This is a genomic window from Glycomyces dulcitolivorans (genome assembly GCF_003265355.1).
GTDB classification, from domain to species: Bacteria; Actinomycetota; Actinomycetes; order Mycobacteriales; family Micromonosporaceae; genus Glycomyces; species Glycomyces dulcitolivorans.
Map to the genome: position 1 here is coordinate 8,174 of NZ_QFRW01000079.1, position 41,005 is coordinate 49,178.

A 41,005-nucleotide genomic window follows, 5' to 3' on the forward strand; every position below is an offset into this window, starting at 1 on the left:
GCCTCCACCTGGCCGGCCGTCGCCCACGAGGTGGCCCCCACCGGCGAGTCGTCGAAGGGGTGGGTGACGAAGAACTCCTCCTCGCCGTGCTGCGGACGGCCCGCCACCCAGATCGGCGAAACGGGACGGAGACGTTGCGACATGGCTCCAGAGTACGGGCTCGCGCACTCGCGGCGCTGCCGTTGGGGTCCGCGAATCCGCGCGGGTTCCCAAGCCCCCGACCGCGGAACGACCCGCGCAGGACCGGTGACCGGCTCCGCAACCCGGGTGCGCCCATTTGCCCGACCAAGGCATGATGAGGGCATGAGTGAACAGCAATCAGGTGCGGGATATCCCCAGCAGCCCATCTCCGCACAGCCCGGGCAGCAGCCCTACGCCCAGGCGCCCTACGCCTCCCCGCAGGCGCAGTACCAGGCCCAGCAGCAGTACGCGGCCTACGCCCCTCCGGCTCCGTCGCTGTTCGACAAGCTCGGCGTGCCCTCGCTCCCGGCGATCCTGGGCCTGGCGGGCCTCGGCGCCCTGGCCCTGTCCGGCCTCATCACCGGCACCTCGGACTCCACCGAGCTCCAGGTCGACGTCGCCTCCCACCTGTTCGGGCTCCCCTCGGTCCTGACCGCGGTGATCGTGGTGTTCGCGCTGGCCCTGTTCACCGGCGAGAAGCTGCGGTCCCTGTGGAAGGCGCTGACGGTGGCCGGCACGGCCGTGTTCCTGGCCGGGTTCCTGTACGACCTCTTGTCGCTGCCGGACGGCTCGTCGGGCTCGGACGCGTCGGCGTGGATCGGTGCGCTCCTGCTCATCGGCGCCTACGCCCTGTTCGTCTCCGGTGCGCTCCTGGTCCCCGGCTCCGCCGCCGCCGTCCCGGCCGCGGCTCCGGCCGCCCCGCCTGCCTACCCGACCGGTCAGCAGCCCGCGGTCCCGCCGGCCGCCGCGCCGCAGACCCAGCAGAACCAGTGGCCCCAGGCGCCGCAGCAGTAGCCGCTCCCCGAGCAGCCGAAGAGGCGGCGTGACCGGATCTCTTTCAGATCGCGGTCGCGCCGCCTCTCTTCGTGCATATTGGATATCGCGTCGTCCGCCGACATCCGAAGTCTTTGCTCCAGTGACGCTCCCGGGCCGTGGACTCGCGGGGAGGCCCGACGGCGGGAGCGGGGACCGGGCCGGCGCAGTGGAGGCGCATGCCCGTGCTGGATATGGAGATTGCGGAGATCGGTCGGGCGGGCCCGCCACGCTCACGGCGGACGTCCGGTCGTGCTGGCACGAACCGGCGGCGTCCGCGTGGGCCGCAGTGCTAACTGCTTCTTCGGCGGGAGCCAGTCATCCTCGCGGAGATCGTCTTCGTCTCCGTCGTACCGATCGTCGGCATAAGCGGCGTACGGGTCCGGCTCCTCCTCAGGAGGCGGCTCAATGTCGACCTCGTCCTCACGACCGGTGCCTAGCTCGCGCTCAAGCGCGCGCAGGTCGGTGTTCGGAGCATGGTACTTGAGCTTCCGGGCCACTTTGGTCTGCTTTGCCTTAGCTCGGCCGCGCCCCATATGGCTCGACCCCCTCGCACAGAAATCATCGGGGCAGCCGTTAAGGCGCCCCGGAATGCTTGCAATCTCTTCGTGGCTCCTACGGTACAGCCTCGCAGCGCCGGACTGCATCCCGGCCCATGAGTTGGATGCCACAGATTACCGGCGATGACCACCAGACCGGGACGAACATCCGTCCGAATCGCGAGATTCGTTCTCACCATCCGGAATCGCCTGGTTACGCTGCGCAAGCCGTGCCCGGGGGATCCTATACGATATACGAAATATCCTATAGGATCCCCCCGGTGTGCTCGGGTGCTAGCGGAACAGCCGCAGGCGCTGGAGCCGCCCGACGGCGGCCATGCGCTCTTCGGCCAGGGCGTTCGCCGCGGCCACGGGGGTGGTGCCCTCGCCCTTGGCGCGGTCGAGGATCCGGCCGGTGGTCTCGAAGATCCCGGCGGTGCGCCGCTCGGCCCGCTTGAAGTCGAAGGCGCCGTCGTACTCGTCGGCGACCTGGATGACGCCGCCGGAGTTCACGACGTAGTCGGGGCAGTAGAGGATGCCGGCCCGGTCGAGCTCGTCGGCGATCTCGGGGGCGGCGAGCTGGTTGTTGGCGGCGCCGCACACGATCTCGGCGTCGAGGGCCTTCAGGGTGCCCTCGTTGAGGACCCCGCCGAGGGCGCAGGGGGCGTACACGTGGATGCCGGAGGCGATGAGCTCGTCGGCGTCGGCCACGATGCGCACCTGGGGGAACCGCTCCTGCGTCCAGCGGATCGCCGCGTCGTTCACGTCGCACGCGACGACCTCGGCGCCGGCCTCGATGAGGTGGGGGATGAGGTGGCGGCCGACCTTCCCGAGCCCGGCCACGCCGACGGTGCGCCCGGCGAGGTCCACGGCGCCCCAGCGGTGCTGGGCGGCCGAGCGCATCGCCTGGAAGACGCCGAAGGCGGTGAGGATCGAGGAGTCGCCGGCGCCGCCGGCCTCGGGGCTGCGCCCGGACACGTGGCGGGTCTCGCGCGCCACGTGGTCCATGTCCTCGACGTAGGTGCCGACGTCGCACGCGGTCACGTAGCGCCCGCCGAGCGACTCGACGAACCGGCCGTAGGCCCGCAGCAGCGCCTCGCTCTTGTCGGCGACCGGGTCGCCCCAGATGACGGCCTTGCCGCCGCCGTGGTCGAGCCCGGCGATCGCGTTCTTGTACGCCATGCCCTCCGACAGGTGCAGCACGTCGGTGAGGGCCTCCTCCTCGGAGGCGTACGGGTAGAAGCGGGTCCCGCCGAGGGCGGGGCCGAGCGCGGTCGAGTACACCGCGATGATCGCCCGGAGCCCGGTGTCCGGGTCGTGGCAGAACACGACCTGTTCGTGGCCGGTCGCGTCGAAGATGCTCATGGCTTGCTCTCCAGTTTCTTCTCTAGGGGTTCGGGCCCCGGAGCGCGGTGCGCGCCGGGCGGCGCCCCAGGGGCGCGGCCGGGTCGCGGCCGCTTCCTCGTCGTAGCGCGGGTATGCCTACGCCACCAGCATATGACTATGGAAGTATCTGCCTCGTGTACGCACCGAACGCGTCCTATCTGCGCGTCTACGAGCCGGCCGTCGCCTTCGCCGACGCCGGCTACTGGCGCGCGTACGCCGCTTCGGGGCGCGCGGTCGACCCGCTCGACGGTCCCAGGGTCCGACGGGAAGCACTGTACGAGCGCATCGGATGGCCCTGGCGGGGCGTCCCCTCCTTCGGCCGCGAGGCGTACGTCATCGCCCGCGGCGAGGGCGACCCGCTCGTGTGCCCGTGGAACCTCCGCTACCGGATCGCCTCGGCCGCCCTGGAAGTGCGCCGCCTGACCCCCGAGGCCGTGGCCGAGGCCCTGTTCCCGCCCGAGTTCCTCTCCTCCGCGGCCGAGATCGTCGCCCTCGACGACGGCTCGGACCGCCACGAGGCCCCCGCCGACGCCCACGAGCACGTCGCGTCCTGGTCGGTGCCGCTGCGCTGGTTCGCGTGCGTCCGCCCCGAGGACCGCGAGCTCGTCATCCAGCCCGGCCTCGGGATCCTCCGCTACCGGACCCCGATCGCCAAGTCCCGCACCGGCCTCGCCGTCGCCCGCAACCTGGTGCGCTCGGAGTTCGGGGAGGGCGCCGAGCTCGCCGAGGCCCTCGCCGAGACCGGCCAGTGGCTCGACGGCTTCCACCGCGACTCGGTCGTCGAGCTCGACTACGGCGGCCTCGTCTCCAGGATGGAACCGGACGAGCTCCGCGACGAGGACTCGGTCGACCTCACCTGGCAGGCCCTCGACCACCTCGGCGCCTCCGAACCCGAGGAGGCGCAGGAATGCTATGCGCGCCTTGTCGACCGATGGCGTGATCGTCGTCTCGCGGAAAGACTGAACTGACCTCGCCTCCCGCCGGGCCCCGGGCCCGCTGCCAGGATGTTCGCTTGTGGAGTGATCACTCGGATGAGCGATCCGAGCGGAAAGTCCAAGCAAAATCGGCCGTTCGGCCTATGTCGGACATCTACGACAGGCCGGACGATTGCAGAAGGAACGAATCAAGGCTCGGCAGCCGGTGATTCGCAGCCCGTGTGTGGAGGAGAACGAACGATGACGACAGAGCTGAACCTTCCGGTGGAATCCGAAGCGCTGCTCACCCCCTCTGAGGTCGCCGCGATGTTCCGCGTCGACCCCAAGACCGTGACGCGTTGGGCCAAGGCCGGCAAGATCTCCGCGATCCGGACCCTCGGCGGCCACCGCCGCTACCGTGAGTCCGAGATCCGCGCGCTGATCAACGGGGACATCCCGGTGCAGCGCGAGGCCGCCGACTAGCAACCGCAAACCGCCTCCCGCCACCGACCAGGCGACGAGGCCTGAGGAACCAATCCGAGGCCGGGCCACCCTTCCGGCCGCCGCCCCATCGAAGCCGTGGTCCCACGGCTCGGTCGATCCGACCGACGAGGCAGCGGGCCCTCCCTCAGGGCCCGCCCCGACGGACCACAAGCGGAACGCGACGCCGGCCGCAGACCCCTGAACCAGGTCCCGGCCGGCAGACGCCCCGCCCCGCACCACGAGCCGCCGCGCCCCGGCGGCTTTTTTCACGCCCCCGAACTGTCGTACCTCTATGTCAGGGTTTTGACCGGGGGCCCATCGATCCTCCGACCATGCGGCGTGCCCGCGAACCGCGCGCCCGGCCCGAATGTCGGACCCCCGTGTCAGGGTGTTGACCGCGCAAATCTACGGCTCGCAAGCTTCGCCGAGGCCGGGGCCCGCGACACGGCCCTCCGAGGCTCTGCCCCTGCCCTCGAATCGACACCGCCCATACCCGGGCATTACCGATGCAATGCCGCGAACCGCATGCGACGCTTGAAGTGTGTCCCGTCTGAGGAGCCTCGCCGTCGCCGCGGCCGTCGCCGCCGCGGTCCTGCTGTTCGCGCTCGCGGTCCCGCTGCTGAACAAGGCCGTCTCCCCCACCGTCGACGTCGGCGGCGAGCGGTTCACCCTCGCGGGCGTCACGATCACCGCCCCCGACGGCACCCACATGCGCCCCGGCTACTACCGGCCCGAGTCCGGCCGCGCCGAGTTCCTCGTCGGCGACGCCGAGGTCGATGTCGCCGTCGCCGGCCCCTACGGCTTCGACGCCGAGTACCTGGCCGGCGAGATGGCCCGCCTCCTCGAAGTCCAGCCCGGCGTGCGCCTCACCGAGCCCAGGTCGTGCGCCGCGAACGGCGTCGAAGGCGCCGGGCGCGGCTTCGTCACCGAGACCGGCACCGGGTTCGCGTGCGCGTTCGTCCACGGCGAGACCCGCGCCGAGGTCACCGCCCGCGGCGCCACCCTCGACGCCGGCACCGTCGACCGCATCGACGCGCTCATCGCCCGCCTCTCCTTCGGGGCCGCCTGATGCGCCCCGACCCCACCTCGCCCGCCCAGTGGACGGCCGCGCTGCTGACCGGCGCGGCCGCGATCCTGCTGCTGTACAACACCCTCCCGGTCGCCCTCGCCTACCCGCGGGCCGGCACGACCGCCCTGGTCCTGTTCTCCCTCTTCGCCGTCCCGTTCTGGACGATGCGCCGCCGCCTCGCGGGCCACCTCGCCCTCCCCGGCGCCGCGCTCCTCGTCGGGCTCGTCTGGGGCGCCACCGTCGCCGTCATGACCTCCCTGTTCGGGTCGCGGGCCCTCCACGGGCTCTTCGCGACCGCGTGGGGCCCGGCCTGGGCCGAACGCTGGGCGCCGGTCCTGGCCGCGCCCGTGGTCGAGGAGGTCGTCAAAGCCGCCGGGGTGGTCCTGGTCGTCGCGATCTTCTGGGGCCGCCTGCACGGCGTGCTCGACGGGATCGTCCTGGGCGCCTTCTGCGGCGTGGGCTTCCAGATCGTCGAGGGCTACGCGTTCGCGATGTCGAGCACCGTCGTCAACCGCGCCGGGGACGTCGTCGAACCGGTCATCGCCGTGTTCATCGTCCGCGGCGTCCTCGCGGGCCTGTGGAGCCACGCGATCTTCACCGCCATCGCCGGGGCCGGGATCGCCTACGCCGCCACGCGAAAGACCCGGCGGTCGGCGTGGATCGCGGCCGGGGCCGTGGCGGGGGTGATCGTGCTGCACGCGGTGTGGAACTCGCCGCTGCTGCGCGACGGCCTGGGTCTGGGGGCGCTCGGCGTCCTCGGCGGGATCATGCTCAAGGGCCTGCCCGCGGTGCTCGTGGTGTGGTGGCTCGTGCGCTGGGCCAAGCGGACCGAGGCCCCGATCGCGGTCGCGGCGGCGAACACGTAGCAATGCCGCCCGGGTCTGAGCGCGCGGTACCCCGACGGCATTGCCGTTGCCCGGTCGCGTCCGCCGCTGTCGGCGTCCGCTCCTGCGTGGCCCGCTTTTCGGGCGGCCGGTCCGCGGTCGACGCGACGGTAGATGGCGCGAGCCGCGTCGTCGTGTTCCTGGCCGGCCGCTCGGGGGCGGCCGCGCGGTAGGCGGTCGGTCCCGGCACCGGTGGTGAGCCGGACCCGGAGGGTCCGTCCGGTGCCCCGCCGCGGTGACCGGCGGGGTTGGACCCGGGGCCGCCGATCCTTCGGATCGGTGCCGACCGAGCTTCGTGAAGTTCTCTCAACTCCCACGCTAGCAGCGGCCGGAGCGTTTGTCACCGACTCGGGAGTTCGAATCGTCCCGTCTCGTCGGTGCCGATCAGGCCGTCCTCGATCAGCTGCGCGACGGCCTCGTTGACCATGCGCTGATCGGTCCAGACCGCGTCGATCCGGGCCCGCTCCACGGGCCCGTCGGCGTTTCGCAGCAGCGCCATGATCTCGCCGCGCACGTGCCGGTTGGTCCCCTTGTAGCGCTGGCGCTTCCGGCTCGGGCCTTCCGGGAGCTCCTGGCCGGAGAACCCGCACGCGTCGGTCACCGGGCAGGTGCCGCACTCGGTCTTGCGGGCGGTGCACACCAGGGCGCCGAGCTCCATGAGCGCGAGCGAGACGCGCGCGGCGGTGGCGGCGTCCTCGGGGAGGAGCGACTCGGCGGCGGCGAGGTCGGCCTTGGAGGTGGCGTTCCCGGCGTCGCTGCGGCCGCCGAGGCGGGCCACGACGCGGCGGACGTTCGTGTCGACGACGGCGTGGCGCCCGCCGTAGTGGAAGACCGCGACCGCGGCCGCGGTGTAGTTGCCGATGCCGGGGAGCTTCTCCAGCTCGGCCGGGTCGGAGGGGACGACGCCGTCGTGCTCCTCGGCGACGATCTTCGCGCACTCCTGGAGGCGCAGGGCCCGGCGCGGGTAGCCCATGCGGCCCCATTCGCGCAGCACGTCGGCGGTGGGGGCGGCGGCGAGGTCGGCCGGGGTCGGCCAGCGCTCCATCCACGCCTCCCAGACGGGCGCGACGCGGGCGACCTGGGTCTGCTGGCTCATGATCTCGGAGACGAGCACGCCCCAGGCGGTGGTGCCGGGGCGGCGCCAGGGGAGTTCGGTGCGGTTGTGGGCGTCGAACCAGGGGAGGAGGCGCTCGGCGAGCAGGTCTGGAGAGGGCAGTGCCGGTTCGGTCGTTTCGGTGGCGGCGCGCATGTCCCCCATTGTCGGCGCGGGGTCCGACAGTCGGCGAGGCGGGTTGCGGGCACCCCGAATGGTCGGAGGATCGATGGGCCCCCGGTCAAAACCCTGACATAGGGGTACGACAGCGGGTGGACGAGAGGCGCGTAAATCCGCTGGGGTGGGGTCGGGCTGCGTTAGCGTCCCCGCGTGCAGGGTTTCAAAGGCAGGTTCGTGAAGGGCTCGGAGCCGGAGTCGGTCTACTGGAAGCGGCGGGGGATCGTGGCCGGGGTGGTGCTGGCGCTGATCCTGCTGACGGTCATCGGGTTGAACGCGTTCGGCGGGGGCGGCGACGAGCAGGACGCGGGCGTGGAAGCGGATGCGGCCCAGCAGGAGTGGACGGCGCCGACGCCGTCTTCGACGGCCCAGCGGCCGTACATCCCCGAGCCGTCGGAGTCGGCGAGCGAGTCGCCGTCGCCGACCGCGGCGCCGGTGGCGGCGTGCCCGGCCGAGGAGCTGATGCTGCAGGTGGTGGCGGCGTTCGGCGAGGTGCGGTCGGGTTCGGAGGTGCCGGTGAGCGTCCTGGTCGCGAGCAGCGCGGACGTGCCGTGCACCGTAGACCTGCGTTCGGTCGCGGTCGAGCTGGCGGCGGGGTCGGACGTGGTCTATTCGACGGCGCACTGCGAGACCCCGCAGGGCGAGGAGGTCGAGTTGAGCGACGGCGCGGGCCAGACCGTGGAGTTCACCGTCGACGGGCTCGCCTCGGACGAGGGCTGCCGGGGCGCGCGCCGCGAACTCCCGGCGGGCGACTACGAGCTGCGGGCGCGCCTGGGCGACGCCGTGTCGTCCCCGGCGGCGCTGAAGCTCACCTAGCGGGCGGTCGACCCCGCCGACGGCGAACGGTCGGCCGGGTCAGAGGTACCGGTCGAGGATCGAGACCTCGGCGAGGCGGGTGAGCGATTCGCGGATGCTCTGGGCCCGGCCGGGGCCGACGCCGTCGACGTCCTGGAGCTCTTCGACGGTGACGCCGAGGAGTTCGGGGAGGGCGCCGAAGCGGTCGACGACGCGTTCGATGACGGCCTCGGGCAGGCGCGGGACCTTCGCGAGCATCCGGTACCCGCGGGGGCTGACGCGCCGGTCGAGGACGTCGGGCGAGTTCGGGTAGCCGAGGGACCGGGCGACGGCGATGAGGTCGAGGAGTTCGGGGGAGCTCATCTCGTCGACGGCGCGGAGGGCCTTGCGGTGGTCGGCGTCGTCGGGCAGGTAGTCGCGGACGACGAGTTCGCGGTCGGTGTCGACGCCGGCCATGAGCTCGTCGAGCTGGAGGGCGAGGAGCCGGCCGTCGGTGCCGAGTTCGATGACGTGGCCTTCGACCTCGTCGGCGATGTGGCGGGCCATCTCCAGGCGCTGGAGGACGGTGACGGCGTCGCGCACGGTCACGAGGTCTTCGATCTCCAGGCTGGAGAGGCTGGCGGCGACCTCGTCGAGGCGCAGTTTGTAGCGTTCGAGGGTGGCGAGGGCCTGGTTGGCGCGGGAGAGGATCTGCGTCGAGGGCTCCACGAGGTGGTGGATGTCGCCCATGTACAGGCCGATGGTGTGCATCGACTGGCTGACGGAGATCACGGGGAACCCGGTCTGGATGGCGACGCGCTCGGCGGTGCGGTGGCGCGTGCCCGACTCGTTGGAGTGGATCGAGGGGTCGGGCATGAGGTGGACGCCGGCGCGGACGATGCGGGCGCCGTCGGTGGTGAGCACGACCGCGCCGTCCATCTTGCAGAGTTCGCGCAGGCGGGTCGCGGAGAACTCGATGTCGATCTCGAAGCCGCCGGTGCAGATGCGCTCGACGATCGTGTCGCATCCGACGACGATCAGCGCGCCGGTGCGGCCGCGGAGAATGCGTTCCAGGCCGTCGCGCAGCGCGGTGCCGGGCGCCATGGTGGCCAGGGTCGCGCGCAGGCCCTCGTCCGGGATCGACGCCACGGGTACCCCCAATGCTGGACGGTCCGCCGGCGCTGCCTGCCGGGCGGTTGAGGCGACCCCTCGCCCAGGGGTGGAGCGGTCGGGTCGCCTCCAGTGTACGGATCGGCCGCCCGGGGCAGGGACCGGCATTTGGGGCAAGCCGCGCATCCCGGCTGGTGGCAACGGCCTGGTTGGCGCTGTTGCGGTGCGGCGGAGGGGGTTTCGCCGGCGGCGAACACCTGCGGCGGGCGGGGCCGCGGCGTGTCTCAGAGGCGGTCGACGACCTGGACGTGACCGGGCGCGTACGAGGCGAGGCGGGCGAGGAGCTGCTGCGGTTCGGGCGCGAAGTCCTTGCAGCGCACGGCGAGGTCGAACCCGGCGACGAGGCCCTCGGTGGCCCGGTTGGCCTCGCGGAGCACGGACCGGCCGAGGAACCCGGGCCGGTCGGAGCCGCCGCGGCCGAGGTACACGTCGGCGGCGAACAGGAGGTAGGAGGTGCCGCGGCGCTTGGAGCCGACGTGGATCGCGGCGAGCTCCTCGATGTTGCTCCACGGGATCATGAGCGCCTTGCCGAAGCTGGGGCGCACGCGCAGGCCGAAGTGGTTGACCATGAGCTTCGGGGGCCGCACGAGCGGCACGAGGAAGCAGGCGGCGCCGAGGACGGCCATGACCGTGAAGAACCCGGGGAGCGCCGCGACGGGGTTGGGTTCGCCGGAGTCGAGGCTCGCGGGCTCGGTGTGCACGAGCCAGTAGAGGGCGGCGATCCCGGCGGCGCAGGCGCCCGCGTACAGGGCGAGGGACGAGATCCGACGGGTGGGTGAACTGCGCTCGACGACGACCCATTCCGAGCTCCTGCGCACGGCTCACCTCCCGATCCGCAACTGTAGTCAGCCGCGTCGAATCGCGCCACGGCCGAACGGCGGATTCAGGGCAGGGGCAGAGCCTCGGAGGGCCGTGTCGCGGGCCCCCGGTTCAACACCCTGACACGGGGGTCCGACATTCGGGCCGGGTGCGCGGATTGCGGGTGGTTGGCGGGCACGCCGAATGGTCGGAGGATCGATGGGCCCCCGGTCAAAACCTTGACATAGGGGTACGACAGTTTGGTCAGGTGCGGAGCCAGGCGGTGGTGTCGGGTGGGAGGGTGGGTTTGCCGGTGGGGGTGGTGGGGAGTTCGGCGCTGGCGAGGAGGGGGGTGCCTGCGGGGAGGTCGATAGGGGCGTCGGTGAAGTTGATGATGCAGGTGAAGCCGGGGTCTCTTGTGAAGGCGAGGACTCCTGGTTCGGTGTCGAGCCAGTGCATCGGGCCGTCGCCGAGGGCGGGTTCGTTGCGGCGGATGCGCAGGGCGAGGCGGTAGAGGGAGAGCATCGAGGCAGGGTCGGCGAGTTGGCGGGCCGCCGTAAGGCCGCGCCAGTCGGCGGGCTGGGGGAGCCAGGAGCTGCCGGTGCCGAACTCGAACGGTGGGGCGTCGCCGCCCCAGGGGAGCGGCACCCGGCAGCCGTCGCGGCCGAGATCCTTTCCCTCAGTGCGCCGGAACACCGGGTCTTCGCGCGCCTCGGCGGGCAGGTCGAAGACCTCGGGGAGGCCGAGCTCGTCGCCCTGGTAGACGTACACGCTGCCGGGCAGCGCCATGCTGAGCAGGGCCGCGGCGCGGGCCCGGCGCACCCCGAGGGCGCGGTCGGTCGGGACGTCGTGGACGCGTTTGGTGAAGCGCGTGTCCTCGCGCCCGTACCTGGTGGCGTGCCGGGTGACGTCGTGGTTGGACAGGACCCAGGTCGCTGGGGCACCGACCCGCGCATGCGTGGCGAGAGTCTGCTCGATGACCGAGCGGAGCGCCCCGGCCTCCCACGCGCACTTGAGGAACGCGAAGTTGAACGCGGTGTGCAGCTCGTCAGGCCGCAAGTACATCGCGAACCGGTCGGGGTCGGCCACCCACATCTCGCCGACGAACGCCCGGTCCGGGTACTCGTCGAGGACGCGCCGCCACGCCCGGTAGATCTCGTGCACCTCCGGCTGGTCCTTATCCGGCTGGCTCCCGGGCCGGGACCCGTTGTCCGCGAACGTCGGCACGCCGGTCTCGCGGACGGGCCGGTCGGGCAGGCCCGCCTGCTTGACGAGGCGGTCGGCGACATCGATGCGGAAACCGTCGACGCCGCGGTCGAGCCAGAACCGCAGGATCGACTCGAACTCGGCGCGGACCTCGGGGTGGTCCCAGTTCAGGTCCGGCTGGGCGGCGTCGAACAGGTGCAGGTACCACTGCCCGTCGTCCACTTGCGACCATGCGGGCCCGCCGAAGCGCGAGCTCCAGTTGTTCGGGGCGTCCCGGAAGTGGAACCGGGCCCGCTCGGGCGAGCCGGGCGGGGCGGCGAGCGCCGCCTGGAACCACGCGTGCCGGTCGGAGGTGTGGTTGGGGACGATGTCGACGATGATCCGCAGTCCGTGCCGGTGCGCGGCGCGGATGAGCCGCTCGGCGTCCCAGAGGGTCCCGAAGACCGGGTCGATCGCGCGGTAGTCGGCGACGTCGTACCCGCCGTCGGCCATCGGCGACACGTACCACGGGTTGATCCACAGGGCGTCGACGCCGAGGTCGCGCAGGTACGGCAGCCGCGACTCGATGCCGGCGAGGTCGCCGACGCCGTCGCCGTTCCCGTCGGCGAAGCTGCGCGGGTACACCTGGTAGACGACCGCGTCCCGCCACCAGCTCACGACCGCCCCCAGTGGACGATGACGCCGTCGAGGCGCGACCGCTCGGCCGCGAACGCCATCCGGTGGCTGTCGAGCGACGCCTCCAGATCCGGTGCGGCGCCGCCGTCCCGGCCCTGTTCGAGGGCGGTGATGAACGCGTCGATGAGCGCCTCGTCGCCGCCCGAGTGCCCCCGGTGGTCGGGCTCCCCGGCAGCCGTCACCGGCCCGGCGTACACCTCGAACACGCGGTGCCCCATGGGTTCGCGCGTGAAGCTCTTCCCCGGCCGCGCCTCGGGCAGGCCGGGCATCTCGGCGGCCGGGGAGAACAGGTCGATTTCCAGGGCGCCTGTGCGCAGGTTCCCGGCGATCTCCCCCGCCGTGCCCGTCAGCCGCACCGTGCGCGTGTTCTGCCCGGTGAACGCCGAGGTCGACAGTACCGCGGTGAGCCCGCTGGGGAACTCGGCGACGGTCTGCTGGTGGTCGACCACGTCGTTGTCCGAATGGAACACGCACCGTCCATAAGGGCCGTGACGCAGTGCCTCGATCCGGCCCGTCGGCGACAGGTCGTCGCCCAGCAGCGCCACCGGCCAGCCGTCCGTGCCCGCCAGCGCCTCTGCGTAGTAGCGGGGCGCGTAGAACGGGCACGAGTCCGCCGCCGGGCACCCGTCCAGGCAGTGCGACGGCGCGCCCGCCGGCGCGTGCTTGGGCTTGAAGTACGTGAGCGACCCCAAGGACGCCACAGTGGACGGCGCCTCGCCCGCGAACCAGCGGATGATGTCGAGGTCGTGGCAGGTCTTCGCGAGCACCATCGGACTCGACGTCGCCAGGTTCCGCCAGTTCCCGCGCACGTACGAGTGCGCGTAGTGCCAGAACCCGATGTTCTCCTCGACCCGGATCGTCACGAGCCGCCCCACGGTCCCCGCGTCGACCAGGCGCCGGATCGTCCGCCAGAACGGCTGGTACCGCATCACGTGCCCGATCCAGATGCGCGCGTTCAACTCCCGCGCCGCCCCCGCGAGCGCGTCGAGGTCCTCCTCGGTCGTCGCCGCCGGTTTTTCGAGGAGGACCGGCAGGCCCGTCTCGGCCGCCGCGACCGCCGCCTCGACGTGCAGCCGGTCCGGCAGCGCGATCACGAACGCGTCCAAGCCGATCGCCCCCGCGTCCGCGACCAGGTCCCGCCAGTCCGCGTACCGGTGCTCGTCCGGGACGCCCGCGCGCTCGCCGAGCCGGTCGCGCCGATGCTGCTCCGGATCGGTCACGGCCGCGACGGCCGCCCGTTCCGGATGACCGATCGCCCAGCGCCCGTACGTGTCCGAGCCCCGCGCCCCGGCCCCCAGGATGCCCAGTCGGATCATGCGCTCACCCTTTCTCCGCGCCCGACGTCAGCCCCGTGACCAGGAGCCGCTGCGCCAGGAAGAACCCCGCGACCACCGGGACGGTGATCGCGATCGACCCCGCCATGAGCACCGTCGTCGGCACCGAGAACTCGGTGAGCTGCGCGATCCCCAGCGACACCGTCCACCGGTCCCGGTCGGCCACGAGGAACAGCAGTGCGAACAGGTACTCGTTCCACGCGATCATGAACACGTACAACGCGGTCGCCGCGACGCCCGGCAGCGCCATCGGCAGGACCACGCGGCGGATCACCGCGAGCCGCCCGCACCCGTCGATCATCGCCGCCTCCTCTACAGAGGACGGTACCGCGACGAGGTAGGTGCGGAGCATGTACAGCGCCACGGGCACCGTCTGCGCGACGTACACGAACACCAGCCCCGCCAGGCTCCCCGTCAACCCGATCCGGCTGAGCAGCACGAACAGCGGGACCGCCAGGACGATCCCCGGCAGCAGGTACACGCCCAGGAACACCACGTTCACCACGTCGCGCCCGAAGAACCGCAGCCGCACCGCCGCGTACGCGCCCAGGACACTGAGGACGATCGCGAGCGCCGCCGTGGCGAGGGCGACCTGGAGCGAGTTCCACATGTTCCCGCCGAGCCCGTACTCGGCCATCGCGGTCGGGTAGGCGTCGAAGGTGATCTCGCCGGGGGACGGGAGCAGGTCGAGGGGCTCGGTGAGGACGGATTGGAACGGTCGCAGGGACAGCAGGAAGCCGTACAGGAGCGGTCCGGCCGTCACGACCACGGCGACGGTGATCACGGCCCAGCGCAGGACGCCGAGGATGCGGTCTTCGGTGCTCCTCATGCCTTCTCCCGCTTGATCATCCAGGCGTAGACGGCGACCACGACGAGGAGCATCCCGGTCATGATGAGGCCGGTGGCGCTGGCGGTGCCGATGTTGGCGCGCACGACGAGTTCGGAGTAGACGCGGACGGCGAGGACTTCGGTGCCGCCGGCGCCACCGGTGAGGAGGTAGATGTCGTTGAAGTTCTGGAAGGACCACAGGAAGCGCAGGACGGCCAGGAGCGCCATGACGCCGGCGAGCTGCGGGAGGAGCAGGTGCCAGAAGACGCGGGTCTTGCCGGCGCCGTCGATCTGGGCGGCTTCTTCGATGTCGCCGGGGACGACTTGGAGGCGCGCGGTGATGAACAGGAACGCGAGGGGGAACGTCTTCCAGACTTCGAACGCGATGACGGTGGTGAGCGCGACGGGGATCTCGAAGGGGCCGACGTCGCGGCTGGTGGTGGTGAGGAACGCGATGGGCTCGGCCCAGCCGAGCCATTCGGTGCCGACGGCGTTGACGAGGCCGTAGCCGGGGTTGAGGAGGGTCTTCCAGATGGTGGTCGCGGCGACGACGGGGAGGATGTAGGGGACGAGGACGAGCGCCCGGATGAGGCCGCGGCCCGGGAACGGGTGGCGGAGGGCGAGGGCGACGGCGAGCCCGACGAGGATGGCTCCGGCGGAGGAGGCCGCGGCGTAGGTGACGGTGGTGGTCGCGGCGGACCAGAACCGGGGCGAGCCCCACACGGTGGCGAGGTTGTCGGTGGTGAACACGAGCTCGTCGAGGTAGAGCCGCGGGATGTCGACGAGTCGCACATCGAGGAACGCGAACAGGACGACCGCGAGGAACGGCAGCACCGCGAACGCGAGCACTACGGCCATGGTGGGTGCCACGAGAAGTCGGCCGTCGCGGTCCTCGCGCCGCGACATCGTGAGCGGTTTGGCGGCCATTAACCGAGGTCCTGTTGGGCCGCCTCGACTGCTGCTGCCATGGAGGCGGCCACTTCGGCGGGGTCGGCGCCTTCGAAGAGGGCCTCTGCCTCGGTGGCGAGGATCGTCTGGGAGAAGACGATGCCGGCGAGTTCGGCGTCCTCGGTGCCCCAGCCCCAGCGGGTGAACTCCTCGGCGCCCGCGGCCATGCGGTCGACCAGTTCAGGGCCGTAGACCTGGCCGATCGAGACTTCCTGGGTGTCGTCGTTGCCGAAGGGCAGCTCGGCCCAGGCGTCGAGGTACTCGGTCGAGCCGGCCTCCGGGCCCGGGCGGACCGGTATGCGGCCCTCGGTCGCCGAGGCGAGGTTCTCGACGTACCCGTCGGAGAGCATGTACTCGACGAACGCCTTCGCGTCCGCGGTGTTCGCGCCCGCGGGGATGCCGTAGTTCGTGGTCTGGCCGTACACCGAGGGCGTCTCGCTCCCGTTGCCGGTGAACGTGGTCAGGTAAGCGGTGTTCTCGGCGAGGAACCGCGGGTTGTCCGCGCATTCGGCGCAGGTCACCGGGTTGTCCACGTCGAGGCCGGCCGCCTCGTCGACGAAGTGCGAGGAGAACAGCACCATCGCCGCCGACCCCGACAGGTACCCGGCCCGCGCCGCCTCGACGTCCACTTGCGCCGGTCCGGCCGCCGCGGCGAGGCGCTGGTAGGTCGCGAGGCCCTCGACGCACTCGGGCGAGTCGATCGCGACCTCGCCGTCCACTGCCAGTTGGCACCCGAACGGCAGCAGCATCGACTCGATGCCCTCCTGCGTGTACACGTCGCCCGGCGTGGTCCCGATCGCGATGCCCGCCAAGCCGTCCTCTTGCAGCGCCTCGGCGGCGGCCGCGATGTCGGCGACCGACTCCGGCGGCTCCAGGCCCGCGTCGGCGAACAGGTCGGTCCGGTACGCGATCATGTGCCCCCACCCGTCGGAGGGCACCGCGTGGAGCGAACCGTCCACGGTGACCATGTCGAGCGCGGCCTGCGAGAACGTGTCCGCACCGAGCGAGTCGACGATCTCCTGCGGCACCTCGTCGTCGAGCAGTCCCTGCGCGGCCCACGCGGCCGTGCTGGACGGGTTGTGCGCGATGACGTCGGGCACCTCGCCCGACACCGCGCCGGTGACGAGCGTCTGCCCCATCTGGTCGGGTTCGAGCGGCACCATCTCCACCTCGATCCCGGTGGCCTCGGTGAACGCGTCGATCACCGGCTGCTGCGCCGCGATCCGCTCCGGCGTCGTGTACGGGGTCCAGAAGACCACCGAGCCGTCGCCCTCCTCGGATTCCTCTGGGCTGCAAGCCGATCCGGCCAGGACCAGCGTCGCGGCCGCCATGCAGGTCATCATTGTCCTCATAGCCGCTCCTAAGGGGCGAATCGGCGCGAACAGCATCCAATCCGCACTATAGCGGCCGAGGGTGGTCGAACGGTACCCCTGCGTGCGCAAGGATGTTCGCCTTTTCGGGTCCCGGAGGGTCTCGCCCGGCCGTCAGCCCTGGCTGGCCGCAAGGTTGCCGCGTACGAGCTCGGCTCTCGGATGGTCGGGCCCGAGCGCCCGTTCCACGTCGATGAGCAGCTCCGTGTACGCGGCCGTGGCTTCGGCCATGTCTCCCGTTGCCGCACTGCGGAAGTGGGTGAGGTTGTTGCGGGCCAGGAGCGTGTCCTCATGGTCGGGGCCGAGCACCCGGATCTGGTCCGGGACCAGTGCCGCGTATTCGGAGGCCGCTCCGGCCGCGTCGCCGCCGAGTCCGAGCCAGCGCGCGTGCTTGAAGCGGGTGTCGAGGGCGCTGGGGTGGTCGACGCCGAAGACCCTCGTCTTGATCGCGAGCAGCTCTTCATGGGCGGCGATCGCGGCCTCGTAATTCTCCGTCTCTCCGAGGCACTCGCCGATCTCGGATCGGGTGGTGAGGGTGTCGGGGTTGTCGGGGCCGAGGACCCGCGCCTGGTCGGGCAGCAGGTGTTCGAGTTCGAGGAGGGCCGTGGCCTGATCTCCTGAGGTCTTGCGCCAGGCGGCGAGGAATGCGCGTGCGTCCAGGGTCCGGGAATCGTCCGGGCCGAACGCACGGATCCAGTCGGGTACCAGCGCCGCGTAGTCGGCGACCGCGCCGGCGGCGTCTCCGGCTTCACCGCGCACCCACGCGAGGTCGTCGCGCCCCATCAGCGTCGCGGAGTGATCGGGGCCGAGGATTCGCAGGCGGTCGAGGACCAGCTCCTCGAAGGCGGCGACGGCCCCGTCGGCGTCTCCTGCCTTGGCCCGCCACCAGGCGGACCGCCCTCGGACCCCGAGGGTGTGCACATGCTCGAAGCCGAGCGTCCGGGTGAAGTCCACTTCGAGCCGGTCGAAGTACGCGGTGGCCTCCGCCGGACGGTTGCGCATGCCGAGGCTGTTGCCCAGATTGAAGAACAGGTCGTGGGCGTTCTCGCCGATCAGGTCCGGTGCGGCGAGCTCGCGGAGCCGCATGCCGCAGGCCCCGAGCATCGCCTCCAGGTCCAGGTCGTCGTCGCCCGAGGGCCAGAGGGCGGCCATCGTGTCCGCAAGCGCCCGTGCGTATCCGCCTCGGGATTCGGCGGGGAGGTCCTTGAGCGCCAGGCGCTGCACGAGCGGGTGGATGCGGACGACACCGCCTTCGGAGTCGACCAGACTCAGCTGGTGGAGGCGTCCGACCGCGGTGTTCACCGCCCAGGCGGTGAGGAGCGCGCCGGTCCGGCCCTCCGTACGGCCTTCGGTGCGGTCGATGTCGGCGGCGAGGGCCTCGATGACCGGATCGGACCGGAGCAGGGCGATGGGGATGCCCGCCGGGTCGAGGAGGCTCATCAGCCTGAGCAGGCCGAGGCAGAGGCCGCTCGGGCGGTGGTGCTCGGTGAGTTCGATCGAGCGTTGCAGCGACTCGGCGAGCGAATGCGGGTAGTCGTCGAAGGCGGTGCCCGGGCACAGGTCGTCGGGGCCGACGGTGCCGGCCGCCAGCATTTGGCGGTAGTCGTCGCAGGTCAGGTCGGGCTGGTTGTGGATGAAAGCGGCGACCTGCGCGAGGGCGAGGGGGAGGTGGCCGAGCGCTTGTGACAGGTCGGCGGCGCCCTTGATCCGCTTGGAGCGCTGGCCGAGTTGATCGCTGAGGTAGGCCGCGGCGTCCTCGGGGGTGAAGGAGCCGACGTCGACCACCGCTCTGCGCGCGCCTCGCCATGAGGCGCTGCGGATGCGGGTGGTGATGACCGTGCGGCCGTGCGAGGACTCCGGAGGCCACAGGCCCACAAGGTGTTTGGGCTCGGTGACGCCGTCGAGGACGATCAGCCAGCGCGGGCCGGTGGGGCGGTCGAGCCAGTCGAGGAACTCGGTGGCGGCCCGCTCCTGGTCGGCTCCGTCTGAGCCGCAGACGCGGACGGCCGCTTCGGCGAACGCGGCGGTGATGGAGGCGCGGCTGTCGGCGGTCACCCAGACCATCAGTTGCAGTGCACTGGAATCCCAGCGCTGCCGGGCGTATGCGGCCGCGATCTGGGTCTTGCCCGTGCCCGCCATGCCTGAGACGACCTGGCAGACCATGGCGTTCGGGCCGTCGGCGAGGGCTGCGGCGACCGCTTGGTCGGCGGGGCGCTCCTGCCTGGCGGCGGCGAGCGGGGGAATCCGGCCGAGGAGGAGGGGGCCGCGCTTGAAGTTGTGGGGGCGCAGGGGGACCGCCGGTGCGGTTGCGGCTGGCGGGGAACTCTGCTGCGGCAGGTGGACCTGGACCGTCTGGCCCTGGATCAGGTTGTGCGCCTGGGGGTTGTCGAGTTGGAACCGGGCATCGTGGTGCTCCATGCCGGTCGCGGCGCCGTTGCCCGGACCGGCGGCAGCGCCGCTCGCCGCATGGTGCGAGGTCTGGGGGGCCGGTCCACCGATGCCGGTGCGCTCGACGAAGTGCCGCCAGGCCAAGCCGACTGCGCCCCTCTCGTCGGCGCGCCGCAGACGCTCCAGGATCTCGGCGCAGACCATGGCGAGTGCGGGCGCGTCGCGTTGGGCGATCGCCGGGCGGGTGTCCAGGGCTCTGAGCAGGTTCGCCCAGCCGGCGGTGCGGAGGACCAGGTCTGCGGGATGCGTCCCGTCGACGAGGGGCCAGGTCAGGGCGCTGCCGGTGAGGAGAAGGCCCGGAATGAGCTCCTGCCGTTCGATGTCACCCGGTAGGAGGACAGTCGCGGCGGCGGCGATGCCTTCCTGGACTGCCGTTCTGATTCCGACCTGGACGCTGACGGCGCGGATCGGTTCGATTCGGGGCGCGGCGCTCTCACGGTCGACTTCGAGCTGTTCCTTCGCCCAGGAGAGCAGTTCGTCGGTGAGGTCCTCAGGCATTGGGGAACAGCAGGAAGTCGGTGACGTAGCCGGTGACCTCGCCGTGCTCGTCGCGGAGGATGAAGGTCGGGTAGGCGCCGTCGCCCCAGCCGGAGCTGAGGACTGCGACGTTCGCGCCGGTCTTCTCGTCGGTCACCGCGGAGACGTAGCCGGGGGCGGTCTCGGGCGGGAGGGGTCTGGGGATGTAGACGGACTCGACGCGGCTGAAGTCCCACTGCCACAGGGCTTTCAGGGCTTCGACGTCGGCGAGGGCGCCGCAGCCGGCGTCGACGGTGTAGCCGATGTAGTCGTCACCTTTGATGTCGTCGGCGGACTCGTCTTCGAGGAGGGCCATCTCCCAGGTGAGCGCGGGCTTGTCGCTGATGCGCAGCTCCAGGAGGGCGTTGCGGCGGTCGATCTGCCTGCCGCGCTTGAACTGGGTTGCGACCCATGCGTACAGGGGGTAGGTGCCGGGGGCGACGGTGACGGTGAAGGGGGCGTCGTCGCGGGTGGAGAGGGGGTCGCAGGCGACGACGTGCCCGGTCGGCAGGACCACGGGATCGAGGGCGCGGGACTCGATGAGGAAGTCCGAGCGCTTCCAGGTGTGGCGGTAGCCGTCGACCATGAGGATGTCGAGATCGGGGTCGTAAACCATCTCCTGATCCTAAGTCCTGGGCGCGACGGCGGGGTCCGGTCAGAAGCCGAGCTTTGGGGGCCTTTATGACTGGTGTGGGAATGGATTGAATGGACTAGTGACTGTTATTGGTGCGCAATGAGATAGCGGTCCGCGAATTGCGCCGGTGCGCGATTCCGGTACGGGTTCGCCTAGTCGCCGTCGAGGTCGGTGCGCTGGCGGAGGACTTTCAGTTCGGTTCCGTCCCATGCCATCTCGTAGAGCTTGCCGCGGGCGTCGGTGAAGGGGCGGTGGAGGACGAGCATGAGGGTGCCCTCGAACGTCGTGAAGAGCATGCCGTGGCCGGAGTCGGCGCGGACGAGCGGTTCTCTTTGCTCCCAAGGGCCTTCGAGGCGGCCGGAGGGGGAGACGGCCCAGGTCTGGACGTAGTCGCCGTCGATGCCGCCGTTCGTGAGCCGGTTCTTCTCGTAGGTGGACCAGAGGCAGACGAGGGCGTCGCCGAAGCGGTGGAGCTGGGGGCCGTCGGTGACGTAGGGGGCGATCTGGTGGGGGACGCCGGCGGGGAGCTCGCGGGTGATCCAGGAGGCGTCGGAGCCGCGGAAGAGGACGATCGGGTCGCCGTCGACCGCGTCGAGGGTGCGGTTGAGGGGGAAGGCCTCGACGGTGCCGTCGATGCGCTGGAGCCATTCGTTGGCGCAGACCATCCAGGGGGCGCCGTCGTCGTCGGTGAAGAGGGTCCCGTCGAGGGTCATGAGCTCGGCCGGGAGGACCGGCGCCTCGGGCCTGACCATGCGGAAGGGGCCGGTGAGGGAGTCGGCGGCGGCGACGATCGTGGAGCGGCGGTAGTTCGCGACCGGGAACGGGGTGCCGTACTCGCCGGGCTGCGGGACCGGAAGGGGCGCATCGGCATCGTGGAGGGTGGTGAAGAGGAACCAGCGGCCGTTCCAGCGGTGGACCTCGGGCGCCCAGGCGCCGTGGACCGCCCAGGGGGCGTCCTCGTCGGCGACGAGGAAGACCGGGACCGGCTCGGCCCAGTCGCGGAGGTTCGGGGAGCGGTAGACCATCGTGCCGACGCCGCGGGTGCCGCTGGAGTCGAGGTTCGAGGTGTAGAGGTGGTAGAGGCCCGATTCGGGGTCGGCGACGATGAACGGATCGTGCAGCGGCATCTCGGGCAGGCGCAGCGGGAAGGCGGTCGGCTCGCTCATGGTGCAAACGCTATCAAGCGGGGGCGGGTGCGGGAACCGGAGATTTCCCGGTTCTTTTGCGCGGGGATGTCACAAACTGGTGGCGGGCCTTGTCTCAGCTGGCGACGGGACGGCACCGGCCGCCCCGCGGAACCGGAGGTTTGCAATGAAGATCGCTGTCATGGGCGGGACCGGGCTCATCGGATCGCAGGTCGTCAAGTTCCTCAACGAGGCCGGGCACGAGGCGGTGCCGCACTCGCCGTCCACCGGCGTCGACCTGATCAGCGGCGACGGGCTCGCCGCGGCGCTCGAAGGCGCGGGCGCGGTCGTCAACCTGACGAACTCGCCGACCTTCGACGAGGCCTCGATCGCGTGGTTCCAGACGAGCATGGACAACCTGCTCGCCGCCGCGGCCGAGGCCGGGGTCGGGCACGCGGTGATCCTGTCGATCGTCGGGGTCGACCAGGTGCCGGACCTTGACTACTACCGCGCGAAGGTCCTCCAGGAGGACGTCCTCAAGGCCGGGCCGGTCCCGTACTCGATCGTCCGGTCGACGCAGTTCTACGAGTTCATGCCCGCGGTGATGTCCTGGACCTCCGACGAGCACACGGTCCGCCTGCCCGCGACCCGCGTGCAGCCGATCGCCTCGGCCGACATCGCGCGGGCCGTCGCCGACACCGCCGCCGGCGCCCCGCTCAACGGCACCCGCGACGTCGCCGGCCCCGAGGTCTTCACCCTCGACCAGCTCGGCCGCATCACCCTCGACGCCAAGGGCGACAAGCGCGAGGTCGTCGTCGACGACACCGCCGGCATGTTCGCGGCAGTCAAGGGCGACGCCCTCATCGCCGGCCCCAACGCCACCCTCGCGACCCTTACGTACCGGGACTGGATCGCGGCGAGCTAGCGGGACTTGGAGTTCCGCTGTTCTGGTGGTGGGCCCTGCGCGCTTGCGCGCAGGGCCCACCACCAGAACGAAGCCGCGGCCGGGATCGGGCGACGGGCGTCTTGGGGCCCCTCCCCCCGCGATTCGGTTGTTCAGTCGCGGAACGCTTCCAGTTTTTCGGGGGCGACCAGCCATAGGACCTGGTCGATGCCGTTGTCGCTGGCGTCGATGGTGAGGGCGGCGTAGACGGCGCCGTTCTGGTGCAGGACGGCCCAGGTTCGGCCGGCGAGGTCGGTCCAGGTGACTTCGACGTCTGACCAGAGCCATTCGATCGCCTTGAGGAACTTGGCGACCCGTTCGGCACCGATCAGGTGCTTGCGGGCGACCTTGACGGCGCCGTTGCCGTCGGCCGTGTTCACCACGTCGGCCGCGAAGAGCCGCTCCAGCTCGGCCATGTCGCCCGATCGCGCCGCCGCCATGAACGCCTCCAGGAGCGCCCGCTGCCCGGTCTTGTCGGGCCGCGAGCGGCGTCCGTCGGCGATGTGGCGGCGGGCCCGGCTCACCAGCTGCCGGACCGCGGCACTGGAGGTGCCGATGATCTCGGCGATCTGGTCGTAGGCGTAGTCGAACGCCTCGCGGAGGACGTAGGCGGCCCGTTCGTTGGGCGAGAGCCGCTCCATCAGCAGCAGCGTCGCGTACTCCAGGGCCTCGCCGCGCTCCGCGCCCAGGTACGGGTCCGCGGCCGTGTCGACCGGTTCGGGCAGCCAGGGCCCGATGTAGGTCTCGCGCCGCACCCGCGCCGACTTCAGCGCGTTGATCGACAGCCGGGTCGCGATGGTCGCGAGGAACGCCCCCGGTTCGGCGACCGTGTCCCGGTCGTAGGCCTGCCAGCGCAGCCAGACCTCCTGGACGAGGTCCTCGGCTTCGCTTGCGCTGCCGAGCATCCGGTAGGCGATCCCGAACAGGCGCGGCCGCACGTCCGTGAAGACCGCGGCGGCCGCGTCGAGGCCGCCCGCGCGTTCCGACTCTCCTATTGCCACCCGGCAATCTAAGCGCATGGAAGCGGTTTCGGCGATCATGGTTGGAGTGTCGTCTGTATCGTCATCTCCCTTCTTCCTTTGCCGCGGTGATCGGGTTCGGAGTGAGTGGCGATGCGTCCTCGGCTCCGGTTCGACGGCCTGGCCGGAGGCGCGACCGCGGCCTGCCGCGTGCTTCCGCTGCGGCGGCCCGGTCAGGGCGTGAGCACCGCCTTTCCGCTCAGGCCTCCGGCGACCGCGCGGTCGTGGAGGGCCGGCATGTCGGCGAAGGTCAGGCGCTCGGCCACGTCGACCCGCAGCTCCCCCGCGTCGACGAGATCGACCAGGTAGGTGAGGCTCGCGGCGTCGGCGCGGACGTAGACGTGGTCGACGCGGACGCCGCGCCCGGGGTTGTCGGGCCCGGGGGTGGTGGTGCTGGTGAAGGCGCCGCCGTCGGCGACGAGGTCGATCAGGGCGGCGGTCTCCTCGGGGCTGGAGCGGACCAGCTGGAGGACCGCGTCGAAGTGCTCGCCCTTGAGGGCTTCGATGACGGGCTGCTCGGTGTGGTCGACGACCCGGTCGGCTCCGGCGGCGCGGACCCGGTCGGCGCTGCGGGGGCTGGCGGTCGCGGTGACCTCGGCTCCGGCGCGTTTGGCGAGCTGGATCGCGTAGCCGCCGACGGCGCCTCCGGCGCCGTTGATCAGGAGGCGCTGTCCCGCACGCAGGTCGAGGTCCTCGAAGAGGGCCTGCCGGGCGGTGAGGCCGACCGCGGGGAGCGCGGCGGCGTCGGCGAGCGGGATGCTCGCGGGTGCCGCCGCGAGCGATTCGGCGGGGACGGCGACGTACTCGGCGGCGGCGCCGGGCACGACCGGGGTCAGGAGCGCGATGACCGCGTCTCCGGGGTTCCAGCCGGTGACGCCCTCGCCGGTCTCGGCCACGACGCCGGCGACGTCGACGCCGGGGATGTGCGGGAGGTCGAGCGGCATGGCGTCCTTGAGGATTCCCGCGCGGAGGGCGGCGTCGAGGTAGTTGAACGAGGTCCCGGCGACCTTGACGACGACCTCGCCGGGGCCCGCGGTGGGGCGGTCGGTGTCTTCGAGGGCGAGGACGTCGCTGCCGCCGTAGGTGTGGAATCGCATGGCCTTCATGTGGTGCTCCTTGAAGTAGATGCTTTGAATTCGAAGTAACTGGGTCGAGGTTAGCTTGCTTTGAATTCGAAGCACAAGGGCGAGGCGGGGTGATGGTCGACACGTTGCTTCGAATTCGAAGCAGGTAGGATTTGGGGGTGACCGGCCCTGAGATCGACTTCAGCAACCTCAAACTGCCCGAGCCCGGGCAGTTGGAGGCCTACTTCGCGCTCACCGAGGCCGTCAGCCTCCTCCAGCACCACGTCGAGCAGCAGCTCCGCGCCGAAGGCGGCATCAGCGCCATCCAGTTCCAGCTCCTCATGGCCCTCAACGGCCCCGTGCCGCTGACCATGACCCAGCTCGCCGACGGCGTCGTCTACAGCCGCAGCGGCCTCACCTACCAGGCCGCGCTCCTGGAGAAGGCCGGCCTCGTCACCCGCGGCCCCAGCCCCGACGACGAGCGCGCCACCCTCGTCGCCATCACCGACAAGGGCCGCGAGACCGTCGGCAAAGTCCTGCCCGGCCACATCGAACTGACGCGGCGGCTCCTCTACGAGGCCGTCTCCGCCGACGACCTGGACCGCCTGCGCGACATCATGTCCCGCGTCCGCGACCACATCCGCAACGAACCGCCCCGGTCGGCCGCGCCCCGCCGGAGGCGCACGCCCCCGGCCGGGGCCTGAACGGCGGGAAGCGGGTGGCACCGCGCCGGCACGAGCGCACTGCGGCCTGAGGCCGGGCCGATAACCGGTCGGCCTGTTCGGCTTCCCGACGGAAGTCGTCGAGGTGCGCGCGGCAGGTCTCGGTCTGGGGGTGTTCCGGTCCGAGGACGCGCGTGTAGTCCACCAGCAGGAGCTCCATGTCGGCGGCCGCGCGGACGTAGTCCCCGGTGGCCTCCGACTGGAAGTAGATGAGGTTGGCGCGGGCGTTCAGGGTCCTGCCGCTGTCGGGTCCGAGGAGGCGAAGGCAGTCGGCGAGGATCGATTCGAATTCGGCGACGACCCGCACCACGTCGCCGGCGAGGCCCCGGGCGAGCGCGAGGTTGGAGCGGGCGTTGAGGGAGAGTTCGTGGTCGGAGCCCAGGACGCGGACGAAGTCCGGAATGAGGGCTTCGAAGGAGGCGATCGAGGCGTCGGGATCGCCCGACTGGGTCTGCAAGTGGGCGATGTTGTTGCGCGTGACGAGCGTGGTGAGGTCGTCGGGGCCCAAGGTGCGCAGGCGGGCCTCCAGGATGCGCGTGCAGGTGTCGAGGGCCGCGACCGGATCTCCCGACGCGGCCTGCCACCGGGCGATGTCCTCCTGAACGGAGAGCGTGCTCCTGTGCTCGGGGCCGAGTGCCGCCGCGCACTTGTCGACGAGCAGCCCGAAGAACCCGAGCGCCCTGTCGATCTGGCCCGTGTTGCCGATGCTGCTGCCCGCGGTGGTCAGGAGCGGGTGCAGGTCGGGCGTGAACAGTGAACTCCGCGCGTTCGCAAGCAGCTTCTCCGCGTTGGCGTGGAAGATCGCGCACCGCGCGCGGTCGGCGTTGGCGGGGGGCCAGATCTCGCTCAGCGCGTGGGCGGCGATGTTGACGAACGCATCGCGGCCGGCGGAGTCCACACCCTCGCCGGCGGCGAGTTGGACGAGCGGGTGGACGCGGACGGCATCGTCCTCGATGTCGAGCAGGGACAGGCGGTGCAGCCCCGCCAGCGCCTCCTCCACGATTCGAGGGGAGATCGGCGCATCGACCGGTGCGAAGGTGATCTTGGTGAGCGCCGAGCATGCGATCTCGGAGGTGAAGAACGCCGCCGGGATGCCCGCAGGGTCGAGCACGCCGGCGAGCCAGAGGATCGTCGAGGCGAGCCCCTGGGGCGGGTGTCCGTCGGCGCGTTCGATCGACAGGCGCAGCGCCGCGGTGGCAGGGGTGGAGGCCCCGGGCGAGGACCCGTCGGCGATGATCCGTGAATAGTCGCGGCACGTCGTACCGGGCCGGTCCAGGAGGTACGCGGCGGCCTGGGCGAGTGCCAGCGGCAGGTGCCCGAACTCGGCGGCGAGCGCCGCCGCGCCCCGCAGGGCCCGTGAACGGGAACCGAGACGCCGCTCCAGGAACGCCTCCGACTCCTCGGGTGTGAACTGGCCGACATGGACGCCCCGGCCGTCCTCCAGGGCGGCGCTGCGCAGCTGCGTGGTCACGATGGTCTTGCCGCGTGAGGTCTCCGGCGGCAGCAGGCCCGCGAGATGCTCGGGATCGGTCACGCCGTCGAGGACGATCAGCCAGCGCGGAGCGTTCGGGCGGTCGAGCCAGGTCAGGAACGCCTCGGCGGCCTGCTCGGGGTCCTCGACGCCCCGGACCTGCTCGTCCGCCGCCGCGTACGCGGCCCTGACGCGCTCGCGGGTCGAGGCGTCGACCCACACCAGAAGGTCGAATTCGCCTGCGTCCCAGCGCCGCCTGGCGTACGCGGCCGTCGCCTGGGTCTTTCCGGCCCCGCTCATCCCGGTGAGCGTGATCCGGCCCGCCGAGTCGATCGCCCGGTCGGTCTCGCGTTCCAGTCGCGCCGCGGCGAGGCCGGGGATGCGGCCGACGAGCAGGGGACCGCCGGCGAACGAGTGCCCCTGCGGGAGGGCCGGCTGGTGCATGTGGAGCTCCACCTGCTGGCCTTGGATGAGGTTGTGGACCCGCGCGTTGTCGAGGACGAATCCGGGTCCGGGAGCGGTGTTGTCGGGCATCGTGCCTCCTGCTCGGCTGCAAGCAGGTTACTCCGCGCGGGCGCGTCCCCGGGAACGCCGCGAGGGGCGCCCGAAGGGCGCCCCTCGCAACGGAAAGCCTTGCTAGATCATCGGGTGGCGGATGATGTTCTCCTCGCGGCCCGGGCCGACGCCGACCACGGAGACCCGTGCGCCGCACAGCTCTTCGAGGCGCTCGATGTAGGTCTGGGCGTTGCGGGGGAGCTCGTCGAACTTGCGGCAGTGGGAGATGTCCTCGAACCAGCCGTCGTGCATCTCGTAGACCGGCTTCGCGTGGTGGACGTCGGTCTGGGTCATCGGCATCTCGTCGACGCGCTGGCCGTCGACCTCGTAGCCGACGCAGATCGGGACCCGCTCGAGCTCCGAGAGCACGTCGAGCTTGGTGACGAACAGGTCGGTGATGCCGTTGACGCGCACCGCGTACCGGCCCAGGACGGCGTCGAACCAGCCGCAGCGGCGCCGGCGCCCCGTGGTCACGCCGTACTCGCCGCCCTTCTTGAGCAGGAACTCGCCGAACTCGTCGAACAGCTCCGTCGGGAACGGGCCCGAGCCCACGCGGGTCGTGTACGCCTTGATGATGCCGATCGCGGTCGTGATCTTGTTCGGCGCGATGCCGGTGCCGACGCAGGCGCCGCCCGTGGTCGGGTTCGAGGACGTCACGAACGGGTAGGTGCCGTGGTCGACGTCGAGCATCGTCGCCTGGGCGCCTTCGAGGAGGACGTTCTTGCCCTCCTCCAGCGCCAGGTTGAGCAGGAGGCGCGTGTCGGCGATGTACGGCTTCAGGCGCTCGGCGTAGCCGAGGTACTCCTCGACCACGGCCTGCGGGTCGATCGCCTTGCGGTTGTACACCTTCACGAGGATCTGGTTCTTCTCGCGGAGGATCTGCTCCAGCTTGATGGAGAGGATCTTCGGGTCGAGGAGGTCCTGCACGCGGATGCCCTGGCGCGCCACCTTGTCGGCGTACGCCGGGCCGATGCCGCGGCCGGTGGTGCCGATGCGCGCGCCGCCCAGGTAGCGCTCGACCACGCGGTCGAGGGCCCGGTGGTGCGGCATGATCAGGTGCGCGTCGGCGGAGAGCTTCAGGTTCGAGACGTCGACGCCGCCGGCGGTGAGCTCGTCGAGCTCGGCGATGAGGAACTTCGGGTCCACCACGACGCCGTTGCCGATGACGGGGACGACGCCGGGGGTCAGGATGCCCACGGGTACGAGGTGGATGGCGTACTTCGTGCCGTCAGGCGTCACGACCGTGTGGCCTGCGTTGTTGCCGCCCTGGTAGCGGACGACGAAGTCCATCTCGGCGCCGAGCAGGTCGGTGACCTTGCCCTTGCCCTCGTCGCCCCACTGCGTTCCTACGACCGCGATCGCCGGCATGTGCCCATCCTCCCGGGAAGTTGATCACCCGATTACCTGCCAAGCCTACTTGCATTCATTTATCTGGGGTCTCAGCAGGCCCAAGCACTATGAAGCGGGTCCCCGTCACACCGTAGAGTCGATGCGGTGAACGTCGTCGTGTTGACACTCGTGGAGTCGGACTGCTCGAACCCCGGGCCGCGGACCCAGGCCCTGCACCTGGCCGACGAGCTGAAGTCGCGGGGGGCGGCCGTGCGCACGGCCGAGGCCCGCACGCCCGAGGACATCGACGCGGTCGTCGCCGATCCCCAGGAGCGGATCGTCCTCGCCGCGGACACGGACGAGCAGGTCAACGCTGTCGTCGCCCGGCTGACGCGGCTCGCGCTGCCGGCGCCGAGCAAGCGCCCCGAGGGCCTGCCCGACGGGCGCACCATCCCCGATCTGCCGCCGCTGGCGGTGCTGCCGCTGAGCGGGACGCCCGGCATCGTGGTCCGGCTGGGCCTGCCCGAGAAGCCCGCCGACGTCGCCGAGGCGGTCGTGTCGGGTGAGGTGCGTCGCACCGACCTGATGCGGCACGACGGCGGCGGCGTCGCGATCGACGGCGTGCGCCTGGGCGGCGGCGACCGGCCGTGGCGCGGGGTCGTCAACCTCGACGACGTGGTCCTCGCCGACGGGAGCGAGCAGATCCTCGCGTGCGTGGTCGCCAACGCCGACGGGTACGCCGCCGCGGACGACATGGTCCTGGCCGAGCCCGACCCCGCCGACGGGAAGATCGACGTCGCGGTCGCCGTGCCGGTGACCGTGGGGCGCTTCAGGAAGCGCCTGCGCATCGAGGTGCGCCGCGCCAAGGGGCGCGCCGTCGCCGTCCACCCCGCCGGGTCGGTGACCTACATCCAGGACGGCCTCGCCGGGGAGCTCGGCCGCAAGCGCACCTGGTGGATCGAGCCCGGTGCGGCGGGCTGGTACGACACGCCCGGGCGGTAGCGCCTCCCGCGCAGTCGCCAAGCGGGCGAAGGGGAGTCCTCCTTGAGCTGCGGTGCTTCGCGCGTCGTATCGACCGCTGTGCCCGACCTCGCCACCTGATCGAAATCCGATCGTTATCTGAGTGAGGCATGCTGGTCAGCGCCCACGAGGCAGCGTTTTCGAATCGACACCGCGGGGTGCGGACCCGGCGGACGGCGAACATGGAGGTGGCGGGCAGTGGCGGCGGAGTACTCGAGTTTCGTGGCCATCGGCGACAGTTTCACCGAAGGGGTCGGCGACCCGGACCCGGACGGCGACCGCTTTCGCGGATGGGCCGACCTGTTCGCGGTGCGCGCCGCCGAGCAGTGGCCCGGCTTCGCCTACGCGAACCTGGCGATCAGGGGCCGCCTCTTCGACCGCATCGTCGACGAGCAGGTCGTCCCCGCGATCAAGCAGGGCCCCGACCTGGTGTCCTTCGCCGCGGGCGGCAACGACGCGCTGCGCCCCGGGTTCAACCCGGTCCAGCTCGCCACGCGCGCACACGAAGTGGTGCGCCTGTTCAAGGCCTCCGGCGCCGAGGTCGTCCTCTTCACCTGCGCCGACGTGACACCGCACATCCCCGGGATGGCGATGCTGCGCAAGCGGTTCATCACCACCAACGACGCCTACAAGAAGGTCGCCAAGCGCCACAGCGCGGTCCTGGTCGACCTGTGGGCCGACCGCGCCTTCGACGACCCGCGCCTGTGGGCCGACGACCGCCTCCACCTGAACACCCTCGGCCACACGCGCGTCGCCTACGATGTGTGCCTGGCCCTGGGCGTCGAGCCCGACCCGGCATGGCTCGACCCCCTCCCCGACCTCCCGCGGCCCCGCCGCGACATGAACGGCGTCCAGTGGGCCGGAAAGCACCTGGCCCCCTGGGTCAAGCGCCGCCTCACCGGGAAGTCCTCAGGCGACACGGTCCATCCGAAGCGCCCCGAACTCACCAAGGTGAAGTGACCACATGGCCATCATGTTCAAACTCCTCGCGGTCCTGGTCGTCATCCTGACCTGCGCGTTCTTCTTCGGCCTCCTGTTCAACAAGGGCCGCCGGCGCTGACGCGAGCCCGCTTCGGCGAAATCGCCTCCCCCACTTCGGGGGTGGGCGTGGCGGTTCCGGCGGAGACAGGGCATCATGGTTCATTGTGGGACTCCTCCAGCGTCTGTTGGGGCGCCGGGACACACCAGATTCAGTGCCAGATCCCGCCGCCCAACCCGAACCTGCCAACGAGCCCGAGACGCCGCCCGAGCCCGGCGCGTCCTCCGGGGCTCTCGGCGATGCCGCCCCCGAGAACGGCCCGGACCCCTCGCCGGTAGCCCAGGAGGAGGACAGCATCGCTCCCGCAACGCCCGTGACCGGACTCCGGCTCGTGCCCGACCTCGCACCAGAGACGCCCGAACCCGCGGCCCCCAGACCCGCGGTCCCCGCGCAGCCCGAGACGGGGGACGCCATCTTCGTGCCCGAGCGCCCCCGCCGGGAACTGCTCACACTGGACAAGCCCGAGCCGCCCCGGCAGGCCGGCACCGGCCGCGACGAGATGATGCCCCGCATCGACTCCGAGGACCTCGACATCGCCGGGTCCCCGCGCGCCGACCTGCGCGCCGCAGGCCTCGCCGTCCCGAAGATGCACCAGCTCGTGCGCCGCGGCGACACCGCCATGTGGGCCTTCGCCGTCCGCGCCTCCGAGGCGCTGCGGTGGTGGCTCGACATCCGCCAGGCCGCCGACCAGACCGGCTGGATGCCGGTGCTCCTCGGCCCGCCCGAGGAGTGGCGCGACAACGGCGAGTCGATCATCCACGAAGGCGACGACGAGATCGCCCGCGCCGAGGAGATCGACGCCGCCGAGCTGCTCCACGAGAAGGGCGCCGAGGCCGGCGAGCCCGCGCGCGGCGTCCCGATCCTGCCCCGCCGCGGCGACTCCGACTTCGCCACCCCGCAGGCCGAGGGCCTGCTCGGGCTCGTCGAGACCGACGCCGGCTGGAAGATCCCGGCCATGTTCCCCTGGAAGGGCTCCACGAACTGGGAGCTGTACGGCGCCGAGCACGCGGCCGTCCTGCGCAGCTGGAACCGCCGCTTCGAGGCCGAGCTGGTCGCCATGACCTACGACGTCGTCGAGCTGTACGTCCCGCACCCGCCCTCCCGCGAGGAGGCCCTCGCGGTCGCCTCCGAGGCGTACGCGTACTGCCCCGACCTCCTCGACTCCGGGGTCCCCACCCTGGAGGACCTCGCCGACCACATGATCAGGTCGAAGGCCTGGTACTTCCGGTGGGCGTAGCCCGGCCGGAACCAGAGGCGGGGCCGGTGGGCGTAGCCCGGCTGGAACGAGAAGCATGGCCGCTGGTCCTGGCCCGGCGAGGGCCGCGGGTCAGTCCCGCCTGAACCGCAGTTCGAGCCTGGTCCCGTCCCGGCCGCCCGCCTCCATGCGGGGGGCCAGGCCGTCGAGGAAGCGGTCCAGGAGGTAGCGCATCGCCTGGTGGCCGGTGATGTCCCAGCTCGACTCGCCTTCGAGGCGGGCGATGTTGGGGAACCGGCCCGACTCGATCGCGCGGTTCAGGTACGGCGCCTGGACCTCCCACCACTCCTGCTCGCCCGCGGCGGGGGCCGCCTCGGCGCGGTCGCGCAGCAGGTACTGCCGGGCCGTGCCCATCACCAGGTTCATCACCGAGGTGATGATGAGGTTCTTCTCGCGGTCGTCGACTTCGGCGTTCGCGAACGCCGACAGCGCGAAGTCGTACCCGGCCAGCGAATCGGGCCCGAACACCGGGCGGCGCTGGTTGATCTCCAGCAGCCACGGATGCCGCTCGTGCACCTCCCAGGTGGCCTCGGCGATCATCTCCAGGCCGGCGCGCCAGCCGAGCGCCGCCAGGTCGGGCTCGGTGCCGTCCACGCGTGAGATGCGGTCGATCATGAGGTCGACCAGCTCGTCCTTGCCCGGGACGTACCGGTAGATCGTCATGGCGCCGACGCCGAGCTCCGCCGAGACGCTGCGCATCCCGAAGCACGAGCCCTCCCGGTCGGCCACCGCGATCGCGGCCTCCACGATCCGGTCCACCGTCAGCCGCGGCTTCGGCCCCGGGCGGCTCTGCTGCGGTCCGAACCCGCGCCAGAGCAGCTCCAGGCTGCGTTTGGGGTCGCCCGCCCCCGTCTGTGGTGTCGCCATAGGGGCCTCATGATATCGCGCTTGCTAACCGGGTACACCGTATGCTATTACTGGGTACAACGTACCCGATTCAGGGAGACCAGTCGATGACCACCACGACAGTCGAGGCCGTCGGCCTCGGCAAACGATTCAAGGACACCGCCGCACTCGACGGCTTCGACCTCGCCGCCGAATCCGGGACCGTCCTGGGGCTCCTGGGCCCCAACGGCGCCGGGAAGACCACCACCGTCCGCATCCTGACCACCCTGCTGAGCTACGACACCGGCCGCGCCGCCGTCGCCGGGTTCGACGTCGCCAAGGACGCCCGCCAGGTCCGCCGCCGCATCGGCCTCACCGGCCAGCAGACCGCCGTCGACGACCTCCTCACCGCCCGCCAGAACCTCGTCCTCTTCGGAAAGCTGTTCCGGCTGAACAAGTCCCGGGCCCGCGAGCGGGCCGCCCAGCTGCTCGACCAGTTCGGGCTCGCCGACGCCGCCGACCGCCAGGCCAAAGGCTTCTCCGGCGGCATGAAGCGCCGCCTCGACCTCGCCGCCAGCATGATCCTCGCCCCGCAGGTGCTGTTCCTGGACGAGCCGACCACCGGCCTCGACCCGGCCGGGCGCCGCGAGGTCTGGGACGCCGTCTCCGGGCTCGCCGCCGACGGCACCACCGTCGTCCTCACCACCCACTACCTCGACGAGGCCGACCGCCTCTGCGACCGCATCGCCGTGATCGACCACGGCCGCAACCTCGTCGACGACACCCCCGCCGGGATCAAGCGCCGCATGGGCGCCGACCGGCTGGAGATCGTCGCCGCCGACCCCGCCGACCTCCCCGCCCTGGAGGGCGTCGTCGCCGCCGTCGCCGACGGGGACGTCACCGTCGACGAGGCCGGGCCCAGCGTCTCGGCCCCCGTCAAGGACCCGGTCCCGGCCCTCACCGCCGCCGCGACCGCCGTGCAGGACAACGGGATCACCGTCGCCGACATCGGCCTGCGCCGACCCACCCTCGACGAGGCCTTCCTGGACCTCATCGGCGACCCGAACCAGCAGAAGGAGAACGGACAGTGACCGCCCTCGCCCCGCTCCCCGACGAGACCCTCGCCGGGCGCCTCAGATGGACGCTCCACGACTACCGCACCATCGTCGGCCAGGAGTTCACCCACCTCATCCGCCAGCCCGCGAACTTCGCGTGGGCCCTCGGCTTCCCGATCGTCATGGTCCTGCTGTTCGTGTACGTCTTCGGCTCCGCCATGGACGTCACCGGGCAGGGGGCCGGGGTCGACTACGTCGCCTACGCCATGCCCGGCATGTTCGCCATGACCATGGCCTTCGGGTTCATGAACACCGCCATGGCCGTCGCCTACGCCAAGGAGAAGGGCATGGTCGACCGCATCAGGTCCATGCCCACCGCCTCTTCGGCGGTCGTGGTGGGCCGCAACATCTCCGACACCATCCAGGCCGCCGGCGACCTCCTCGTGCTCTTCCTCATCGCGCTCGCGATCGGCTGGCGCAGCGAGGGCACCCTGTGGGAGACCCTGGGCGCCTTCGCGCTCCTGATCTGGCTGCGGTTCGCGCTCATCTGGATCGGCGTGTGGATCGGCCTGCTGGTCAAGAACGTCGAGGCGGCCGGGAACCTGTTCGCGCTCGCCTTCCCGTTCGGCATGGTCTCCTCGGTGTTCACCCCGCCCGAGCTCATGCCCGGCTGGCTCGGGGCGATCGCCGCGTGGAACCCGGTGTCCGCCACCGCGACCGCGATCCGCGAGCTGTTCGGCAACCCGGTCGCCGCCGGCACCTCGTGGCCCGAGCAGCACGCGCTCCTGGCCGCGATCGTGTGGCCGCTGGTCATCACCGCCATCTTCCTGCCGCTGGGGGTGCGCCGCTTCCGCAACCTCGGACGCTAGAGCCTGACGGAAACAGGAAGACGGGCCCGCGCTCATCGGCGCGGGCCCGTTCCGCTCGTGTGAGAGCATGGGCACCATGTCCGAAGCGCCGCAGGAGTTCACGGCCTCCCTGGGGGAGGGCGCCGAGCTGCGCCCGCTCGTCCCGGAGCTCGCCGTGGAGATGACCGTCCACATGGACCGCGGCCGCGAGTTCATCGGCCGGTACGTCGCCATCGCCGACGTGTGCGCCGACGTCGAGGGGACCCGCGGGTTCCTGGAGACGTACGCCGCCAAGGCCGCCGCCGACGCCGGGCGGATCTGGGGGATCTGGCTCGACGGGACGCTCGTCGGCGGGGTCCTGTTCCGCACCATGGACTTCCGCATGCAGACCGCCGAGGCCGGCTGCTGGCTGGAGCCCGCCGCCACCGGAAAGGGCCTGGTCACCCGCGCGGTCGCCGCCATCATCGACTGGGCGGTCGAGGAGCGCGGCATCCACCGCGTCGACTGGTGGGCCGCCGTCCGCAACACCGCCAGCCTCGCCGTCGCCGAGCGCCTGGGCATGACGAAGGAGGGCGTCCTGCGCGACGTGTACCTCCACCGCGGCGAGCGGTACGACATGGAGGTCTGGTCCGTCCTCGCCCCCGAGTGGCGCGCCGCCCGCCGGGCCTGACCGCCGCCCGGGCTTGTACCGATATCGATTCCGCATCGAATCCCGCGTGCGCGTGGGAGCGATTGCGAATTCGGGTATGACATCGACGCATTTATCCGTACGATTTCCGCTCGAATGGTCCCCGCGGCGGACTGACAGCGCTTCCATTCTGCGATAACGTGCTTCCACCGCGAGGGCGCACTCCCTCACCCCGCCTCCTCGCGCACCCGGCGCCCGGTCATCCCTCAACCGAAAGCAGATCCCAATGACCAAGAGGAGACACCTTCCGGCCCTCGCGGCGACCGCGGCACTGGCGACCGCCGCGTGCACCGACGACGAGGCGCCCGCGTCCGGCGACGCCGACCGCCTCGCGATCGACGACTTCCCCCGGGGCGAGACCCTGTACTCGACCGGCACCGCGTGGGGCCCGCCCGGCGACTTCAACCCGATCACCCCCGGCCAGGTCACCGGCCTCAACGGCCTCGGCTACGAGTACCTCTTCCTGTTCGACACCCAGGAGCAGCGGCTCACCCCCTGGCTCGCCGAGTCCGGCGAGTGGACCGGCGCGCGCGAGTACCTGCTGAAACTGCGCCCGGGGGTCAAGTGGAGCGACGGACAACTCTTCACCGCCGACGACGTCGCGTTCACCCTCGAACTCGGCAGGGTCGAGGGCGTCCCGTACGGGACGGTCTGGGACTGGCTGGAGTCGGTCGAGGCGACCGGCGACCTGGAGCTCGTCTTCCGCTTCATCGAAGCGCGCCACCAGGAGTGGGACAACTTCCTGTACACCAACGAGATCGTGCCCAAGCACGTATACGAGGCGTACACCCCCGAGGAGCTGCTCACCGGCCCGCTCGACGAGGACCCGGTCGTCACCGGCCCGTACACCGTCCACAGCCTCGACGAGGGCCGCATCGCGTGGGTCAAGCGCGACGACTGGTGGGCCACCGAGGCGCTCGGCCTGGAAGTGCGCCCGCGGTTCATCGTGGACCTCGTGACGCCCGGCAACGCCGACATCCTCAACATGCTCCTCGACGGGCGACTGGACCTGGCGAACAACTTCATGCCCGGCGTCGCCGACTTCCTCTCCGGCGACCCCGCGCTCATCACCTACTACGACAAGCCGCCGTTCATGGCCCCGGTGAACACCGCGATGCTCATCCCCAACACCACCCGCAAGCCCCTCGACGACCCGGAGTTCCGCCGCGCCATGGCCTTCGCGATCAGCCCCGGCCAGATCGTGGACGCCGTCTACGGCGGCATGGTCACCGAGGCGCACCCGACGGGGCTCCTCCCGATCTGGGAGCGCTACTACGACCCGGAGGCGCTCGGGGACGACGCCTTCGTGTTCGAGCCGTCCCGGGCGGTCGCGCTGCTGGCCGAGGCCGGGTACGCCGACGCGGACGGCGACGGGTTCGTCGAGGACCGCGACGGCGAGCCGTTCGCGCTCCAGCTCATCGTCCCGTCCGGGTGGACCGACTGGGAGGCCGCCGCCGAGTCCATCGCGCTCGACCTGGCCGACGCGGGGGTGAACGTCACCGCCGTGTTCGTGGACGCCGCCGAGGTCGACGCCGCCCGCGAGAGCGGCGACTTCGACCTGCTGATCAACAACTACAGCCGCGTCACCAACTCGCCGTGGAGCCACTTCAGGTACCTGTTCGAGCTGCCGGTGGAGGCGAGCCAGCGCTCGGGGAACTTCTCCCGCTGGGAGGACGAGCACGCCTGGGAGCTGACGCAGGAGCTGTCGGCGGTCGCCTCGGAGGACCCGCGCTACCTGGAGGTGGTCGCGGAGCTGGAGCGGATCGCGGTGCGGGACCTCCCGGCGATCCCGATCTGGTACAACGGCGCCTGGTCGCAGGCGGCGAACTCGGTGTGGACGGGATGGCCGACCGAGGAGTCGGGCGGGGTGTACGCGAGCTTCTGGGACGAGATGTGGGGGCTGGGGGCGGTGCGGATGCTGTGCGCGATCGCCCCGGCCGAGTAGTCGCTCGCCGCAAGGGAAACGGGCCCGCGCCGCCACCCGAAAGGCGGCGCGGGCCCTCTTCATCCCCCCGGTCCTAGAACCCGATCCACGCGGTCTGGTCGTACCCGCCGCCGAGTTCGTTGGCCTGCAACCCGGCCGAGGACAGGGTCCACAGCCGGTTCCCGACGACGAGGGCGCGCACGATGCCCTCGGCGTAGGGGTCGACGGCCTCCTGCTCGATCCAGGCGGCCTGCTCGACGGAGTCGGTGCCGACCGCCAGGACGAGCGCCCCGGCCGTGTAGTTGGTGTAGTCCTCGCCCCAGTCGGTGACGGGCATGACGGCGATGCTGGCGTCCTGCCAGTACAGGAACGCGTGCGGGTCCCATTCGACGGCGGAGGACGCGTCGGCCTGGAAGTACTGGTCGAGGACGGCGGCTTCGGCTGCGGCCGTGTCGAACAGGCTCACCTGGAGGCCGGTGGTGACGCCGTCCTCGGTGGCCTCCTGGCCGACGCCCAGGAGCCGCCCGTCGCCGACGGGGTGGAGGTAGGCGGAGTAGCCGGTGATCTTCAGTTCGCCGGTGACGGCGGGGTTCGCCGGATCGGAGAGGTCCACTGTGTACAGCGGGTCGGTCTGGCGGAACGTGACGATGTAGCCGGTGTCGCCGATGAAGCGGACCGCGTAGATCTGCTCGTCCAGGCCGAGGTCGGTGACCGAGCCGGTCTCGGTCAGGGAGTCGTCGCCGACGGCGAACACGGTCACGGTGGACTTGGACGGCCCCGGGTCGGGCGCGAACGAGCCGCCCCAGGCGCAGTCGGCGGCCGGCCCGCAGCCGCCCCACCAGCCCCACATCGCGTTGTTCTCGGTGGTGGCGACGCGCAGGTGGCCGTCGTACTCGCTGAGCGAGTACTGGTTGAGCAGGGACCCGGGGACGGTGGCCTCGCCCGCGAGGCGCGGCTCGCCGTCGGCGAAGTGGAAGCGGTAGATCTCGGTCTCGGACTCCGGCTCCTCCTGGCCCCAGGCGTAGTCGTAGTGGGCGAGGTAGAGGCTGTCGACGGTGCCGTGGACGGTCTCGCCGTCGGCCATGACGGTGTGCGGGGCGACCTCGTCCCAGTCCCCGGCGGCGCTGAGGCCGAAGACGGTGACGGCGGAGCCGCTGAAGCGGTCGGGGTGGGCGATGTCGCCGCAGTCGACCTCGCCGTCCTGTCCGTTGACGCTGAAGCCGGGCACCCAGTCCGAGAGCTCGGTGGAACTGACGGCGGCCTTGAGGTCCTCGAAGTCGGCGTCGCCGTCGTACAGGACGTCCTGCACGGGCTGGATGCTCGGCTGGGAGGAGACGGCCAGGCGCAGCTCGCCGCCGACCATGCGGGCGTCCACCATGGACCCCTCCATGGCGAAGGTGTCGCGGACGTCGAGGGTGGCGGGGTCGAGGCGGTCGATCCTGAACTCGCTGTAGTAGAGGTCGCCGTCCTGGACGTCCTGCGTGTACATCGCGAACAGCTCGCCCTCGGTGAGGAACAACTGGTGGTCCCAGGTCGAGCCGCCGAAGACGGTCTCGGCGGTCACCTCGCCGGAGCGGGTGTCGACGACGCGGAGGGCGCCCGCGACGACGCTGTAGACGAAGGTCCCGTCGGTCTTGACGATGTCGGGCTCGTCGACGCCGGCGACCTGATTGTTGGTCTGGGAGTAGGCGTCCGTGGACTGGGCGGAGGTGGCGCCGGGGTCGGCGGCGGCGGCCATGTCGCCCTCTTCGCGGGCCACGCCGTCCTCGGCGTAGCCGCCGGCGGTGAAGTACTCGCCGGACTGCCATTCGGCCATCATGGCGAGGGCGGCCTCCTGGATGCCCTCCAGGGCCTCGTCGCAGCCGCCGTAGGAGGCGAGCTGGGCGGAGGCGGGGACCCAGGGGACGGTCTCGACATCGAGGTCGTCGCCTTGTTGCGAGGTGCACCCGGCTGCGGCGAGGGCGGCCGCGCCTGCGAGTGCGGTGAGGAGTTTCGCTTTCATGCCATTCGGACGCCGCGGCCGCGGGACCGGTTCCCGCCGGGCGCGAAAAAGGGCCCGAGGCGCCTCAACCTCCTCGGGCCCTAGGCCGGACGGCGTCTCACCCCTTGGTGCCGCCCGTGGTCAGGCCGCTGATGAGGTGCCGTTCGGCGAACCCGTAGAACACGAGCGCCGGGAGCATCGCGAGCATGACGAAGGCGAGGACCTTCGCGGTGTCGGAGGCGTACTGGCCGCTGAACTGGGTGACGCCGAGCGGGAGCGTCCACCAGGTCGAGCGCTGGAGCACCACGAGCGGCAGCAGGAACGAGTTCCAGGAGCCGACGAGCGCGAGCACCGAGACGGTGGCGAGGACCGGCCGCGACATCGGCAGGAGGATGCGGGTGAAGAACAGCCACGGCCCCGCGCCGTCGATGGTCGCCGCCTCCTCCACTTCGCCCGGGATGGACCGGAAGAACGTGCGCAGGATGATGATCGTCAGCGGCAGCCCGAACGCGGCCTGCGGGAGGATCACGCCCATCGGGCTGTTGAGCAGCTCGAAGGTCCGCAGGATGATGAACAGCGGCAGGACCGCGACCGCGAAGGGGAACATCATCCCGGCCGCGAAGAGCGTGAACAGGCCCTCGCGGCCGCGGAAGGCGTAGCGGGCGAACACGAACGCGACCATCGCCGAGCAGGCCACGACGATGAACGTGGTGATGAGCGCGATGAACACGGAGCTGAAGACCTGCTGCCAGAACGTGCCGGAGGCGAGGACGTCGGTGTAGTTCTCCCAATGCCATGGGCTCGGCAGGCCCAGGGCGTTCTCGCGCAGCTGCTGGTTGTCCTTGAACCCGCCCAGGAGCGCGAACAGGATCGGCGTGGCCACGAACGCCGTGGTGAGGAACGCGGCGATGTAGAAGCCGGTGTGGCGCAGCAGGCGCGCGCGTCGCGTGGTGACCTTCATCAGCGGTTCCCCCCGGCGGTGGTGATCGACCCCTGGAGGTCGCGGTTGAGGACGAAACGCTGGTAGAACAGCGCGAACACGAGGCTGATCAGGAACATCGCGATCGACAGCGCCGAGGCGTAGCCGACCTGGTTGCGCTGGAAGCCCTGCTCGTACATGGTGATCGCGAGGGTCTCGGAGGCGTGGAACGGCCCGCCGCCGGTGAGCACGTACACCAGGTCGAACAGCTGGACGGTGCCGATGACCGACAGGAACACGATCATGCGGACCGTGGGTCCCATGAGCGGCAGCGTGATCGAGCGGAACGCCTGCGCGCCGGTGGCGCCGTCGATCGCGGCGGCCTCGTACAGCTCGTCGGGGATGTTCTGGCGCCCGGCCAGGAACAGGATCATGTGGAAGCCGAAGAACTTCCAGGTGAGGATCCCGAAGATGACGAACATGACGATCTCGCGGTCGGAGAGCCAGCCGATCTGGGAGTCGACGCCGAGGTTCGCCAGGAGCGAGTCGGCGAAGCCGCGCCGCGGCGAGAACACCAGGCGGAACAGGACCGCGGTGACGGCCTCGGTGAGCACGTAGGGCACGAAGAACAGCAGCCGGAACGCGGTGCGCCCGGGGAAGCGCTGGTGGAGCAGCATCGCGAGGCCGAACGAGATCGGCAGCTGGACCAGCAGCGACAGGACCACGATCAGGCCCAGGCGCCACAGGTCCCCGAGGAAGACCTCGTCCTGGAGGAGGTTCCGGAAGTTCTCCAGCCCGACGAACTCGGTCGGGGCGCCGCCGAGGCCGTTCCACCGGAAGAACGCCACGTACGCGGCGAACAGGACCGGGAGGATCACGAACAGCAGGAACAGCACCAGGCCGGGCGCGATGAACGTCGCGAGCGTCCCCGCGCCGGGGCGCCCGGACCGCCGGCGCGGGCCTGAGCCCGCGCGGCGGCCCGGGC

The 41,005-nt window shown here is 71.3% G+C and carries 36 protein-coding genes; 15 read left to right on the forward strand and 21 right to left on the reverse strand.

The genetic code is table 11. The features are described from left to right. Positions 1 to 303: 303 nt before the first annotated feature. On the forward strand, positions 304 to 975 hold the full coding sequence (locus DI269_RS07305; RefSeq protein ID WP_112134440.1) for a hypothetical protein: 672 nt from the start codon (positions 304 to 306) through the stop codon (positions 973 to 975). Positions 976 to 1,226: 251 nt separating this feature from the next. Here DI269_RS07305 and DI269_RS07310 read toward each other — a convergent pair whose 3' ends face one another. Next, a complete protein-coding gene (locus DI269_RS07310; RefSeq protein ID WP_112134441.1) occupies positions 1,227 to 1,529 on the reverse strand; it encodes a DUF3073 domain-containing protein in 303 nt (100 codons plus the stop codon). Positions 1,530 to 1,826: 297 nt separating this feature from the next. Beyond that, complete coding sequence (locus DI269_RS07315) at positions 1,827 to 2,897, reverse strand: Glu/Leu/Phe/Val dehydrogenase dimerization domain-containing protein (protein WP_112134442.1); 1,071 nt, start codon at positions 2,895 to 2,897, stop codon at positions 1,827 to 1,829. 155 nt (positions 2,898 to 3,052) lie between these two features. On the opposite strand from DI269_RS07315, the gene DI269_RS07320 reads away from it, so the two are divergent. The 4 genes from DI269_RS07320 (at position 3,053) to DI269_RS07335 (ending at position 6,250) form a co-directional block, all read left to right on the forward strand. After that, positions 3,053 to 3,886, forward strand: coding sequence for a hypothetical protein (locus DI269_RS07320; protein WP_112134443.1), 834 nt, complete (start codon positions 3,053 to 3,055; stop codon positions 3,884 to 3,886). Positions 3,887 to 4,093: 207 nt separating this feature from the next. Continuing rightward, positions 4,094 to 4,315 carry a BldC family transcriptional regulator gene (locus tag DI269_RS07325; protein ID WP_112134444.1) on the forward strand — a complete coding sequence of 74 codons (222 nt, stop codon included), beginning with the start codon at positions 4,094 to 4,096 and terminating at the stop codon, positions 4,313 to 4,315. A 541-nt stretch (positions 4,316 to 4,856) separates the two neighbouring features. Next, positions 4,857 to 5,384 carry a hypothetical protein gene (locus tag DI269_RS07330; protein ID WP_112134445.1) on the forward strand — a complete coding sequence of 176 codons (528 nt, stop codon included), beginning with the start codon at positions 4,857 to 4,859 and terminating at the stop codon, positions 5,382 to 5,384. Continuing rightward, positions 5,384 to 6,250, forward strand: coding sequence for a PrsW family glutamic-type intramembrane protease (locus DI269_RS07335; RefSeq protein ID WP_112134446.1), 867 nt, complete (start codon positions 5,384 to 5,386; stop codon positions 6,248 to 6,250). Before DI269_RS07330 ends, DI269_RS07335 begins: the two co-directional genes overlap by 1 nt. Positions 6,251 to 6,608: 358 nt before the next feature. On the opposite strand, the gene DI269_RS07340 is transcribed toward DI269_RS07335, so the two are convergent. Beyond that, positions 6,609 to 7,517: an HhH-GPD family protein gene (locus DI269_RS07340; protein WP_112134472.1), complete on the reverse strand. Its 909-nt coding sequence runs from the start codon at positions 7,515 to 7,517 to the stop codon at positions 6,609 to 6,611. A 174-nt stretch (positions 7,518 to 7,691) separates the two neighbouring features. Between DI269_RS07340 and DI269_RS26865 the strand changes: the two genes are divergently transcribed. Continuing rightward, positions 7,692 to 8,354 carry a hypothetical protein gene (locus tag DI269_RS26865; RefSeq protein ID WP_157974817.1) on the forward strand — a complete coding sequence of 221 codons (663 nt, stop codon included), beginning with the start codon at positions 7,692 to 7,694 and terminating at the stop codon, positions 8,352 to 8,354. Positions 8,355 to 8,393: 39 nt separating this feature from the next. Here the strand turns inward: DI269_RS26865 and disA are convergent, their stop codons facing one another. From disA to DI269_RS07400, 10 genes are all read right to left on the reverse strand, one after another. After that, entirely contained in the window at positions 8,394 to 9,590 is a 1,197-nt protein-coding gene (gene disA, locus DI269_RS07355; RefSeq protein ID WP_112134449.1) for a DNA integrity scanning diadenylate cyclase DisA, read from the reverse strand. 116 nt (positions 9,591 to 9,706) lie between these two features. Next, positions 9,707 to 10,300, reverse strand: coding sequence for a hypothetical protein (locus DI269_RS07360; protein WP_112134450.1), 594 nt, complete (start codon positions 10,298 to 10,300; stop codon positions 9,707 to 9,709). 244 nt (positions 10,301 to 10,544) lie between these two features. Next, positions 10,545 to 12,143, reverse strand: a complete 1,599-nt coding sequence (locus tag DI269_RS07365) for a glycoside hydrolase family 13 protein (RefSeq protein ID WP_232822663.1) — start codon at positions 12,141 to 12,143, stop codon at positions 10,545 to 10,547. Further along, entirely contained in the window at positions 12,140 to 13,477 is a 1,338-nt protein-coding gene (locus tag DI269_RS07370) for a Gfo/Idh/MocA family protein (protein ID WP_112134451.1), read from the reverse strand. Before DI269_RS07370 ends, DI269_RS07365 begins: the two co-directional genes overlap by 4 nt. A 4-nt stretch (positions 13,478 to 13,481) precedes the next feature. Further along, on the reverse strand, positions 13,482 to 14,324 hold the full coding sequence (locus tag DI269_RS07375; protein WP_112134452.1) for a carbohydrate ABC transporter permease: 843 nt from the start codon (positions 14,322 to 14,324) through the stop codon (positions 13,482 to 13,484). Beyond that, the gene (locus tag DI269_RS07380) at positions 14,321 to 15,250 is read right to left on the reverse strand and encodes a carbohydrate ABC transporter permease (RefSeq protein WP_112134453.1); all 930 of its coding nucleotides are present in this window, start codon (positions 15,248 to 15,250) and stop codon (positions 14,321 to 14,323) included. The genes DI269_RS07375 and DI269_RS07380 overlap by 4 nt, the downstream gene beginning before the upstream one ends. Continuing rightward, positions 15,250 to 16,623 (reverse strand): ABC transporter substrate-binding protein, encoded by a 1,374-nt coding sequence (locus DI269_RS07385; RefSeq protein ID WP_157974818.1) that lies wholly within the window; start codon positions 16,621 to 16,623, stop codon positions 15,250 to 15,252. The genes DI269_RS07380 and DI269_RS07385 overlap by 1 nt, the downstream gene beginning before the upstream one ends. Positions 16,624 to 16,755: 132 nt before the next feature. Next, positions 16,756 to 19,587: a tetratricopeptide repeat protein gene (locus tag DI269_RS07390; protein ID WP_112134455.1), complete on the reverse strand. Its 2,832-nt coding sequence runs from the start codon at positions 19,585 to 19,587 to the stop codon at positions 16,756 to 16,758. Then, on the reverse strand, positions 19,580 to 20,221 hold the full coding sequence (locus DI269_RS07395; RefSeq protein ID WP_112134456.1) for a DUF4241 domain-containing protein: 642 nt from the start codon (positions 20,219 to 20,221) through the stop codon (positions 19,580 to 19,582). Before DI269_RS07395 ends, DI269_RS07390 begins: the two co-directional genes overlap by 8 nt. A gap of 170 nt (positions 20,222 to 20,391) precedes the next feature. After that, on the reverse strand, positions 20,392 to 21,405 hold the full coding sequence (locus DI269_RS07400) for a family 43 glycosylhydrolase (protein WP_112134457.1): 1,014 nt from the start codon (positions 21,403 to 21,405) through the stop codon (positions 20,392 to 20,394). A 145-nt stretch (positions 21,406 to 21,550) separates the two neighbouring features. Between DI269_RS07400 and DI269_RS07405 the strand changes: the two genes are divergently transcribed. Beyond that, on the forward strand, positions 21,551 to 22,288 hold the full coding sequence (locus tag DI269_RS07405; protein ID WP_112134458.1) for an SDR family oxidoreductase: 738 nt from the start codon (positions 21,551 to 21,553) through the stop codon (positions 22,286 to 22,288). A 131-nt stretch (positions 22,289 to 22,419) separates the two neighbouring features. Here DI269_RS07405 and DI269_RS07410 read toward each other — a convergent pair whose 3' ends face one another. Together DI269_RS07410 and DI269_RS07415 are read right to left on the reverse strand one after the other, a co-directional pair. Continuing rightward, a complete protein-coding gene (locus DI269_RS07410) occupies positions 22,420 to 23,307 on the reverse strand; it encodes an RNA polymerase sigma-70 factor (protein WP_232822664.1) in 888 nt (295 codons plus the stop codon). A gap of 191 nt (positions 23,308 to 23,498) precedes the next feature. After that, positions 23,499 to 24,431: an NADP-dependent oxidoreductase gene (locus DI269_RS07415; protein ID WP_112134459.1), complete on the reverse strand. Its 933-nt coding sequence runs from the start codon at positions 24,429 to 24,431 to the stop codon at positions 23,499 to 23,501. Positions 24,432 to 24,568: 137 nt separating this feature from the next. Between DI269_RS07415 and DI269_RS07420 the strand changes: the two genes are divergently transcribed. After that, positions 24,569 to 25,093: a MarR family winged helix-turn-helix transcriptional regulator gene (locus tag DI269_RS07420; RefSeq protein ID WP_232822665.1), complete on the forward strand. Its 525-nt coding sequence runs from the start codon at positions 24,569 to 24,571 to the stop codon at positions 25,091 to 25,093. Here the strand turns inward: DI269_RS07420 and DI269_RS07425 are convergent. Beyond that, entirely contained in the window at positions 25,005 to 27,116 is a 2,112-nt protein-coding gene (locus DI269_RS07425; protein ID WP_112134460.1) for a tetratricopeptide repeat protein, read from the reverse strand. The two genes, DI269_RS07420 and DI269_RS07425, sit on opposite strands and share 89 nt — an antisense overlap. Before the next feature lie 102 nt (positions 27,117 to 27,218). Then, on the reverse strand, positions 27,219 to 28,505 hold the full coding sequence (locus DI269_RS07430; RefSeq protein WP_112134461.1) for an adenylosuccinate synthase: 1,287 nt from the start codon (positions 28,503 to 28,505) through the stop codon (positions 27,219 to 27,221). 126 nt (positions 28,506 to 28,631) lie between these two features. Between DI269_RS07430 and DI269_RS07435 the strand changes: the two genes are divergently transcribed. The 3 genes from DI269_RS07435 to DI269_RS07445 all read left to right on the forward strand — a co-directional run bounded on the left by DI269_RS07435 (position 28,632) and on the right by DI269_RS07445 (position 31,762). Beyond that, positions 28,632 to 29,468 carry a diacylglycerol kinase family protein gene (locus tag DI269_RS07435; protein ID WP_112134462.1) on the forward strand — a complete coding sequence of 279 codons (837 nt, stop codon included), beginning with the start codon at positions 28,632 to 28,634 and terminating at the stop codon, positions 29,466 to 29,468. A 216-nt stretch (positions 29,469 to 29,684) separates the two neighbouring features. Further along, positions 29,685 to 30,446, forward strand: coding sequence for an SGNH/GDSL hydrolase family protein (locus DI269_RS07440; RefSeq protein WP_112134463.1), 762 nt, complete (start codon positions 29,685 to 29,687; stop codon positions 30,444 to 30,446). 233 nt (positions 30,447 to 30,679) lie between these two features. Further along, the gene (locus tag DI269_RS07445) at positions 30,680 to 31,762 is read left to right on the forward strand and encodes a DUF4253 domain-containing protein (RefSeq protein WP_157974819.1); all 1,083 of its coding nucleotides are present in this window, start codon (positions 30,680 to 30,682) and stop codon (positions 31,760 to 31,762) included. 90 nt (positions 31,763 to 31,852) lie between these two features. Here DI269_RS07445 and DI269_RS07450 read toward each other — a convergent pair whose 3' ends face one another. Next, positions 31,853 to 32,647 carry a TetR/AcrR family transcriptional regulator gene (locus DI269_RS07450; RefSeq protein ID WP_112134465.1) on the reverse strand — a complete coding sequence of 265 codons (795 nt, stop codon included), beginning with the start codon at positions 32,645 to 32,647 and terminating at the stop codon, positions 31,853 to 31,855. 86 nt (positions 32,648 to 32,733) lie between these two features. On the opposite strand from DI269_RS07450, the gene DI269_RS07455 reads away from it, so the two are divergent. From DI269_RS07455 to DI269_RS07470, 4 genes are all read left to right on the forward strand, one after another. Further along, complete coding sequence (locus DI269_RS07455; protein WP_112134466.1) at positions 32,734 to 33,696, forward strand: ATP-binding cassette domain-containing protein; 963 nt, start codon at positions 32,734 to 32,736, stop codon at positions 33,694 to 33,696. Then, entirely contained in the window at positions 33,693 to 34,529 is an 837-nt protein-coding gene (locus DI269_RS07460; protein WP_112134467.1) for an ABC transporter permease, read from the forward strand. The genes DI269_RS07455 and DI269_RS07460 overlap by 4 nt, the downstream gene beginning before the upstream one ends. Positions 34,530 to 34,605: 76 nt before the next feature. Beyond that, the gene (locus DI269_RS07465) at positions 34,606 to 35,178 is read left to right on the forward strand and encodes a GNAT family N-acetyltransferase (protein WP_112134476.1); all 573 of its coding nucleotides are present in this window, start codon (positions 34,606 to 34,608) and stop codon (positions 35,176 to 35,178) included. A gap of 244 nt (positions 35,179 to 35,422) precedes the next feature. Continuing rightward, on the forward strand, positions 35,423 to 37,141 hold the full coding sequence (locus DI269_RS07470; RefSeq protein WP_112134468.1) for an ABC transporter substrate-binding protein: 1,719 nt from the start codon (positions 35,423 to 35,425) through the stop codon (positions 37,139 to 37,141). 73 nt (positions 37,142 to 37,214) lie between these two features. On the opposite strand, the gene DI269_RS07475 is transcribed toward DI269_RS07470, so the two are convergent. The 3 genes from DI269_RS07475 to DI269_RS07485 all read right to left on the reverse strand — a co-directional run. Further along, positions 37,215 to 39,122, reverse strand: coding sequence for a beta-propeller domain-containing protein (locus tag DI269_RS07475; RefSeq protein ID WP_112134469.1), 1,908 nt, complete (start codon positions 39,120 to 39,122; stop codon positions 37,215 to 37,217). 97 nt (positions 39,123 to 39,219) lie between these two features. Beyond that, positions 39,220 to 40,062: a carbohydrate ABC transporter permease gene (locus DI269_RS07480; RefSeq protein ID WP_112134470.1), complete on the reverse strand. Its 843-nt coding sequence runs from the start codon at positions 40,060 to 40,062 to the stop codon at positions 39,220 to 39,222. Continuing rightward, positions 40,062 to 41,005 (reverse strand): carbohydrate ABC transporter permease (locus tag DI269_RS07485; RefSeq protein ID WP_198667235.1); only part of this gene is annotated, 944 nt, incomplete at its 5' end. The genes DI269_RS07485 and DI269_RS07480, both read right to left, overlap by 1 nt.

What these genes read in the sequence shown, in the direction of transcription:
- DI269_RS07305 (WP_112134440.1), top strand. Translation starts at nt 304, where the DNA reads ATGAGTGAACAGCAATCAGGTGCGGGATATCCCCAGCAGCCCATCTCC.
- DI269_RS07310 (WP_112134441.1), bottom strand. Translation starts at nt 1,529, where the DNA reads ATGGGGCGCGGCCGAGCTAAGGCAAAGCAGACCAAAGTGGCCCGGAAG.
- DI269_RS07315 (WP_112134442.1), bottom strand. Translation starts at nt 2,897, where the DNA reads ATGAGCATCTTCGACGCGACCGGCCACGAACAGGTCGTGTTCTGCCAC.
- DI269_RS07325 (WP_112134444.1), top strand. Translation starts at nt 4,094, where the DNA reads ATGACGACAGAGCTGAACCTTCCGGTGGAATCCGAAGCGCTGCTCACC.
- DI269_RS07335 (WP_112134446.1), top strand. Translation starts at nt 5,384, where the DNA reads ATGCGCCCCGACCCCACCTCGCCCGCCCAGTGGACGGCCGCGCTGCTG.
- DI269_RS07340 (WP_112134472.1), bottom strand. Translation starts at nt 7,517, where the DNA reads ATGCGCGCCGCCACCGAAACGACCGAACCGGCACTGCCCTCTCCAGAC.
- disA (WP_112134449.1), bottom strand. Translation starts at nt 9,590, where the DNA reads ATGCCGGTCCCTGCCCCGGGCGGCCGATCCGTACACTGGAGGCGACCC.
- DI269_RS07370 (WP_112134451.1), bottom strand. Translation starts at nt 13,477, where the DNA reads ATGATCCGACTGGGCATCCTGGGGGCCGGGGCGCGGGGCTCGGACACG.
- DI269_RS07375 (WP_112134452.1), bottom strand. Translation starts at nt 14,324, where the DNA reads ATGAGGAGCACCGAAGACCGCATCCTCGGCGTCCTGCGCTGGGCCGTG.
- DI269_RS07380 (WP_112134453.1), bottom strand. Translation starts at nt 15,250, where the DNA reads ATGGCCGCCAAACCGCTCACGATGTCGCGGCGCGAGGACCGCGACGGC.
- DI269_RS07385 (WP_157974818.1), bottom strand. Translation starts at nt 16,623, where the DNA reads ATGAGGACAATGATGACCTGCATGGCGGCCGCGACGCTGGTCCTGGCC.
- DI269_RS07390 (WP_112134455.1), bottom strand. Translation starts at nt 19,587, where the DNA reads ATGCCTGAGGACCTCACCGACGAACTGCTCTCCTGGGCGAAGGAACAG.
- DI269_RS07395 (WP_112134456.1), bottom strand. Translation starts at nt 20,221, where the DNA reads ATGGTTTACGACCCCGATCTCGACATCCTCATGGTCGACGGCTACCGC.
- DI269_RS07400 (WP_112134457.1), bottom strand. Translation starts at nt 21,405, where the DNA reads ATGAGCGAGCCGACCGCCTTCCCGCTGCGCCTGCCCGAGATGCCGCTG.
- DI269_RS07405 (WP_112134458.1), top strand. Translation starts at nt 21,551, where the DNA reads ATGAAGATCGCTGTCATGGGCGGGACCGGGCTCATCGGATCGCAGGTC.
- DI269_RS07415 (WP_112134459.1), bottom strand. Translation starts at nt 24,431, where the DNA reads ATGAAGGCCATGCGATTCCACACCTACGGCGGCAGCGACGTCCTCGCC.
- DI269_RS07425 (WP_112134460.1), bottom strand. Translation starts at nt 27,116, where the DNA reads ATGCCCGACAACACCGCTCCCGGACCCGGATTCGTCCTCGACAACGCG.
- DI269_RS07430 (WP_112134461.1), bottom strand. Translation starts at nt 28,505, where the DNA reads ATGCCGGCGATCGCGGTCGTAGGAACGCAGTGGGGCGACGAGGGCAAG.
- DI269_RS07450 (WP_112134465.1), bottom strand. Translation starts at nt 32,647, where the DNA reads ATGGCGACACCACAGACGGGGGCGGGCGACCCCAAACGCAGCCTGGAG.
- DI269_RS07455 (WP_112134466.1), top strand. Translation starts at nt 32,734, where the DNA reads ATGACCACCACGACAGTCGAGGCCGTCGGCCTCGGCAAACGATTCAAG.
- DI269_RS07465 (WP_112134476.1), top strand. Translation starts at nt 34,606, where the DNA reads ATGTCCGAAGCGCCGCAGGAGTTCACGGCCTCCCTGGGGGAGGGCGCC.
- DI269_RS07470 (WP_112134468.1), top strand. Translation starts at nt 35,423, where the DNA reads ATGACCAAGAGGAGACACCTTCCGGCCCTCGCGGCGACCGCGGCACTG.
- DI269_RS07475 (WP_112134469.1), bottom strand. Translation starts at nt 39,122, where the DNA reads ATGAAAGCGAAACTCCTCACCGCACTCGCAGGCGCGGCCGCCCTCGCC.
- DI269_RS07480 (WP_112134470.1), bottom strand. Translation starts at nt 40,062, where the DNA reads ATGAAGGTCACCACGCGACGCGCGCGCCTGCTGCGCCACACCGGCTTC.